We start from the raw sequence: 55,529 nt of genomic DNA on the forward strand, positions 1-55,529 counted from the left end.
GAAGCGATCGGCAAGCGCCAGATCACCGAATTCAACTACCGCTACCACACCGACCGCGAAGCGCACATTTTCGTTGGCGTGCAGACCCACCCGGAGCGCGACCCGCGCAGCGCGCTGATCGCCAGCCTGAGCGAACAAGGCTTTCCGGTGGTCGACCTGACCGACAACGAACTGGCCAAGCTGCACATCCGCCACATGGTCGGCGGGCACTCGGAGCGGGTCAGCGACGAAGTGGTGCTGCGCTTCGAATTCCCCGAGCGGCCGGGCGCGCTGTTCAACTTTTTGAATAAACTGGGCGGACGCTGGACCATTTCGATGTTCCACTACCGCAACCATGGCGCAGCCGATGGCCGGGTAGTGGCCGGGCTGGTGGTGCCTGCCGAAGAGCGGCATCTGGTTGGCCAGGCGCTGAACGAAATCGGCTATCCACATTGGGATGAGACCGATAACCCGGCTTACCGGCTATTTCTAGGCTAAAGGTATTCTCGTGGCTGCTCTTGTAGGAGCTGCTCGTAGGAGCTGCTTTAGCAGCGAACAAAACTGCACAGATAAATCCGCTCCTGCATCGCTCAAAGGAGGTCGCTTCATGGACACCCTGATCGCTCTGAAAACCCTGCACATCACCGCGCTGCTGGCCGCGTTGGCTTGCGCCGCCGGGCTGGCCGTCTGGCTGATCCGGGGGCGGCGGGCCGGCAATCTGCTGATTCATGAACGTCTGCTGCAACGCCCGTCATTATGGGCCTGGCTGGGCATGGCGGTAAGCCTGGCCATTTTGCCGTTCAGCGGCTGGTGGCTGGTCCATGGTCTGGGCCTTTCACTGGGGCAGGGCTGGATTCTGTCCAGCAGCCTGCTTTATAGCGGCGGCATCATTGCCTGGGCATGGCTGGTGCTACGCCTGACGAGAGCAGCGGCTAAACAGCGCTTCACCTTGGTGCTGGCTGCCGTTGCCGCCCTGTGTTTTATCGTCATGGCGCTGCTGTTGATCGTTCGTCCGGGCTGAGTCGCAGGTTCGCGGGCAGCGTTGAGAGCCGGTTAGCCCCTGAAAATACTGAAAAAAGCATCAATCAATACGCGCTTTTCACAAGACTTCAGATAAGGTGTCAAGGCTCGTTGCTGGTTTGAGGGGCTTTGTGGAACAATGCGGCGACATGCGTTTGCGAGGTTGTTGCCGTGATCGACCCCGATGGTTTCCGTCCTAATGTCGGGATTATTCTGACAAACGATGCTGGTCAGGTCCTATGGGCTCGGCGTATTAACCAAGATGCCTGGCAGTTTCCCCAGGGTGGTATCAACCCTCAGGAAACGCCAGAAGACGCGCTGTATCGCGAGTTGAACGAAGAAGTGGGTCTGGAGCGCGATGACGTTGAAATTCTCGCCTGTACCCGTGGCTGGTTGCGTTATCGCCTGCCGCAGCGCTTGGTGCGTACCCATAGCCAGCCGCTGTGCATCGGCCAGAAGCAAAAATGGTTTCTCCTGCGCCTGATCTCCAACGAGCAACGGGTGCGGATGGATTTGACCGGTAAACCGGAGTTCGATGGCTGGCGCTGGGTCAGTTATTGGTACCCGCTGGGCCAGGTGGTGACATTCAAGCGCGAGGTGTATCGGCGCGCACTCAAAGAGCTTGCCCCGCGCCTGCTGGCGCGTGACTGACACGGAGTTCGACCCCGAGCCATGCTCAATACGCTGCGCAAGATCGTCCAGGAAGTTAACTCCGCCAAGGATCTCAAGGCGGCGTTGGGCATTATTGTGTTGCGTGTCAAGGAGGCCATGGGCAGCCAGGTCTGTTCGGTCTACCTGCTTGATCCGGAGACCAACCGCTTTGTACTGATGGCCTCCGAAGGCCTCAACAAGCGCTCCATCGGCAAGGTCAGCATGGCCCCCAACGAAGGTCTGGTCGGCCTGGTCGGTACCCGGGAAGAGCCGCTGAACCTCGAAGACGCCGCTGCTCACCCCCGTTACCGCTACTTTGCCGAGACCGGCGAAGAGCGTTACGCCTCATTCCTCGGCGCACCGATCATCCACCACCGGCGTGTGGTCGGGGTGCTGGTGATCCAGCAAAAGGAGCGTCGCCAGTTCGACGAAGGCGAAGAAGCCTTCCTGGTCACCATGAGCGCGCAGCTGGCCGGGGTTATCGCCCATGCTGAAGCCACCGGCTCGATTCGTGGTCTGGGCCGTCAGGGCAAAGGTATTCAGGAAGCCAAGTTCGTCGGTGTCGCCGGTTCGCCCGGTGCTGCCGTCGGCGTGGCGCTGGTCAGGCTGCCGCCGGCAGACCTTGATGTCGTGCCGGACAAGACCGTCACCGACATCGATGCCGAGCTGGCACTGTTCCAGAACGCCCTCGAAGGCGTGCGCAACGACATGCGCACCCTGTCGGCCAAGCTGGCCACCCAGCTGCGCCCTGAAGAGCGGGCGCTGTTCGACGTCTACCTGATGATGCTCGACGACGCTGCGCTGGGCAGTGAAGTGACCAATATCATCAAGACCGGCCAGTGGGCACAAGGCGCCTTGCGTGCGGTGGTCACCGAGCACGTCAACCGCTTCGAGCTGATGGACGACGCCTATCTGCGCGAGCGCGCCTCGGACGTCAAGGATCTGGGCCGGCGTCTGCTGGCCTACCTGCAAGAAGCGCGGCAACAGGCGCTGGTCTACCCCGACAACACCATTCTGGTCAGTGAAGAACTGACCCCGGCCATGCTCGGTGAAGTGCCCGAGGGCAAACTGGTCGGTCTGGTCTCGGTCATGGGCTCGGGTAACTCCCATGTGGCGATTCTGGCGCGGGCCATGGGCATTCCCACGGTCATGGGCCTGGTCGACTTCCCGTATTCGAAAGTCGACGGTATCGACCTGATCGTCGACGGCCACCATGGTGAGGTTTACACCAACCCCAGCGATATCCTGCGCAAACAGTTCAGCGTGGTGGTCGAAGAAGAGCGCCAGCTGTCCCAGGACCTCGACGGCCTGCGCGAGCTGCCTTGCGTGACCCTCGACGGCCATCGCATGCCGCTGTGGGTCAACACCGGTCTGTTGGCCGATGTGGCCCGTGCCCAGCAGCGTGGCGCCGAAGGCGTCGGGCTGTACCGCACCGAAGTGCCGTTCATGATCAACCAGCGCTTCCCCAGCGAGAAAGAACAGCTGGCGATCTACCGCGAACAGCTATCAGCCTTCCACCCGTTGCCGGTAACCATGCGCAGCCTGGATATCGGCGGTGACAAGGCGCTGTCCTACTTCCCGATCAAGGAAGAGAACCCGTTCCTGGGCTGGCGCGGCATCCGCGTCACCCTCGACCACCCGGAAATCTTCCTGGTCCAGACCCGCGCCATGCTCAAGGCCAGCGAGGGCCTGAACAACCTGCGCATCCTGCTGCCGATGATTTCCAGCACCCACGAAGTGGAAGAGGCGTTGCACCTGATCCACCGCGCCTGGGGCGAGGTGCGCGACGAAGGCGCTGACGTGCCGATGCCGCCGGTCGGGGTGATGATCGAAGTGCCGGCAGCGGTTTATCAGGCCCGTGATCTGGCGCGCCAGGTGGACTTCCTTTCGGTGGGCTCCAACGACCTGACTCAATACCTGCTGGCGGTAGACCGTAACAACCCGCGGGTGGCCGACCTCTATGACTACCTGCACCCGGCGGTCCTGCAAGCCCTGCAAAGCGTCGTGCGTGACGCTCATGCCGAAGGCAAGACCGTGAGCATCTGCGGCGAGATGGCTGGCGACCCGGCGGCGGCGGTGCTGTTGATGGCGATGGGCTTTGACAGCTTGTCGATGAACGCCACCAACCTGCCCAAGGTCAAGTGGATGCTGCGTCAGGTGCAACAGAGCAAAGCCCAGGAACTGCTGGCGCAACTGATGCAGAACGACAACCCGCAGGTCATCAGCAGCTCGTTGCAGCTGGCTCTGCGCAATCAGGGACTGGGTCGCATGCTCAATCCGGGCTCGGTCAAAGGTCATTGACCCTGCGCAGCGCCTACACGTTGATATCCACATCGCCCAACCGCGCACCAAACGGTCCGAAACTGCGCTCGATTATCCGCTGTTGCCCATCCGCGCTAACGATCAGTACGGTACTCGCCCGTGTCCCATAGTTACCGCTGGCGATAAACACGCTCGACAGCAAGATTTCCGTCTGCAAGCCAACCCCGGTGTCCGGTAATTGAGCCTGCGGCGCGGGTTCGGCATCGGCCAGTAATGCCAGCAGCCGTTCTGGCTGAGGGTCGTGCAGGTTACCCTCCAGCGCCGCCCGAGCCTTGCGCAGCTTGGGCCAGGGGGTATCCAGCCGGGCATTGGATAACCCATAGACCCCTGCTTGCAGACATACAGGCTGCGCCTCTTGTGAGTTCAGGTAGTGCAGCTCATCGAGCGTGCCAGCCAGCAGATTGAAGCCACTGTATTGCCCGGCACGCGCCGCGACATCAGCCATATACTGCGCAGGCGACTGGCTGCCGGCCAGATAGTCTGCAACCAGTTCGCCCCGCGAGCGATGGCCCAATGGCTGGCCTGGGTCGCGAATATTGGTCAACGCGGCAAACCGCCCGTGTGCAGTGATACCCAGCCAGGTCCCGCCGGCCTCCAGGTCGCGGCCGGCATGAATCCCGTCGGTAGCTTCCCATACCGCCAGGGGCCGGGCAGGGCGGGCATAAAATTCGTCACGGTTGGCGGCTACAATCAATGGCTGCGCGTGGCCGGGGCGCCAGGCGAACACAATCAGACACATACGTCGCTCCTTTGGAAGATGAAACTGTAGCCATCTTCAGACGGTCGCGGCTAGAGCGTCACGCCACGCTCCGGTAACATGCCCGGCTTATTAAGTTGCCAGAACGGCATCTCACCAAGGAGTCGCAATGCTGCCTTACCCGCAGATTGACCCGGTAGCGGTATCCCTCGGACCGCTGCAAATTCACTGGTACGGTTTGATGTATCTGGTTGGTATCGGCGGCGCCTGGTGGCTGCTGTTGCGTCGGGTCAATGCGTTCGACCCGAGCTGGACCAAAGAAAAAGTCTCCGACCTGATTTTCTGGCTGGCCATGGGCGTGATTGTCGGTGGGCGGCTGGGTTACGTGCTGTTCTACGATCTGTCGACCTACCTGGCCAACCCGCTGCTGATTTTCGAAGTGTGGAAAGGCGGCATGGCCTTTCATGGCGGCTTCATCGGCGTGATGATCGCGGCCTGGTGGTTTGGCAAGCGCAACGGCAAGACCTTTTTCCAGTTGATGGACTTCGTCGCACCAGTGGTGCCGATCGGCCTGGGGGCCGGGCGTATCGGTAACTTCATCAACGCCGAACTGTGGGGCAAGGCGACCGACGTGCCGTGGGCCATGGTCTTCCCGCCGTTCAGCGATCCGGCCCAACTGGCGCGCCACCCGTCGCAGTTGTACCAGTTCGCACTGGAGGGTGTGGCGCTGTTCATCATCCTCAACCTGTATATCCGCAAGCCGCGTCCGACCATGGCGGTATCCGGGATGTTCGCCATGTTCTATGGCATCTTCCGCTTTATCGTCGAATTCGTACGTATGCCCGACGCGCAGCTGGGTTATCTGGCCTGGGGTTGGGTCACCATGGGGCAGATCCTCAGCCTGCCGATGATCATCGCGGGTGCGGTCATGATCTGGCTGGCCTACAAGCGCGACCCGGCGGCCCACAAGGCAGCCGTCTAATACTGAAACGCCGGGCCTGGTTGCCCGGCGTGTTCATTCAAGCAGGTGATTTATGAAGCAATATCTGGAACTCGTCGCCCACGTGATCAAACACGGGACCTTGCAGGCCAACCGTACCGGGGTGAATACCATCAGCTTCCCCGGCGCGATGCTGCGTTTTGACCTGCAGGAAGGTTTCCCGGCGATCACCACCCGGCGCCTGGCATTCAAGGCCGCCATCGGCGAGATGGTCGGTTTCCTGCGCGGGGTGAATAACGCCGCCGAGTTCCGCGCGCTGGGCTGCAAGGTCTGGGATCAGAATGCCAACGAAAACGCCCAGTGGCTGAACAACCCGTTCCGCCAGGGCGAAGACGACCTGGGCGAGATTTACGGCGTGCAGTGGCGTAAATGGCCGGCCTACAAGCGCATTGCCGCCAGCAACAGCGCTGCCATCGAGCAGACCCTGGCCCAGGGCTACCGGCAGATCGCCGAGTCCGAAGAGGACGGCCAACCGTTCGTGGTGCTGTACAAGGCCATCGACCAGATCCGTCAGTGTGTCGACACCATCATCAACGACCCCGGCAGCCGCCGCATTCTGTTCCACGGCTGGAACTGCGCCCAGCTGGACGAAATGGCCCTGCCGCCGTGCCATCTGCTGTACCAGTTGCACCCCAACCCGCAGACCCGGGAAATCTCCCTGACCCTGTACATCCGCTCCAATGACCTGGGTCTGGGCACGCCCTTCAACCTGGCCGAGGGCGCTGCGCTGCTGAGCCTGATTGGCCGCCTGACCGGCTACACACCGCGCTGGTTCACCTACTTCATCGGCGACGCCCATGTGTACGAGAACCACCTGGACATGCTCAACGAGCAGCTCAGCCGCGAGCCGTACGCGCTGCCGAAACTGGTGATCTCCGACCGTGTGCCGGACTTTGCCAAGACCGGCGTGTACCAGCCCGAGTGGCTGGAACTGATCGAGCCGTCCGACTTTACTCTTGAAGGCTACCAGCACCATGCGCCGTTGACGGCGCCGATGGCCGTGTAAGCAACGCTGCCAACTGACTGGCCAGTGCCGCCGCCTGTTCGGCACTGGCCACGTTGGTAAAGCCCATCATCAGTCCTTGCCGGCCTTCATCCTCCAGATACCACTGCGACAGTGGCTGGACGGCAATCCCGGCTTGCTGCGCCCGCTCTGCAATTGCTACATCATCACCGTCGCGCAGTCGCGCCAGCACGTGCATACCGCCGGCCTGGGGATCGATCTGCAGTTTTTCGCCGCACGCTACCTGCAATGCCTCGACCAGCCACTGCCGCCGACGTGCATATAGCCGGCGCATTTTGTTCAGGTGCCGGGCGAAATGGCCTTCAACAAGAAACTCACAAACCGTGGCCTGTTGCAGCAGCGGGCAGTGGTTGTGCAGGCGGTCGACCTGGCGGGCGAAGGCTGCGCTGTGGTCGGGCGGCACCACCAGGTAGGCCAGGCGCAGTCCGGGAAACAGCACTTTGCTGAAGGTGCCGGTGTACAGCACCCGGCCTTGCTGGTCGAGGCTCTTGAGGGCGGGTAGCGGTTTGCCTTGATAGCGGTATTCGCTGTCGTAGTCGTCCTCGATGATCCAGCTGCCATTGCGGTTGGCCCAGTCCAGCAGGGCCAGGCGGCGCGGCAGGCTGAGGGACACGCCCAGCGGGCTTTGGTGGGTCGGGGTGACCACCGCGAAACGGGCGTCGGGGGCACGGGCGATGCCTTGGGCGACATCCAGACCGTGCTCATCCACCGGCACTGGCACCAGTTGTGCGCCAGCTTCCAGCAGTGCATGACGGGCCATGAAGTAGCCCGGCTCTTCCAGCCAGCAACGGTCACCGGCGCGCATCAGGGTGTGGCTGATCAGGTCCAGGCAGGCGCGATACCCGGCGCAGACGAACACCTGTTCCGGCCGGCAGGCGATGCCGCGGGATATCCCCAGATAAGTGGCAATCGCCGCGCGTAGCGGCCCGTGGCCCTGCGGGTCGGGGTAGACCAGGCCGTCCAGGCCGCTGTGGCGCAATTGCCGGCCGGCCAGCCGGGTCCAGAGCTTGCGCGGGAAGGCATCCAGGGCCGGCACGCCCATCTGCAAGGGCATTGGCAGGCCGCCACTGTGGTTCGACAGGTAAGTGCTGGGGCTGGTTGGCGTGGCCAGATTTGGCATCGTCAGCGCTGGCAGTTGCGGGCTGACGATGGTCCCGGCGGCGCCTCTGGCCAGCAGGTAGCCTTCGCCAATCAGCAACTGATAAGCCGTCTCGACCGTGCCTCTGGCCAGGTTCAGCTCTGCCGCCAGGGCGCGTACCGCCGGCACCCGCTCGCCGGGGCGCAGGCGGCCATCGGCGATGGATTGGCGAAAACGCTGATACAGCTGGCGATAGATCGGCTCAGGCTGATTGCGGTCCGGTTCAAAGGCGTGTGACATGGCCCAGTCGTTTAATCATTTTTCGGCCCTGTAGCTTAAGCCATTCGCGGCCTAGAGTAAGTCATCTTCTGAACATCACGAGTGACCGCGATGAACTGCACCTTCTTGCACCTTGAAGACCCTCAGGCCCTGACGGCCAGTTTCGGGCTGATGCGTGTGCTGCGCCCGCATCTGGACAACGCTGACGCTTATGTCGCGCAACTGCAACGGCAGGCCGGCCAGGGCTATCGGTTGCTGGCCGCGATGCAGGATGCACAGATTGTCGGGCTGGCCGGTTACCGCGAGCTGGAAAACCTGCTGTATGGCCGCTTCGTGTATGTCGATGATCTGCTGATCAGCCCGGCGTTACAGCGCAGCGGGCTGGGCGGGCAACTGCTCGATCAGGTTCGCCAGCAGGCCCGGCAGCTGGGCTGCGATCATTTTGTGCTGGATACCGGCCTGCACATGGCTTTGGCCCAGCGCTTCTACTTCCGCCAGGGGCTGCTGGCGAGCGGCATGCACTTTACCCAGCGCCTGCGGGCCGGGGGCACACTATGAAGCGGGTTCTGCTCATCAACGCCAGCCCCATGGGCCAGGATTCCCACGCCCATCGTCTGGCTGAAGAACTGCTGGCCAGCCTGGGTCATCAGCAGGTGGATATCGAACGGCTTGAGCGCGATCTGGGACGCGACCCATTGCCGCCGCTGTCCGCCGACTACGCCCAGGCGCTGACCACGGTCACGCCGTTCGACGCGCCATTGTTCGAGCTGTCCGAAGCATTGATTGGTGAACTGGAAACCAGCGATGTGCTGCTGATCGCCACCCCGATGCACAACTTCACCGTGCCGGCGGCGCTCAAGCTGTGGATCGACTACGTGCTGCGCATTCACCGCACCTTCAGCGCAGGTCCCGATGGCAAGACCGGGCTGCTCAAGGACCGCCCGGTGTATGTGCTGGTCGGCTCCGGCGGCTTTCATCAGGGCGAGCGCGCCAGGCAGCCGGACTTTCTGACGTCCTACTTGCGCCATGTGCTCAACACCCTGGGGCTGTTCGATGTGCATTTCAGCTATTTGCAAGGCCTGGTGTTTGGCGCTGAAGCCGTCGAGCAGGCCCTGCATGAGGCGCGTACCCGGCTACGGCTGGAACCGCTGTTCAGGCAACTTTGATCATTTCTTGTACAGGAGCTAAACCATGAGCCAACTCAGACTGCCGTTTTCCACCCTCTCACCAGCGGCCTATCAGGGCCTGTTGGCCACTAACAAAGCGCTGGTCGAAGGGCCGCTGGGCCTGCCGCTGGTAGAGCTGGTGTTTCTGCGGGTTTCGCAGATCAACGGCTGCGCGTTTTGCCTGGGCAAGCACTCGCAGACCCTGCGCGACAGCGGTGTGGCGCAGAACAAGCTCGATTGCCTGGCCGGCTGGCGCATCAGTGAGCTGTTCGATGCGCGTGAACGTGCGGCCCTGGCGTGGGCGGAAACCCTCACCTACGTCAGTGACAAGGGCGCCCCCGATGAGCTGTACGAGCCTCTGCAAGCGCACTTTTCAAGTGCCGAGATTTCCGACCTGACCTTCGCCGTGTCGCTGATGAATGCTTTCAACCGGCTGGCGGTGGGGATGAAACTGTAGGGACTGGCTTGCCAGCAAAGACAGCGGCACATTCGCAGTCGATGCTGCGAGTGTGCCAGCCCCTTTGCTTTTGCAAGCATTACGGCCGTTGGCCGATTTCCACGCTTTGCGCCGTCCAGCCGGCAACCCGTTCACTCAACGACAGGCCCAACCCTGGGCGGGTCGGTACCAGCATGCGTCCGTCGCGGGTTTCCAGGCGTTCGTTGAACAGCGGCTCCAGCCATTCGAAGTGCTCGACCCACGGTTCGGTCGGGTAAGTGGCTGCCAGGTGCACATGCAGCTCCATGGCAAAGTGCGGGGCCAGCATCACCCCGGCCTGTTCGGCCATGGCCGCGACCTTGAGGAACGGTGTGATACCGCCGACCCGCGGCGCGTCAGGCATCAGATAGTCAGCGCCGCGCAGTTTGATGAATTCGGCGTGCTCGGCCACGCTGGTGAGCATTTCGCCGGTCGCGATCGGCGTATCGAACTGCTGGGCAAGGGCGGCGTGGCCTTCGGCGTCGTAGCAATCGAGCGGCTCCTCGATCCACACCAGGTTGTAGGCCTCGAACTGCCTACACATGCGCTGTGCGGTCGGGCGGTCCCACTGCTGGTTGGCGTCGACCATCAACGGGAAGTTATCCCCAAGCTGTTTGCGCACTGTGCTGACCCGCTGGATATCCACCGCGCAATCGGGCTGGCCGACCTTGAGCTTGATGCCGCCGATGCCCTTTTCCCGCGACAGCTCAGTGTTTTTCAGCAGTTGCTCCAGCGGCGTATGCAAAAAGCCGCCGGAGGTGTTGTAGCAGCGCACCGAATCACGCTGGGCGCCGAGCAGGCGGGCCAGCGACAGGTTGGCGCGCTTGGCTTTGAGGTCCCACAACGCGACATCGAAGGCGCCGATGGCTTGGGTCGACAGGCCGCTGCGGCCCACCGAAGCACCGGCCCAGCAGAGTTTTGTCCACAGCTTGGCGATATCGCTGGGGTTCTCGCCGATCAGCGCCGGGGCGATTTCCTGGGCGTGGGCAAACTGGCCGGGGCCGCCGGCACGCTTGGAATAGCTGAACCCCAGGCCGCTGTGGCCATCTTTGGTCTGGATCTCGACAAACAGCATGGCGATCTCAGTCATCGGCTTCTGCCGACCGGTGAGTACCTTGGCATCGCTGATCGGGTTGGCCAGCGGCAGGAAGACCGACGACACCTTGATCCAGGCAATCTGGTCGTGGTCGGCGGATGGGCGGTCTGGTTGTTGTACGGTCATGTCGCTCTCCTTGAGGGTGTGGATAACTTTTATGGCTTGAGCGCGGCGGACTCGGCCGGCTTGTGGCTGGGTTCAGCTGGCTGGGCGGATTCGTCGAGCTCCATGCGCTTGAGCGGGCCGACGATAAACAGATAGGCAAAGGCGCCAAGCAGGCCCATGGCGGCGACATAGACCAGGGCCATGTCGAACGAGCCCTTGCTGACCAGCAGGCCGATGGCGATGGGAGTCACGATGCTGGCGATGTTGCCGCAGAAGTTGAACATCGCGCCGCTGATGCCCATGGCTTGTTTGGGCGAGACATCGCCGACGATGCACCAGCCCAGATTGCCGACCCCTTTGGCGAAAAAGGCGATCGACATCACCAGAATGACCACCGTCACCGACTGGGTGTAGTTGGCGACCACGATGCTGCTCGACAGCAGCAAGCCGCAGATGATCGGGGTCTTGCGTGCGGCGGTGAGGCTAAAGCCTTTCTTGAGCATCCAGTCTGACCAGACGCCGCCGACCATGCCGCCGATAAAGCCCGCCAGCGGCGGGATGGCCGCCACCAGACCGACCTTGAGCATGGTCATGCCCTTGGCTTCGACCAGATAAGTCGGAAACCAGGTGAGGAAGAACCAGGTGATCGAGGTTAGGCAGAACTGTCCCAGATACACGCCGAGCATCATCCGATTGGCGCCGATGGCCTTGGCGCGTTGCCAACTGAACGCGGTTTTGGTGTCGCCGATATTGGGCATGCCGCCACCGGCTTCGATGTAGTCGATTTCGGCGCTGTTGACCCGTTTGTCCTTGCGCGGCTCATGAACCATCTTGAACCACAGCAGGCCGATCAGGATGCCGGCCCCGCCGGTCCAGAAAAACACGTGTTGCCAGCCAAAGCTGCTGAGCAGCAGCACCATCAGCGGGGTGAAGGCGGCCAGGGCGAAATACTGCGCCGACTGGAAAATCGCCGTGGCCAGGCCGCGCTCGTTGCGCGGGAACCACATCACCGTGAGGCGGTTGTTGGCGGGGAAGGCCGGCGACTCAGCCATGCCCATCAGAAAGCGCAGCACGAACAGCGCGACGAAAGCCGAGCTGAACAGGTCGACGTAACCCTGCAAAAAGGTCAGGGTCGACCACAGGATCAGGCTGACGCCCAGCACCAGACGCGAACCGTAACGGTCGAGGATGATCCCGCCGGGAATCTGCATGCTGGTGTAGGCCCAGCCAAACGCCGAAAACGCGATGCCCATGGTCAGCGCGTCGAAGCCCAGCTCATTGCGCATGGCGGGGGCGGCGATGGACAGCGTGGCGCGGTCTACGTAGTTGAACACGGTGACGATGAAGATCATCGCCAGGATCAGGTAGCGGACGTTGGTCCTGGCTACCGGGGAGGCTGATTGGCTCACTTTTATTGTCTTCCTTATTGTGATGAGGCGTTGAATGTGGGGTGCCGCCTGGCTCCACTGCACCGTGATTGCTGAATATGATTGCGCAATCATTTGTTAATCAAAAAAACAGGCACCCGGACATGCGGAACACCTGATGAGCGAAGCATACAATGATTGCGCAATCATTCAAGGGTGCATTCGTCGCTTTTGCAAAAAACCAAGGTTCAGGTGGTCTGGCGTTCGATCAAGTTGAAACCTGTATCAATACGCACCGGATCGCCGACGTTATCAGCGTTATTGAAGCGTTCGAGCAGGGCTTGCGCGACTTTCTGGCCGATCAATTGGCCGTCGACGCTGACCGTCGACAGCGCCGGATAGACCTGGGCGGCGGCGCTCAGGTCACCAAACCCCATCACTGCCAGGTCTTGCGGCACGCGCAGGCCACGGCTGGCGGCTTCGGCCAGCACACCTTGGGCGATGGTGTCGGAACTGCACACCACCACTTCCGGCAGTGGCCCTTGCTCCAGCAACTGTTGCAGGCCGTCGCGGCCGGTTTTCAGGGTCGCCGGCGGGGTCATGACTTGCAGCGGCACAGCGTCGATGCCGTGCCGGCCAAGCTCGTCGATCACGCTCTGGCAACGCCGCACACCCCGTGGATCGCCCAGGCTGATGACGGAAAAGCGTCGGTAGCCCTTGCCGAGCAGGTGTTGGGCAATGGCCTCGCCGACCCGCTCGTGGGAGAACCCCACCAGCATGTCCAGCGGATCGTCCGCCAGGTCCCAGGCTTCCACCACCGGAATGCCCGACTGGGCCAGGCGCAGGCGGCTGGATTCGGTGTGCAGGGTGCCGGTGAGGACGATGCCATCCGGGCGGCGGCCGAGAATCGCTTCCAGGAGTTTCTCTTCCTGCTCGGCAGAGTAGCCGGTCAAACCCAGCAAAGTCTGGTAGCCGGCCTGGGCCAGACGTTCCATCAGCGCCTGCACCGTATCGGCGAAGATCGAGTTGGCGATGGTCGGCAAGAAGATCGCCACCAGCCGGCTCTTGTTGCTGGCCAGGCTGCCAGCCAGCATGTTCGACACATAGCCGGTCTGGCGCACCGCTGCCATGACCTTCTGCCGGGTCTGCTCGCTGACCACCTCCGGACGGCTCAAGGCCCGCGACACTGTGATCGGCGATACGCCGGCCACCTTGGCGACGTCGATCAGGGTCAGGTTGGTGGAGGGGGCAGCTTTCTTCGGCATGGACGGTCCTGGCTGTGTCGCGGGGCGCTAATGTATCACCTAGTGCCCGTGGCTTCTGCCGACATGTGACGGCTCGCCCTCGGGCGCAGCTACTGCGCCGGTGACCTCCAGCCGGTCAAGAATCGCGCAGTGGTCCGGGTCGTTGTCGTTGCAGCGCTGGCGCAGGTTACGCAACTGCTGTTGCAGCGCCTGCAGGCTGGCGACCCGCGCGTCGACGTGGGCGATGTGCTCGTCGATCAGGGCGTTGACGCTCTCGCACTGATCCTGCGGGCTGTCGCGCAGGTTCAGCAGGCGCCGGATTTCATCCAGGGTCATGTCCAGGCTGCGGCAATTGCGGATGAAGCTCAGGCGCTCGACGTGGGCCTGGGTGTACAGCCGGTAATTGCCTTCGGTACGCGACGGCACAGGCAACAGGCCTTCGCGTTCGTAATAGCGGACGGTTTCGACCTGGGTGTCGGTCAGTTTGGCCAGTTCACCGATTTTCATGAGCAGGATTCCGCGCAGGGGCTTGACCCTATAGTGGCTACAGGGTGTTCACTTGGCAATATCTTGATTTGGAGGATGGACCCATGGGGCAGATCACCCGGCTTACACCTGTGCATAAACATGACGATCACCAACCTGAGCAACCCGCCCACAATCATGGCTGCTGTGGTGGCGCTGCGGCACCGGCGCAGGTGACCCTGGTCGCGGCGGCGGATGGTGAGGCGCGGTTGAGCCAGTTCAGCATCGAGCAGATGGACTGCCCCACCGAACAGACCCTGATTCAGGATCGCCTGGGCAAAATGGAGGGGATTCACAAGTTGGAGTTCAATCTGCTGCAGCGTCGTCTCGGGGTCTGGCATGTGTTGCCCGACACCGCCGCGATTCGTGACGCGATTGGCTCGCTGGGCATGCAGGCCCAGGCGCTCGAAGAGGGCGCAGAGGCTGCCCCGGTAGCGAAAAAAAGCGCCTGGAAGTTGCTGACCGTGTCGGGCCTGACTGCACTGGGCGCAGAGCTTGTGCATTTCAGCGCAGGGCCGGAGTGGCTGGTGATCGTGCTGGCGCTGGTGTCGATCCTCAGTTGTGGCCTGGGCACCTATAAAAAGGGCTGGATTGCCCTGAAAAACCTCAATCTGAACATCAATGCGCTGATGAGCATCGCGGTTACCGGCGCGGTGCTGATCGGCCAGTGGCCGGAAGCAGCCATGGTGATGTTCCTGTTTACCGTGGCCGAACTGATCGAAGCGCGCTCGCTGGACCGGGCGCGCAACGCCATCAGCAGTCTGATGCAACTGACTCCGGAAACCGCCACCGTGCAGCAGGCCGATGGCAGTTGGCTGGAGCTTGAAGCCAAGGCTATCGAGCCTGGAGCGTTACTGCGGGTGCGGCCCGGCGAGCGCATCGCCCTGGACGGCGAAGTGGTCAGCGGGCAATCGACCATCGATCAGGCGCCGATTACCGGCGAAAGCCTGCCGGTGGAAAAGACAGTGGGCGACAAACTGTTCGCTGGCACCATCAACCAGGCAGGTTCTTTGGAGTACCGGGTGACGGCTGCGGCCAGTCAGTCGACCCTGGCGCGGATCATCCATGCCGTCGAACAGGCGCAAGGCGCCCGTGCGCCGACCCAGCGTTTCGTTGACCAGTTCTCGCGTATCTACACCCCGGCCGTGTTCCTCACCGCGTTGGCAGTGGCACTGATCGCACCGTTGTTCCTGGCCGGCGCGTGGTTCGACTGGATCTACCGCGCGCTGGTCCTGCTGGTGGTGGCCTGCCCTTGCGCACTGGTGATTTCCACCCCGGTGAGTATTGTCAGCGGTCTGGCGGCGGCGGCGCGTAAAGGCATCCTGATCAAGGGCGGGGTGTATCTGGAGATGGGCCGGCAGATCGACTACCTGGCCCTGGACAAGACCGGCACCCTGACCCATGGCAAGCCGGTGCAGACCGACTGTGTGGTACTCGACAGCCGGGTCAGCAGCGCACCAACCATTGCCGCCAGCCTGGCGGCACGCTCTGACCATCCGGTGTCGCTGGCCATCGCTCAGGCCGCCGATAGCAGTCTGGCGCTGGCGCCAGTCAGCAACTTCGAAGCGCTGGGCGGTCGTGGCGTGGCCGGGGATATCGACGGTCGTCGTTATCACCTGGGCAACCACCGCCTGGTGGAGGAGTTGGGGCTGGGCTCAACAGCGCTGCAAGCACGGCTCGATGCACTGGAGTCGCAGGGCAAGACGGTCGTGTTGCTGCTCGACGAAAACGGCCCGCTGGCGTTGTTCGCGGTGGCCGACACGGTCAAGGACAGTAGCCGCGAAGCCATCGCGCAACTGCATGAGCTGGGCATCAAGACCCTGATGCTCACCGGTGATAACCCGTACACCGCCCGTGCGATTGCCGATCAGGTTGGCATCGACCAGGCCCGCGGCAATCTGCTGCCGGCCGACAAACTGCAAGCCATTGAAGCGCTGTACGCCAACCAGCACCGGGTTGGCATGGTCGGCGACGGCATTAACGACGCCCCGGCCCTGGCGCGTGCCGAAATCGGTTTCGCCATGGCCGCCGCCGGCACCGACACCGCCATCGAAACCGCCGATGTCGCGCTGATGGACGACGACCTGCGCAAAATCCCGGCCTTCATCCGCCTGTCCCGCGACACCTCAGCCATCCTGCGCCAGAACATCGCCCTGGCACTGGTGACCAAACTGATCTTCCTGGCTATCACCTTCACCGGCATGGCCACCATGTGGATGGCCGTGTTCGCCGACATGGGAGTCAGCTTGCTGGTGGTATTCAATGGATTGCGACTGCTCAAAAAATGAGCAGGTTCTAATGGCACGCTATGCAATCGCAGACTTACAGCTACAACGTAGTCCTAGCTGCATACCCCGGTGGGAGCCAGCTTGCTGGCGAAGGCGGCGGCACATTCGCAGCAGATGCTGTGAATGTGCCGGCCTCGCTGGGCAAGGCCTTCGCGGCTGAAGCGGATCAAAGCCCGGCCGCTCCTACAGGGTTTTGCCTTTCCCGGCATCCGTGTTCGGCTGTACCCAGATGTAATAAGCCAGCACCAGCAACACCACCCATACCGCACCTACCATCAATGCCGCGCGGCTGTTCGGGAACCAGCCCAATACACCAAAGATGAACACCATAAACACAATCGCCGCCGCCGGACCCCAAGGCCAGAACGGCACCGGGAACTGCAGCTTGCTGACCTCATCGGCATTCATTGAACGACGCATGGCCACCTGAGTGAGCAGAATCATCAGCCATACCCAGACCGTGGCGAACGTCGCCAGCGACGCGATAAGCAGGAACACATCCTTGGGAATCAGGTAATTGAGCACCACACCCCCCAGCAAGGTGATCCCCATCACCAACACGGTCATCCACGGCACGCCCTGTTTCGACAGCTTGGCGAAGCTCTCTGGCGCCTGACCTTCTTTGGCCATGCCGTACATCATCCGTCCGGCACCGAAAATATCGCTGTTGATCGCCGACACTGCCGCCGAAATCACCACGATATTCAACACCGTGGCTGCCGCAGGCATACCCAGATTATTGAAAATCTGCACGAACGGGCTGCCCTGGGTACCGATCTGCGGCCATGGGAACAGGCACATCACCACAAACAGCGTCAGTACATAGAACAGCAGGATCCGCAGCGGCACCGCGTTGATCGCCTGCGGCAGGCTGCGTTTCGGGTCCTTGGCTTCACCGGCGGTGATGCCGATGATCTCGATGCCGCCGAAGGCGAACATCACCACCGCCAGCGAGGCAATCAGCCCGGCCACGCCATTGGGCATGAAGCCGCCGTGTTCCCACAGGTTGCTGATCCCGGTGGACACCTCACCGCCGGTCGCACTGCCGATACCGAACAGCATGATCCCTGCACCGCCGACGATCATGCCGATGATGGCGCTGACCTTGAGCAATGACAGCCAGAACTCGGCCTCACCGAACACCTTGACGTTGCACAGGTTCAGCGCGCCGATGAAGAACACAATCGACAACACCCAGATCCAGCGCGGCACCTCCGGGAACCAGAAGCCCATGTAGATACCGAATGCGGTCACGTCGGCAAGGCAGACGATGATCATCTCGAAGGCATAAGTCCAACCCAGCACAAAGCCTGGCAACGGGCCCAGATAGCGGCTGGCGTAGTGGCTGAACGAGCCGGATACCGGGTCATGAACGGCCATTTCACCCAGTGCGCGCATGACCATGAACACCGCCGCACCACCGATCAGGTAGGCCAGCAGCACCGCCGGGCCGGCTTGCTGGATGGCGGCCGCCGAGCCATAGAACAGCCCTGTGCCGATGGCAGAGCCCAGGGCCATGAAGCGGATATGGCGGGCGGATAACCCACGTTTCAAACCATCTGTTGACGTCATTTCTGGTCCAATTCATTACTGGTGTGGCAAGTGACTGCACAGCTGTGCGCAAAAAACTGCCCCTGACAGGCAAGCCCGCCATTCTACGGCAAGAATGCCGTGAGCGTTTTGCGCGATTGCTCAGATCACTTTCACTGCCCGCCCAATGAACTGGATCGGCCCGGTCGGTTTGCCGGTCGATGAGCCGTTGGCGCTTTCCAGGGTCAGCTCGAACAACTGGTTGGGTTGCAGTGGCGGCAGTTTGTCGAGCGGTACATGCAGCGTCTGGCCAGGTTTGACCAGGCCCAGCGAGACCGGGCCTTGCCAGTCATCGCCCTTGGTCCAGAACTCCAGCGCCTTGTCGCTGGGGACTTCACTGACGCTCAGCGGAATCAACTGGATCTGGCGGCTGTCGCGGGTCTGCACCACCCAGCCCGGCGCCTTGTCTTGCGGTGCGACCAGCACCACCACATACGAGGGCTGGCTGAGCGGTGGCTGCATCAGCAGCAGGCTGCCCAGCACCAGCGAGGCCGCCAGCCCGGCACCGGCCAGGCCGCGCCACAGCCCCAGGCTGTCCCACCAGCGCCGGGCGCGCTCGGCACTGCGCAGCGGTTCGGCCAGCGACTGTTCGATGCGCGACCACAGTCCGGCAGATGGCTGTACCGGCTCGCACAGTTCGGTCAATGGCAGCAGCCGGGCTTCCCAGGCATCGACCGCGGCTTGCAAATCCGGCTCGACCGCCAGGCGCTGTTCGACCTCGGCCCGTTCGCTGGCAGACAGGGTGCCGAGCACATATTCGCCAGCCAGCTCATGAAGATCGCGATCAGCAGTTGAAGTCATCCCAGGCACTCCCGCAAGGCCGCCAGGCTGCGCTTGATCCAGGCCTTGACGGTGCCCAGCGGCGCGCCGACCTGCCGGGCGATCTGTTGGTGGGTGTAGCCGTCGACATAGGCGTGACAGATACAGTTGCGCCGCACCGGGTCGAGCTGTTCCAGACAATGCTGGAGGCGTCCCGGATTGACCTGCCAGTCGAACGCTTCAGCCTCCTGTGCCGCCAGGCCATGCACTTGATCTTCCTCCAGCGCCACTTCACGCGCGCTGTTGCGGATATGGTTGAGTGCCAGACGGCGGGTCAGGGTAAAGATCCAGCCGCGTGCCGAACCACGCTGCGGATCGAACCGGCTGGCCTGCGCCCAGATTCTGATGAACGCGTCATGCACGATATCTTCTGCCTGCGCGCGGTCACGCACGATGCGCAGGACAACGCCCAGCAAGCGGGCGCTTTCCTGATGATAAAGGCGCTGCAAGGCCCCACGCTCGCCACGCGCGCAGGCCTGCAGGGCGGCTTGATAATCAAACTGCGATTCGTACGAGGTCAAAGTCGATCCACCATCTGAGGATTACTGCGACCTCGAACGAGGCTGCCAGTGCAGCAGCATAGACCACACCGGCTGGCGGTTAGTTGGCAGCCCAGAAAACATAATCGGCCTGGTACTTGACCACTTCCTTGGCGCCCTTGTTGCTCTCGTTGCAGGCTTTGGCCGGGGCCACGCCGCCCTTGAGCGCCACGCGCTGGATATAGGTGGTGCCGGTCAGGGTGCCTTTGCCTTCAGCCGGGTTGGCCTTGACCAGCTGATAAGGCAGGTTGCCTGCGCTCGATGGCGCGACGGCGACTTGGGTGCCGGTCAGTTTCGAGCCGTCTTTGGCTTCCCAGGTGGCTGGCGGGCCGTAGTAGCTGCCGACTGCCTTGCCGCTCTTGTCATTGAGTACCGCCTTGGGACCGACGAAGGTCCATTCCAGCTCGTTGGCGGCATTGGCTTTGGCCTTGCATTCGTAGGTGATTTCACCAACGCCGGTGGTGTGCAGGCTGACCTTGTTGCCGGCCGGCACCCGAACGCTTTCGGGCAGATCGGACTGGGCGAAGGCGCCCGGTGCCAGGCAAGTCAGCGCCAGAGTGGTTCCGGCCAGGCAGAGCAAGCGTTTTGCGTTCATGCAGAAATCTCCAGAAAGTTGAACCGCGCTCAGCAACTCAAGGGCTGCTATGAAGTACTACCCGCGGGGAGACGATCTGGATGCAGTGGCGAAAAAATATTTTTCGGCTGGCTAATGCTGTTGGGTTGGCAGTGATTCAAGCGCTGGCGGGCGCTGCTCATCCGGGATTTGACGATAAACGCTGCGGGCCATGAGTGCGCAACACCACCACACCACCAGCCCGGCCCAGAAGGTGTGTGACAGGTAGTGCCAGCCCTGCAGCACCCGGGTGGTGCCGAATACCAGGCCCAGCGCCAGGGTTGTGATCAGGACCTTGCGTGCGTGTTGCCACTGATACCGCCGGGCAATGAAGTACAACGCCATCAGGCTGAACGCCCCGCTGGCATGGCCACCCGGCCAGCAGCGACCGGGGCCGGCCTTATCGAACAGGCTGAAGTTGGCAAACCACAGGTAGTGCTGCTGCTTGCCGCCATACAGGGTGGTTTCCACCGGACAGTACACGCTGGTGTGGCTTTTGAGGTAATGGACGGCCGTTGCACTCAGAGCGAAAGCGAACAGGAAATACAGACTGTCGCGAGCATGACGGTGCGACCATTCCAGCACTGCGGCCAGGCGTGTTTTACGGGTCAGACGCAGCACGCGGTTATCGGGGCGGCGGTTTAGCAGCCACCAGGCACCCGCCAGCAGCAGCGCAACGATTGCCGCACTGGTGAACAAGCCTGGAATCGCCCGCGCCCATTGATGGGTAATGCGTTCGAACAGCAGGTTGTGTTCGAACACGAAGGTCTGTGTGGCCGGGTCGTAAAACAGATTACTGATGGTCTGGTCCAGGTCGGTAAGGTCGAAGGCCAGGAACGTCAATACGGCCAGTAGCACCGAGATGCTCAGCGAAGGGTGGCGGGCGGGCATGGCTCACTCCTGGAATACGGACAGCTTTTGCCACTGGTCAGCTTTCATCGAACCCAGCAGGTGTGGTTTGCCCTGACCATTGACTGACACCAGCAGCGCTTCGGTGTAATCGCTATCGCGCTCGCCTGGCTGCACGTGGAGTTTGCGCAGCAGGTGGTCGATACAGCCGCTGTGGGTCACCAGCACCATATTGCGATGGCGGGTTTTTTGGGTCATCAGGCTGCCAGCAAACCCGGCGTCGCAGTTCCCGACCCAGCTGGCGGTGGGAATTTCCCGGCCAAAGATGAACGAGGCGGTCTGGCGGGTGCGGGTCAATGGGCTGGCCAGCACCTGGGCATCGGCCAGGCCCAGCTTCTCAAGGCCAATGCCCACACCCTGAGCCACCTGGGTGCCGGCCAGGGTGATGCCGTCGGGCGGACCCAGGCAAGCGTTGCTGGACTGGTCGCAACGCTCGGCATGGCGAATCAGCACGATTACATTGCCTTGCTGCCATTGGGCAAGGGCCCCGGAGTTGACCAGTTGATTATCTTTGCCAAGGTCGGTGACCCGATTGAGGCTCAGGTACCAGCCAGCGGCTGCAGTCATGATCAGCAGTATCGCAAAAGCAACGCAGCGGGCGAGTTTGCGCAACAGGCTGCGGGGCGCGAGCGATGGGGTCAGGGGGGGGTCGAGGGTCAGGGCCACGGGGTGCTCCGCACTGATGATTGTGAGCTGGCGCGGTTGCGCGTCAGCGAGGCTGGCCGCACTTTAAGAATCCGCAGGTACTGGGTCGGTGAAGTGCTTGTGAAAAAAACATCACGTGCCGTCGGCATACTCTTTTTGCAGTATGTACACGCTGCGCATCGACAGCAGCGGGGCGAAATCCAGGCGTTGCAGGATGTGAAAACCTGCTGCGCGAAACTCTTTTTCGATCCGGGCGCCGGGCATAGCAACGTAATCGTCGGCTTCTGGCCCGCGGTCAGGGAAAAAGCGTTGCTGCCAGGCCGACAGGTTGCCGTCGATGCAGACCGAGACAATCACTGTCTCGCGGGTGACGCGATGGAATTCCTGCAGCAGCTCCATTCGCAGCATCGAGTCGCGCACCTGCGCGAACAGATCCATGCAGAAGATGCAGTCAACACAGTTGTCCGGCAGGTCGATGTCCAGCACGGTGGTCTGCAAGGGCATAATGCGCTGTACCAACGCTGGCTCGTGGCTGCTACAGGCCGCGTGGATGGTGTCGGCACTCTGGTCGGCGGCGACGATGATGCGTGAGGTTTTTTCTGCCAGTACCTGCCAGAATCGCCCGGCATCACAGGGTAAATCGAGCACCAGTCCTGGATCGTCAGCCCAGTGCAGAGCCTTGCGCACAAGCTGCTCTTCACGCCACCGCACCAGGCGTGTGGACAGGCTGGTATGCGCAACAGTCAGATGATGGCCGACCGCATGATGGTCAAGGCCTGGTTCAATGCTTGATGGCGTGCTCATGACACTCTCCAGTGGTTCATGAGCACTACATTAGTAAGCCTGACGTTGCACGATGGTCAGGCGCAGGTGAAAAGCGTGTCAGCTTCGCTGCGGTGTGGCCCGCAACAGCAGCATGCCCAGCACGGCCGACAGCCCGGAGCCGATCAGCACGCCAACTTTTACTTCATCGACCAGATGTGGCGCACCGGGGAAGGCCAGGTTGCCGATGAACAGGCTCATGGTGAAACCGATGCCGCACAGCACCGCCACACCATACACCTGCAGCCAGTTGCTACCCTGCGGCAAGACGGCCAGCCCGGCGCGGATCGCCAGCACGGCAGCGAGGAACACGCCGACCTGCTTGCCGACGAATAACCCCAGCGCCACCCCCAGCGGCACCGGGTCGACCAGGTTGTCGGCGCTGATCCCTGCCAGCGATACACCGGCATTGGCAAAGCCGAAGATCGGCACGATGGCGAACGCCACCCAGCCGTGCAGCTTCTCTTCGAGCAGCAATAGCGGCGACTGGCTTTCGTCCTTCTCGCTGCCCAGCGGGATGCACAGTGCCAGCGCTACACCCGCCAGCGTGGCATGCACGCCGGACTTGAGCACGAACACCCACAGCAATACGCCCAGCAGCAGGTAGGGCAGCAGGCGTTTGACCTGCAGGCGGTTCATGATCACCAGCACCGCCAGCGTGGCGAATGCGGCGAGCAGCATGGGGATGTTCAGGCCCGAGCTGTAGAACAGGGCGATGATGGTCACCGCACCCAGGTCATCGAGGATCGCCAGCGCGGCCAGAAAAACTTTCAGCGAAGTCGGCACCCGTTTGCCCAGCAACGACAGCACGCCCAGCGCGAAGGCGATGTCGGTGGCTGCCGGGATCGCCCAGCCACTGAGGGTTTGCGGGTTGCTCCAGTTCACTGCCAGATAAAGCAGTGCCGGTACCAACATGCCGCCAGCCGCGGCAAAGCCGGGCAGGGCGCGTTGCTCCCAGCTCGACAGGCCGCCGGCCAGCACTTCGCGCTTGATCTCCAGGCCGACCATCAGGAAGAACACCGCCATCAAGCCGTCGTTGATCCATAGCTCCAGCGACAAGCCTAGCCAGACGGTATGCAAGGCTGCGAAGTAACGGTCGGCCAGCGGACTGTTGGCGACGATCAGCGCCGCCAGTGCAGCGAGCATCAGGACGATGCCGCCAGCGGCTTCGGAATGCAGAAAATTACGCAGCAGGGCGAGGGCGCGGGGTGATTCCTGGCGCGGAAAGTGAGTCATTGGATTTCCTGTAAATCGTTAAAGCGCGCTTATTGCGCGCCGATAGCAGACAGCTCGATCAGGCAGCAGCGGCTTGGGCCGGGCGCCTGCAGTTCGATTTCCAGCAAGCCGCCGGGGTTGTCGGCGCGCAGGCAGTCATGTTGGCCGAGAATTTCCCAGAGCCCGTCATTGATGCTGATTGCGACTTGTTGCGCGGCACTGAACAGCAACACCACGCTGGCTGAGCTGAACAGCCGTTGCGGCTGGATGACGTCCAGCCAGTGCAGGCGTGCGTTGTAGCGTTGCGGGTGGTAGATCAGGTTGAAGTCGCGAATCGGACCGTCCAGCAAGGTGCTGCTGACCTGGCTGTCACCGCTGAAGGCCAGCGGGTCGGAAACTTTCAGCGGACGGCTGGGTTGGCCGTCGATGGTCAGGCTCATGCCGGCGCCTTGCAGCACGGTGATGATGCGTTGATAGCCAGCAAAAACAGAAAAATCGCCACTGCCTTGCACATCGGCCAGCGACAGGCGCCAGCCAAAGTCATCGAGTGCCTGCCCGGCGTCACGGGCGATTTCCATCGTTGTACCGCCGCCGTTCTTCCAGGGGGCGCTGGGGTAATCCTTGGCGTGGAGCAGGGTGGTACGGGGCATGGGGCGGACGTCCTTGAGGCATGCAGGGCGATGGCCATGATAGCAGTTGTCGATACAACCGCACCGCGTCACTTGCGATCGGCAATCACCCCGATCAGCACCAGCACCACCAGCAGCACCGGCGCCAGGCTGTAGTTATTGAACTGGCTGAGTCCCTTGACCACCCAGGGGGTGGCGTAGATCAGCGCCGCACCGCTGCCGATGGTGCAGGCCAGGGCGATCAATGGCACACGAATGGCGCTGCTCATGCTGCCGACCCGTTGCTCGACCCAGCCTTTGATATCTGCACCGAACAGCACCAGCAGGCAGCCCACCAGGGCCAGGGCGATTTCCGAAAGATTGCTGCGGCTCCAGCGCGAAACAGTGGCGAGCAGATCGAGTACGAGGTCCATGCAGGTTCCTTAGATCAGAAAGTATTGCAACAGGTCGTTGAGGAACAACTGGCCCTTGGGCGTGGCCGCCAGACGCTGCGGATCGGCCTGCAACAGGCCGCGTTGTTCGGCCTGCTCACGGCCAAGGGCCAGTGAATCGGGGCTTAGACCGGTTCTTTCACGAAATAATGCAGCGTCCACGCCATTTGTCAGGCGCAAGGCGTTCATCAGAAACTCAAAGGGCAGCTCATCGAGCGGCAACAGCTTGCTGCCGGCCTGGAATGGCTTGGCCGGGTTGAGGTAATCCTTGGGCAGGCGGGTCTTCCAGGTGCGTTCAATGCGCCCGTCCGGGTGGCTGAGCTTGCCGTGGGCACCGGCGCCGATGCCGATGAAGTCACCGAAGCTCCAGTAGTTGAGGTTGTGGCGCGCCTCTTTGCCGGCCTGGGCATAGGCCGAGACTTCGTACTGTGCATAGCCATGTTCAGCCAGCAATTGCTGGCCGGCTTCCTGAATATCCCAGAGGATATCGTCTTCGGGCAGCAACGGCGGCTGGTTCCAGAACACCGTATTGGGCTCCAGAGTCAGCTGATACCACGACAGGTGGGTGGGCTGCAGGGCGATGGCCTGACGCAGATCGGCCAGCGCTTCGTCCAGGCTCTGGTCCGGCAAGCCGTGCATCAGGTCGAGATTGAAGTTGTCGAAGCCGGCCTGGCGCGCCATGTCGGCGGCGCGAATCGCCTCATCACCGTTATGAATGCGCCCCAGCGCTTCGAGCTTGTCGGGCTGAAAGCTCTGAATGCCGATCGACAGGCGGTTGATGCCCAGCTTGCGGTAGGCACTGAATTTGGCTTGCTCGAAAGTCCCGGGGTTGGCCTCCAGGGTGATTTCGATATCGCTGGCGAAGCGGATACGTTGCTCGACCCCCACCAGCAGGCGGCCCAATGCTTCAGCGCTGAACAGGCTGGGGGTGCCGCCGCCAAAGAAGATCGAGCGCAGTTCGCGGCCATGCACGTTGGGCAATTCCAGGTCCAGGTCGGCCAGCAAGGCGTCGACGTATTCCTGCTCCGGCAGCACCGGGGTTGAAGCGTGGGAGTTGAAGTCGCAGTACGGGCATTTGCGCACGCACCACGGGATATGAATGTACAGCGACAGCGGCGGCAGTTCGGGCAAGGCGTCGCGCGGGGCTACCGAAGAGAAACCGCCGGCACCGGGGTGCAGCGGTTGTACGTCTGAATCAGTCATTACAGGCCCAGACGCTCGCGCAGCAACACCATGGCACGGGCCCGGTGGCTGAGCTGGTTCTTGTCGGCCGGCGCCAGGTCAGCGCTGGAGCAGTTGCGCTCCGGCACCCAGAACAGCGGGTCATAGCCGAACCCGTGTTCGCCGCTGGCGGCATGCAGGATGCGCCCGTGCCACAAGCCTTCGCAGAGAATCGGCAGCGGGTCGTCGGCGTGCCGTACCAGCGCCAGAACGCAGACAAACTGCGCGCCGCGTTGCTCATCGGGGACGTCTTTCAGAGCGTCGAGCAACTTGGCGTTGTTTGCCGCATCTCCTTGGCCGTCGGCATAGCGCGCCGAGTAGATGCCCGGTGCGCCACCGAGAAAGTCCACCGCCAGGCCGGAATCATCAGCCAAGGCTGGCAGGCCGGAAATCCGCGCCGCGTTGCGCGCCTTGAGGATTGCGTTCTCGACGAACGACAGGCCGGTTTCATCCGGCTCGACCGTGCTGAATTCGCCGATCGAGCGCAGTTGCACGCTGCCGCCAAGCATGGCTTGCAGCTCTTTGAGTTTGCCGCCGTTGTGGCTGGCCAGTACCAGTTGGGTGAAATTCATCATGGGTCCGGAAAGAGTTCCTGGTTGAAACTGAAGCGGTGGGTCACGCCGCCGGTTTCCACCTTGAGGTCGAAGATTCGGGTTTGCTGTTGCGGCACAGGATACTGCGCCACGTAGTAGATCGCGCCGGTTTCACGGATCACCCGGAAGTTGAGCGGCAGGCTGTCGCCGGTCAGTGACTTGAGGCTGCCGCTGACCTGGGCTGCCTGCGGCTGGCCCTGTTTGAGCACCGTCAGGTTGATCACGCCTTGCTGCTTGCTGCGGATCAGTTGCAGTTGCCGGGCGAGCTGCGGTTGCAGGAAGGTCGAGCTGAACGTCGAGTAGTGCACCGTCACATCGCCAAACCGTTGCTGGCGGTCAGCGTCGATACGCTCTGCCGCCAGGGCCGGCAGGGCCATGGCGGTGAACAACAGGCAGGCCAGATGTTTCAACAACCTGTTCATGGGCATGTCCTCGGGGTGCTCAGACCGCGAGCTGATGCTCGCTCAGGCCCGGGCTGCGGACCCGGTAGATTCCAACCTCACCCAACAGATTAGGCCACAGTTTGCTCGCCCACCCGTGGCGGTGCTGGTTATCCACCGCCATGCGATCGAGCACCCGTGCGTCACGCTCACGGCACAGCGCCTCGAAGTCCTTGAAGGTGCAGAAGTGGATGTTCGGCGTGTTGTACCAGGTGTAGGGCATGAAGTCCGACACCGGCATGCGGCCGTTGCGGGCCAGGTACCAACGGCAGCGCCAGTGGCCGAAGTTGGGGAAGGTGATGATGCACTGGCGGCCCACGCGCAGCATTTCGTCGAGGATCTTGTCCGGGTAATGCACGGCCTGCAACGCCTGGGTCATGACCACCACGTCGAAACTGTTACTGGCGAAGTTGCCCAGCCCCTTGTCCAGATCCTGCTCGATGACATTGATGCCGTTGAGCATGCACTGGGCAATGTTGTCGGGGTCTTTTTCCAGGCCGTAGCCGGTGACTTGCTTGTGGTCGCGCAGCCAGGCCAGCAACTCGCCGTCGCCGCAGCCCAGGTCGAGCACGCGGCTGCCAGCGGGAATCCACTCCTGGATGATCTCCAGATCGGCTCTCATGAGGTCCTCACAGCGCAATACGATTCATGTAGTTGCCGAAAGCCTGCACATAGCGCGGGTTCGGGATCAGGAAGGCGTCGTGGCCCTGCGGCGCGTCGATTTCCAGGTAGCTGACGTCCTTGCGCGCCGCCATCAGCGCATCCACCAGTTCCCGCGAGCGGGCCGGCGAGAAGCGCCAGTCGGTGGTGAAGGACATCACGCAGAATTTCGCGGTGGCCGTGGCGAAAGTTTTTGCCAGGTCATCGTTGTGCTGCGCGGCCGGATCGAAATAGTCCAGCGCCTTGGTCATCAGCAGGTAAGTATTGGCGTCGAAGCGCCCGGAAAACTCCTCACCCTGATAACGCAGGTAGCTCTCGACCTGAAACTCCACGTTGTGGAAGTCGTAGTTGAGCTTTTCGTTTTTCAGGCCGCGGCCGAATTTCTCGCCCATCGAATCGTCGGACAGGTAGGTGATATGGCCGACCATCCGGGCCAGCATCAGGCCGCGCTTGGGAATCACGCCATGGCTCTGGAAAGCGCCTTCGTGGAATTCCGGGTCAGTGAGAATCGCCTGGCGCGCCACTTCGTTGAAGGCGATGTTCTGTGCTGACAGTTTGGGCGCCGAGGCAATTGCCAGGCAGTGGCGTACGCGCTCGGGGTAGCTGATGGTCCATTGCAGCGCCTGCATGCCACCCAGACTGCCACCGACTACCGCAGCCCATTGGCTGATGCCCAGGCGGTCTGCCAGACGTGCCTGGCTGTTGACCCAGTCCTCGACGGTGACCACCGGGAAGTTGGCGCCGAACGGGCTGCCGGTCTCCGGGTCAAGGCTGCTCGGCCCGGTGGAGCCGTTGCAGCCACCGAGGTTATTGAGGCTGACCACGAAGAAGCGGTTGGTGTCGATCGGCTTGCCGGGGCCTATGCAGCTGTCCCACCAGCCCGGTTTGCGGTCTTCGCTACTGTGGTAACCGGCGGCGTGGTGATGGCCCGACAGGGCGTGACAGATCAGTACCGCGTTGCTGCCCGCAGCGTTCAACTGACCGTAGGTTTCGTAAATCAGGTCATAGGCTGGCAGGGTACGACCGCAGGCCAGGGCCAGCGGTTCATCAAAGTGCGCCAGTTGCGGTGTGACCAGACCAACAGAATCGGGGGGAAAGACCGTGGGCATCGACCCTGCTCTCGCTGTAAAGAGGCGTAAGTCTAAAGACCCGAGGGGTTGGCAGCAACACAGAACCCTGTAGGAGCGGCCGGGCGGCGATCCGCTTTAGCCGCGAAAATCCATCAGGCGACGCAGTTGCATCGTTTGATCGGGGGCTTTCGCGGCTAAAGCCGCTCCTACGGAGGTTACGCGGTTACATCAGCATGCGCAGTACTTGCGGCATGCCGGTCATCGCCGCCAGATTGTTGATCACCAGCATGTCCAGCAGCTTGATGACCATGAACGCCAGGATCGGCGAGATATCCAGGCCGCCCAGGTTTGGCAGCAGGCGACGAAACGGCGCCAGCACCGGCTCGCAGATCTGGTTGACCAGTTCGGCGCCAGGGTTGTGGCTGCCCGGCGCGACCCAGGACAGGATCACGCTGATGATCAGCGCATAGAAGAAAATGTTCAGGAACAATCCGGTGACACCGATGATTGCCCACACCAGCAGCGACAGGAACGGGCCGGTGGTGCCTGCGGCGAGCAGCAGGGTCAGGGCCATGAGCACCATCTGCACGATGATCGCCAGCACCAGCGACGACATGTCCAGGCCGAACAGGCTCGGGATGATCCGGCGCAGCGGGCGCAGCAGCGGCTGGGTGGCCTTGACCGCAAACTGGCTCAGCGGGTTGTAGAAGTCGGCACGCACCAGTTGCAGCACGAAGCGCAACAGGATCACCAGCAGGTAAAGGCTGCCAAGGGTTTGCAGGATGAAAATTGCAGCGGTGTTCAATCCGATCATTGATCAGCTCCGGTAAGCGCCTGAAAAATTATTGGCCCAGTTGTTCGGCCAGTTCTGCCGAGCGTTTGGCTGCGGCATTGAGGGCCGTCTCGACCAGCGCTTCGAAGCCGCCAGCCTGGAAGGATTTGATTGCAGCTTCGGTGGTGCCGGCCGGCGATGTGACGCGGCGACGCAGTTCGGCGGCATCCACGTCGCTGCCGGTGCTCATCAGCGCAGCGCCCAAGGCGGTCTGCTGGGTGAGCTGGCGGGCGATGTCTTCGGGCAACCCCAGTTTGACGCCGGCGGCGGTCATGGCTTCGATCAGCAGGAAGAAATACGCAGGGCCACTGCCAGACACGGCAGTCACCGCATCGAGTTGCTGTTCTTGTTCAAGCCACAGGGCGACACCGACGGCCGACAGCAGTTGCTCGGCCTGCTGGCGCTGGACATCACTGACCTTGTCGGTGGCATACAGGCCGCTGACGCCCTGGCGCAGCAGGGCCGGGGTGTTGGGCATGCAGCGCACCACCGGTTGCTGTTCGCCCAGCCACTGGTTGAGGCTGGCGCAGGTGATGCCGGCGGCCACCGAAACGATGAGTTGCTCAGGCTTCAGGCTCGGCGCCAAATCCTGGCAGACCGCTTTCATCATTTGCGGCTTGACCGCCAGCAGCACCACATCGGCGCCCGTGACGGCGTCGGCGTTGTCGGCCACCACTGCAATGCCGTGCTCGGCAGCAATCCGGCCACGGGTCTCGGCCCCCGGATCGGCGGCGCGGATGTCGTCGGCTTCAACGCCCTGGGCACGCAGGCCGCCGATCAGGCTGGCGGCCATGTTGCCGGCGCCGATGAAGGCGATACGAGTCTTGCTCATGACAGGTTTCCTTGAGTTCAGAGGTTATGGCTGGCCGTGTGTCTGGCTGTAGTCGCGGGCGCCAAAGAGCGCGGTGCCGATACGCACCCAGGTGGCGCCTTCACTGATGGCGGCCTCCAGGTCATGGCTCATGCCCATTGAAAGGGTGTCCAGTGCTTGCGGCAGTTGTTCTTGCAGGATACGGACTCTGGCAAAGGCTGCATGCTGCGCTGCGACATCGTCGGTCGGTTCCGGAATCGCCATCAGGCCGCGCAACTTCAGTCGTGGCAGGCTGGCAATGGCCGCCGCCAGTTGCGGCAGCTCTTCAGGCGTGCAGCCAGACTTGCTGGCTTCACCGCTGACATTGACCTGGATACAGATATTCAACGGTGCCAGGTGTTCAGGCCGTTGCTCGCTCAGGCGTTGGGCTATTTTCAGGCGGTCCACAGAGTGTACCCAGTCAAAGTGCTCGGCAAGCGAGCGGGTCTTGTTCGACTGAATGGGGCCGATGAAATGCCAGTGCAAGGGCAGGTCGGCCAATTGCTGCTGTTTGCCCAGTGCTTCTTGCAGGTAATTTTCGCCAAAGTGCCGCAGGCCGGCGGCGAAGGCTTCGCGCAAGGCCTCTGCGGGCTTGGTCTTGCTCACTGCCAGCAGGCCGATGCTGTCCGGGTCGCGCCGGGCTGCCTGGGCCGCGACGCGGATTCGTTGTTCGAGCGTTGATATATTCGCTGCTATCGTGGACATTGATTCGGGCCGGCAGAACTGAGGTCTGCGGCATTCTATGTGATTGAGGAGCTGTATGGATATTACCGAACTGCTGGCCTTCAGTGCCAAACAGGGCGCCTCCGATCTGCACCTTTCCGCAGGCTTGCCACCGATGATTCGTGTCGACGGTGACGTGCGGCGGATCAACCTGCCGGCGCTGGATGCCAAGCAGGTCAAGGCGCTGATTTACGACATCATGAACGACAAGCAGCGCCAGGATTATGAAGAACGCCTGGAAACCGACTTTTCTTTCGAAGTCCCCGGCGTGGCGCGCTTTCGGGTCAACGCTTTCAACCAGAACCGTGGCAGTGGCGCGGTGTTTCGCACCATTCCGTCGAAGATCCTGACCCTTGATGACCTCGGCATGGGCGAGAACTTTCGGCGCATCACTGACGTGCCACGCGGGCTGATTCTGGTCACCGGGCCTACCGGCTCAGGCAAGTCGACCACCCTGGCGGCAATGATCGATTACCTCAACAGCAACAAGCATCACCATATCCTGACCATCGAAGACCCGATCGAATTCGTCCACGAGTCCAAGAAGTGCCTGGTCAACCAGCGTGAAGTGCACCGCGACACGCTGGGCTTTTCCGAAGCCTTGCGCTCGGCGCTGCGTGAAGACCCGGACGTGATTCTGGTCGGCGAGATGCGCGACCTTGAAACCATCCGCCTGGCGCTGACGGCGGCTGAAACCGGCCACCTGGTGTTCGGCACCCTGCACACCACCTCGGCGGCCAAGACCATCGACCGGATTGTCGATGTGTTCCCGGCTGCGGAAAAGTCGATGATCCGCTCGATGCTCTCAGAGTCGCTGCACGCGGTGATTTCGCAGGCGTTGTTGAAGAAGGTGGGCGGTGGCCGGGTGGCGGCCCATGAAATCATGATGGGCACGCCGGCAATCCGTAACCTGATTCGTGAAGACAAGGTCGCGCAGATGTATTCCGCGATCCAGACCGGTGGCGCGCTGGGCATGCAGACCCTGGATATGTGCTTGGCCGAGCTGGTCAAGCGTGGCCTGATTACCCGCGACAACGCGCGAGAGAAGGCCAAGGTGCCGGATAACTTCTAATTGTGCAGCCATACCTCAGCAGAAGATCACCCGCCGCCCTGCCGCGCCGCCATTGCAGGACCCCGCAGGAGCCGCTTTAGCGGCGAAGCCTCGGCCAAAGCGAATGCCGCGGGCGCTTCCAGTGAATCTGTCAGCCCTTGGCGATATTCAGCGGGGCTTTCTGCTTGGGCAGGACGCGCTTGGCGACCTTGTAGTTCTTGTCCCAGTAAGGCTTTTTCAGCGTGTCAACGGTTACCGCCTTGCCACGGCGTGGCGCGTGGACAAAGCGATCGTTGCCCAGATAAATGGCAACATGGTTGATGCGTCGGCTCTTGATGTTGAAGAACAGCAAGTCGCCCGGCTTGAGGTCTTTGCGGTCTACCGCCTGGCCATGACCCGAGGCCATGTCCTTGGAGCTGCGCGGCAGGTCGACATTGGTCACATCGGAGAAGGCGTATTTGACCAGCCCGCTGCAATCGAGACCCTTGCCCGGCGTGGTGCCACCCCAGCGATAAGGCGTGCCGACGGTTTCCAGCGCGCGCTTGATTACCGCATTGCCCTGTTTGTTGCTGCCTGCGACAGCGACGGTGTCTGCGGATTTTCTGGAATTTCTGGCCGGCAGCGGGTTCTGAACCGTCGCCTTGCGGTCGTGCACAGCGTTGATGGCTTGCGCACGCGCCTGGGCCTGCGAGGCATCATAAGGCTGGGAAGCATGGCTCTTGGCGGTAAAACCGCTGAAGCCGGCGGGTAAGCGTTGTTCACGATTGGTGGCGTGAACGGCCAGTGGCATAAGGAGACAAATGGTCAGCCATGTCTTGAAAAAAGGACGCATTTGGCAGGGCTCTTAAAGATCAGCGCGCAACTCTATAACAGCTTGAAGACAAAGCCGACCCCATTGGTCGAGCCAATACCCCCTGAACTCTTGCGGATTTATTCAAGGTCTCTTTTGTAGCCAGCAGCAATCCCTTGAGTTACAAGGGGTTGAAGGCATTCTGATGACGCAGGACCATACGTCGGAAGGCACATGAAAAGTCACAAACTTTACACCTATTTTTTTGTATCGATGCGAAGAGGTCGTTCATGAACAACTATCGGGCTAACACGCACAGCAAGGTGCTGGGCTATCTGCTGTGGATTTTCGGCTTTCTGGGTGCGCACCGTTTTTACTACGGCAAGCCGGTGACCGGGACCATCTGGTTCTTCACCCTGGGGTTGTTGGGAGTCGGCTGGCTGATCGACCTGTTCCTGATTCCGTCCATGGACCGCGAAGCCGACCTGCGCTTCACACCGGGGCCGACCGACTACAGCCTGGCGTGGATCCTGCTGACCTTCCTGGGCATCTTCGGCGTACACCGCCTGTATCAGGGCAAATGGATCACCGGGATCATCTACCTGTTTACTGGCGGGCTGTTTCTGGTGGGCGTGCTGTATGACTTCTGGACCATGAACAACCAGATTTCCATCAGGAATGCACAGTTGCAGCGTTGAAAATGCCTCGGTGCTACGTTATCGCGCAGCAAACACCGAATCCCGACCGGCCGGGCGGCGATCCGCTTTAGCCGCAATACCGTTCAGATAGCGCCGCATACCCGGAGGCTTGCCGGAGTGCCGGACCACAACGAAGACGGCGGCACGTTCGCAGCAGATGCTGTGAATGTGCCGGCCTCTTCGCGAGCAAGCTCGCTCCCACAGGGGGCATCTACGGGGTTACATCAAGCGCTGTAGGTGATCCGGCCGTCCACCAGGGTGTAACGCACTGCGCCCGGCAGGCAATGGTCGAAGAACGGGCAGTTTTCGCCTTTGGACAGCCAGGCCTGGCCGGCCAGGGTGCTGGCGGTCGGGTCGAACAGCACCAGGTCTGCGGCGCTACCGGCCTGCAACTGACCGGCCGGCAGGCGCAGTGCCGAGGCCGGGCCGCTGCTGAGGCGAGCGATCAGGGTGGGCAGGTCAAGCAGGCCGTCCTCTACCAGGGTCATGGCCAGCGGCAAGAGCAGTTCGACGCTGCTGATACCAGGTTCGGTCGCGCCGAACGGTGCCAGCTTGGCATCGCGCTCGTGGGGCTGGTGATGGCTGGAAATCGCCTGGATCACTCCCGACTTCACGGCTGCACGCAGACCGTCACGGTCAGCGCGGGTGCGCAGTGGCGGCTGCACGTGATACAGGCTGGAAAAGTCGATCAGCGCCTCGTCAGTCAGGATCAACTGATACAGCGCCACATCAGCCGTCACCGGCAGGCCGCGAGCCTGGGCGTCAGCGATCATTGCGGCGCCACGGGCGCTGGTCAACTGGCTGAAGTGCGCGCGTACGCCGCTTTGCTCGACCAGCAGCAGGTCGCGGGCCAGGGCCACGGTTTCAGCGGTTTCCGGAATGCCCACCAGACCAAGGAAGCTGGCAGTCGGGCCTTCGTGGGCCAGGCCGCCGGCGGCCAGGTCGTGATCCTGAGAATTGAAAATCACCGTCAGGTCGAAGGTTGCCGCGTACTCCAGCGCCCGGCACAGGGTGCGGGTGTTGCCGAAGGTCTTCAGACCATTGGTAAAGGCCACGCAACCGGCGTCGCGCAGGGCGACCAGTTCGGCCAGTTGCTCGCCTTCCAGACCCTTGCTCAGGGCGCCGATCGGGTACACCTTGCTGAAGCCGGCCTCGCGGGCACGGTCGAGAATCAGCTCGGCGACTGCCGAGGTGTCCAGGACCGGTTTGGTCCGTGGCGGGCAGCACAGGCTGGTCACGCCGCCCGCGGTGGCCGCACGGGTTTCGCTGGCGATGGTGCCTTTGCGGCTGTAGCCGGGCTCGCGCAACGAGACGTTGAGGTCGACCAGTCCGGGCGCGGCGACCAGGCCTTGGGCGTCGATGCGCTGGGCCGGCTCGAAACCTGCCGGTGCGGCGCCAATGGCTAACAGTTTGCCTGCTTCGATGTGCAGGTCGGTGACCTGATCCAGCCCGCTGACCGGGTCGATGACGCGAGCGCCGAGAATGCTGAGCTTCACAGGGCGTGCTCCTGCTCGAATTGACGTTGGGCGTTTTGCCCGCTCATGGCCATGGACAGGACCGCCATGCGCACCGCAATGCCATAGGTGACCTGGTTGAGAATCACCGAGTGCGCGCCGTCGGCGACGGCTGATTCGATCTCTACGCCGCGGTTGATCGGGCCGGGGTGCATGACGATGGCGTCAGGCTTGGCACCGGCCAGACGTGCGGTGGTCAGGCCGAACAGGCGGTAGAACTCACCCTCGCTGGGCAGCAGGCCGCCCTGCATGCGTTCACGTTGCAGGCGCAGCATGATCACCACGTCGACATCCTTCAGGCCGGCCGCCAGGTCGGTGTAAACCTTGACCCCGTACTGTTCGATGCCGACCGGCAGCAGGGTCTTGGGCGCGATCACGCGGATATCCGGGCAACCCAGCGCCTTGAGCGCCAGCATGTTCGAGCGTGCCACCCGCGAGTGCAGGATGTCGCCGACGATGGCCACCGAAAGGTTTTCGAAGCCGCCTTTGTGGCGGCGGATGGTCAGCATGTCGAGCATGCCCTGGGTCGGGTGCGCGTGGCGCCCGTCGCCGCCGTTGATGATCGCCACTTCAGGGCAGACGTGTTCGGCGATGAAGTGCGCCGCGCCGGAGTCGGCATGGCGTACCACGAACATGTCGGCAGCCATCGCTTCAAGGTTGCGCAGGGTGTCGAACAGCGTCTCGCCCTTGCTGGTCGATGAGGTCGAGACGTTGAGGCTGATCACGTCGGCCGACAGGCGCTGGGCCGCCAGTTCGAAGGTGGTGCGGGTGCGGGTCGAGTTCTCGAAGAACACGTTGCAGACGGTCTTGCCGCGCAGCAGCGGCACCTTCTTGACCGCTCGGGCGCCCACTTCCAGAAAGGAGTCGGCAGTGTCGAGAATTTCCGTGAGCAGTTCGCGGGGCAGGCCATCCAGGGACAGGAAGTGGCGCAGCTGGCCCTGGTGATTGAGCTGCAGCGGGCGCTTGGCGTCGAGAGGCGTCATCGCAATGGACTCTTAAAGGGCTGAGGCAGGGGAGAGGTCTTGGAGTTCGAGCGCCAGCGGCTCAGGGCCGCTCAGCTTGACCCGTTCGTCAGGCGCCAGCGACAGCGTGGCACCGACCACGTCGGGGCTGATCGGCAGCTCGCCGGCATCCAGGTCCAGCAGGCAGACCAGCGTAACGCTGGCCGGGCGGCCGTAATCGAACAGTTCATTGAGGGCGGCGCGCACCGTCCGGCCACTCATGAGCACATCGTCGATCAGTACCAGATGCTGGCCTTCGATTTCGAACGGCAGCTCTGAAGGCTGGACTTGAGGGTGCAGGCCGTTCTGGCTGAAATCGTCGCGGTAGAAAGACACATCCAGGGTGCCGAGCGGCGCCGGGTTATCGAGCGCCTTGAGCAGCGCCTGGGCCACCCAGATACCGCCGGTGCGGATGCCGATAAAGCGTGGTTCGCTGATTGCGCGCTTGTTCAGGTGGGTCGTCAGGTCGGTGGCCATCTGACGGATCAGTTCGGCGGGGTTGGGCAAACTCATGCTGGCTCCTTCAGAAGCTCGGCAGTGCCATCGGTGGCACCGCTCAAGCGCAAATTTGAAATCCTCGGGGCATCTGACTGAGGGTTATCGAAGTGTTGCAACGGCCTGGGGTCACCCATTGAGCAACTCGGGATTGTCGTCCAGCCAGCCTTGCAGCAGCAGGGCGGCAGCAATGGCATCCACCGGGTTGTCGCGATAACTGCCGCGCTGACCGCCGCGGGCCATGCGTTCGCCCTTGGCCTCGAAGGTGGTCAGGCGTTCGTCATGGGTAAAGGCCGGTACATTGAAGCGACCGTTGAGCTGGCGGGAGAACTTTTCGGCGCGGGCGCTCATGTCGCTGGGCGTGCCGTCCATGTTCAAGGGCAGGCCGACCACCACGGCATCGGGCTTCCATTCATTGAACAGGGCCTGGACCTTGTTCCAGTCCGGCACGCCATTCTGGGCCTTGAGGGTGCAGAGTTCACGCGCCTGGCCGGTCACTGCCTGGCCAACCGCCACGCCAATCTGCCGGGTGCCGTAGTCAAAGCCCAGGATCAGGCGTATCGCAGCCATCAGGCGTGACCTGCCTGAGTGGAAAGCAGACTCAGATTGACCCCCAGGCGCGCGGCAGCGGCATGCAGGCGCTGATCACTGTCGACCTCGAACAGGATGGCCGGGTCGAACGGGCAGGTCAGCCAGGCGTTGGTGGCCAGTTCTGCGTCCAGTTGGCCGGCGTCCCAGCCGGCGTAACCGAGGGCGATCAGGCTGTGCTCGGGACCGCTGCCGTCCGCAATGGCAAACAGTACGTCCTGAGAGGTCGACAGCGACAGACCTTCAAGTTCGACCGTGGCCTGGAAAACCGGACCGGTGGGGTGCAGGACAAAGCCGCGATCAGTCTGCACCGGGCCGCCGGAGTGAATCTGGATATGCTGGCAGCGTGCCGGGGCGAGCTGCTCCGGGCGCAATTGCTCAAGCACATCGGCCAGGGTCAGTGCCTGCGGTCGATTGATCACCAGGCCCATGGCGCCATTGGCGTTGTGCTCGACAATATAGGTCAAGGTCTGGGCGAAATTCGGATCGTCCATATGCGGCATGGCGATCAGGAATTGGTGCTTGAGGTAGCTCGGAGCGAGGTTTTTCATAAGGTGTAGTTTGGCTCTGCCGGGGGAGCCTGACAACCGTGCGTGGGGCTTTGCCCAGCAAAATGTTGTCAGGCTATGGCTTTTGTGGTGCGGGTCTCAGAGCGCAGCTTAGTTGCTGGACAGACGGTCGCCCTTGGCAAATTTCCAGGTGCGGATGATCTCAAGCCGGTCGATGTCGGCAAGATCGCCGGTGAACGGCGCAAAAGGCGCCGCCAGGCGCACGATACGCTGCGCGGCCTGATCCAGCAGTGGTTGCCCGGACGACTCCAGCACCAGCACTTCATACAGCGAACCATCGCGGTTGATCGACACCAGCAGGCGCAGGCTGCCGTAGATCTGCTGACGGCGCGCCTCGTCGGGGTAGTTCAGATTACCGACCCGCTCGACCTTCTTGCGCCAGTCGTCCTTGTACCAGGCACCCTTGTCGCGCATGGTCGAGGCCGCGTTGAGGCGGTGAATCTTCGGCCGCTTGGCGTAACGCTGTTGTTCGGCAGACAGTTCGGCTTCCAGGCTGGCGATTTCATTGCTCAGTTGCGCGCTGTCGAAGGTCGGGGCGGCTTTGAGCTGTGGGTCCGGCTTGACCTCTTCGCGCTTGGCGACGGTTTTTTCCTGAACCTGGGCACGGGTGGCCACGGCCGCCTTGGGCGCGTCCTGTTTTTCCACCGGCTTGCTAGCCGGAGGCGGCGTCACCCGGTTGATCTCGGTGTCCTGAAATGGCGCCAGCTCGGTAGTCTTGAGCGTTTCGGCATGATCCAGCGTGCCGCTGCCTTCCTGGTTGTCCTGGGCCAGAAAGTCCGCGTTGGCGGGCTTTTTCTCACTTTTGAAGGTCGCCAGGGTGATCTCCAGGGTCTGGGAGATCTGCTCGGGCTTCACATAGGTAAAACCCACCCCGAGAATCAGCGCCAGGTGCACCAGTGCGGCGATCAGCAGGGTAAAGCCCAGGCGGTCACGGGCACGCACACCGGTGGTGGCGTGGTCGAGTACCAGCGGGTTGTAGGCCATTGCTGTCATTGAAGATTGGGCTGCCATGGGGTCCGGACGGGGTTCGCAAGACGCGCATCATAACAAGTCAGCAGCGCCAGGCGACAGGCTACAGACGGCAAGACAATGGTTTGCCGCCTGTGCCTGGCAGGCTCAGCGCGCCTTGAGCTTGCTCTCGATGGCATCCATCAGCAGGCTGCCGATATTGGTGCCGAAAGCATTGTCGATTTCGCGGATGCAGGTCGGGCTGGTGACGTTGATTTCGGTCAGGTGCTCGCCGATCACGTCCAGGCCGACGAACAGCAGGCCTTTTTCACGCAGGGTCGGGCCGACCTGGGCGGCGATCCAGCGGTCGCGTTCGGTCAGCGGCCGGGCTTCGCCGCGTCCGCCGGCAGCCAGGTTGCCACGGGTTTCACCGGCGGCCGGGATGCGCGCCAGGCAGTACGGCACCGGCTCGCCGTCGACCATCAGGATGCGCTTGTCGCCATCCTTGATTGCCGGCAGGTAACCCTGGGCCATGATCTGCTGGGTGCCGTTGGCGGTCAGGGTTTCGAGAATCACCGACAGGTTGGGGTCGCCGGCCCGGTGACGGAAGATCGAGGTGCCACCCATGCCGTCCAGCGGCTTGAGGATGGTGTCGCCCTGTTGCTCGGTGAAGGCGCGCAGGATGTCCGGGCGGCGGCTGACCAGGGTCGGCGGCGTGCACTGCGGGAACAGCGTGGCGAACAGTTTCTCGTTGCAGTCACGCAGGCTTTGCGGCTTGTTGACCACCAGCACGCCAGCACGCTCGGCTTGTTCGAGCAGGTAGGTGGAGTAGACAAACTCCATGTCGAACGGCGGATCCTTGCGCATCAGGATCACGTCCAGGTCGTCCAGGCCGTTGTCTTGTTCGGCGCCGAATTCGAACCATTTTTCCGGGTTGGCGAATACCGTCAGCGGTTTCATCCGCGCGCGGGCCTGGCCCGAGTTCTGGTAGAGGTCCTGCTGCTCCATGTAGAACAGCGACCAGCCGCGTTCCTGGGCGGCAAGCAGCATGGCCAGCGAGCTGTCCTTCTTGTAGGAGATGCCCTCAATAGGGTCCATGACAATCCCCAAGCGAACGCTCATGGGCAAAATCCTCTGATCGGTGATGGCGCTGGGCCGGAACAGGCGTCAGGTTGGCGCTCGCCGTGCTCCGGGTCAAGGGGCAACTGGCTGGCGTTTATGGATTGCAGCGGGAGAGTGTGCTAAAAAGTCACGGCATCCGGCCAGGCGGTTATACGCCAGACTCCGGTGCCGTGCAGACCACGCAAACATTCGCCGCGGCGACGGAACAGCACACATGGAACAGCACGCCCCAGCCTTGAAGGTCATGGTCATCGATGACTCGCGGACCATTCGCCGCACCGCTGAAACCATCCTGAAGAACGCCGGTTGTGAGGTCATCACGGCCGTCGACGGGTTCGATGCCTTGGCCCGGATCGTCGATCATCACCCGCGAATCATCTTCGTCGATATCATGATGCCGCGTCTGGATGGCTATCAGACCTGCGCGCTGGTCAAGAACAACCGGGCGTTCAAGTCCACGCCGGTGATCATGCTGTCGTCGCGTGACGGGCTGTTCGACAAGGCCAAGGGCCGCATCGTCGGCTCAGATCAGTTTCTGACCAAGCCTTTCAGCCCGGAAGAACTGCTCAGCGCAATCAAGGCCCATGTGCCTGGCTTCGTTGCCGTTGAACAACATGTACCGTGAGGCCGGCAGGCACCATGCCGGCTACCACCATTTGGGGAATACCATGGCTCGAATATTGATCGTCGATGATTCGCCGACTGAAATGTACAAATTCACCAGCATCCTGGAAAAACACGGCCATCAAGTGTTCAAGGCCGAGAACGGCGCCGATGGCGTGGCCCTGGCGCGCCAGGAAAAACCCGACGCGGTGTTGATGGACATCGTCATGCCCGGCCTCAATGGCTTTCAGGCCACGCGCCAGTTGAGCAAGGACGACAGCACCCGGCATATTCCGGTGATCATGATCACCACCAAGGATCAGGAAACCGACAAGGTCTGGGGCACCCGCCAGGGGGCGCGCGATTACCTGACCAAGCCGGTGACCGAAGAAACCCTGATCAACACCCTCAACGCGGTACTGGCCGGCTAAGCCGCCGGAGCGCCGATGCCCGGGTCGCGTACCGCTTTCGAACTGTTGTTCGACATCGACCAGCGTTGTCGCTCTCTGGCGGCGGGCCTGCCGTCGCAGGAGACCCGTGGCCAGGACTGGAGCGGTATCGGTTTTCGCCTGGGCGAGCAGTTGTTTGTCGCGCCGATGGGCGAGATCAGCGAAATTCTCAACGAGCCCCGCGTGGCAGCGATGCCGGGGGTCAAGCCTTGGGTGCTGGGGCTGGCCAACCTGCGCGGGCGACTGTTGCCGGTGATGGACCTGAGCCGCTATTTCGGCCAGGGCCATGCGCCGTTGCGGCGTCAGCGCCGGGTGCTGGTGGTCGAGCATCAGGAGGTGTTTGCCGGGTTGCTGGTCGATGAAGTGCTGGGTATGCAGCATTTTGAGCCCGAAGACTTGCGCGCTGACGCGGCGCAGCCATTCGGGCCACGCATGGCGCCGTTCGTTCGTGGCCAGTTCCAGAGCACAGCGGTATGGCGAGTGTTCAGCACCCTGGCGCTGGCGCAGTCGGCGGATTTCATGGATGTTGCGATATAGACGTTCTCAACAGCCGGGCGGGAGCCTGATTAATGACTGATACAGGCAAGTCCGAAGAAGGGTTGCGCAGCCGTCGGCAGATCGTGGTGTTGTTCATCGTGCTGATCGTGCTGATCGTGGTGCTGTTCGCCAACTTCGCCTATCTCAACACCCAGTCGAACTATGACAAGCAGTACATCGGCCATGCCGGTGAGCTGCGTGTGCTGTCCCAGCGGATTGCCAAGAACGCCACCGAGTCGGCGGCCGGCAAGGCGCAGGCGTTCAAGCTGCTCACCGATGCGCGTAACGATTTCGACCAGCGCTGGAGCTTCCTGAAAAACGGCGACCCGGCCACCGGCCTGCCTGCGGCGCCATCCGGGGTGCATAAAGAGTTGCGTGCTGTGCAGAGCGACTGGGAAGCGCTGCGCAAAAGCACAGACGTGATCCTGGCCAACGAGCAGACCGTGCTGTCGCTGCATCAAGTGGCGGCGACCCTGGCCGAGACCATTCCGCAATTGCAGACCGAGTACGAAAAGGTCGTCGAGATTCTGCTGCAGAGCAAGGCGCCGTCCAGCCAAGTGGTGTTGGCCCAGCGCCAGGCGTTGCTTGCCGAGCGGATCCTCGGCTCGGTCAATACGGTGCTGGCCGGCGACGAAACCACGGTGCAGGCCGCCGATGCCTTTGGCCGTGATGCCAGCCAGTTTGGCCGGGTGCTCAATGGCATGCTCGAAGGCAATACCGGGATGAGCATCAGCCGCGTCCAGGATCCGGATGCGCGGGCGCGGCTGGCCGAAATTGCCGAGTTGTTCGAGTTCGTTTCCGGTTCGGTGGATGAAATCCTCGAAACCTCGCCGGAGCTGTTTCAGGTGCGCGAAGCTGCCGGCAAAATCTTCATCACCTCTCAGACCCTGCTCGATCAGGCTTCGGCGCTGACCACCAGCCTGGAGCGGCTGACCGGCCAGCGCACGATGAATTCGGTGGGCGGTTATCTACTTGGCCTGCTGGCGGTGATGTCGGTGTTGCTGATCGGCCTGGTCATGGTCCGCGAGACCAACCGCCAGTTGCACGAAACGGCGCAGAAGAGCGAGCGCAACCAGGCGGCGATCATGCGCCTGCTCGATGAGATCGAAGACCTTGCCGATGGTGACCTGACCGTCGCGGCATCGGTGACTGAAGACTTCACCGGAGCCATCGCTGACTCGATCAATTTCTCCATCGACCAGTTGCGTGAACTGGTGGCGACCATCAACTTCACCGCCCAGCAGGTCGCTGCCGCCGTGCAGGAAACCCAGACCACCGCCATGCAACTGGCCGGCGCCTCGCAGCATCAGGCCTTGCAGATCAGCGCGGCCTCGGCGGCGATCAACGACATGGCGCAATCGATCGACCAGGTGTCGACCAACGCCTCCGAGTCTTCGACGGTCGCCGCCCGCTCGGTGGCTATCGCCAACAAGGGCAATGAGGTGGTACACAACACCATCCATGGCATGGACAACATTCGCGAGCAGATTCAGGACACCTCCAAGCGCATCAAGCGTCTGGGCGAGTCATCTCAGGAAATTGGCGATATTGTCAGTCTGATCGACGACATTTCCGACCAGACCAACGTACTGGCCCTCAACGCGGCGATCCAGGCGTCGATGGCCGGTGATGCCGGGCGCGGCTTTGCCGTGGTGGCCGACGAAGTACAGCGGCTGGCCGAGCGCTCGTCATCCGCGACCAAACAGATCGAAAGTCTGGTGCGGGCGATCCAGAACGACACCAACGAAGCGGTCATCTCGATGGAGCAGACCACCAGTGAGGTGGTGCGCGGTGCGCGTCTGGCGCAGGACGCCGGGGTCGCCCTGGAAGAAATCGAAGGCGTATCGCGGGTGCTGGCCGAGCTGATCGAAAGTATCACCGACGCCGCCCAGCAACAGGCGGTTTCCGCCGGGCAGATCTCCCAGACCATGACCGTGATCCAGCAAATCACCTCGCAGACCACCTCCGGGACGGCAGCCACTGCCGAAAGCATCGGCAACCTGGCGAAGCTGGCCAGTGCCATGCGGCGTTCGGTGTCCGGGTTTACCTTGCCTGCCTCCAGAGATCACGGATGACGCGGTTCACCTTCATGCCCGACAGCCAGAGCCACGCGCGCCATGCCTGACCGCCACGACTATGTCGCCCTTGAGTGGGTCAAAGGCAGCATCGCCGAAACCCTCGCGCAGGCCCGTCAGGCGCTGGACGGCTATATCGCCAGCCCTGATAAGGGCGCGGCCCTGGATGAGTGCCTGAACGGCCTGCATCAGGTCTATGGCTGCCTGCAGATGATCGAGTTCTATGGCGCGGCGCTGCTCGCCGAAGAAATCGAAAAGCTGGCGCTGGCCCTGCGTGGGCAACGGCTGGCCAATCAGCCTGAAGCCTTGCAACTGCTCAGTCAGGCCATGAACCAGTTGCCGATCTATCTGGAGCGTATTCACACCGCGCGGCGCGATCTGCCGCTGGTGATCCTGCCGTTGCTCAACGACCTGCGCAGTGTCCGTGGCGAAAGCCTGCTGTCGGAAACCAGCCTGTTTGCGCCCTTGCTCGATGACACCGGCCCGCTCGACGCCCAGACCCTGGCCCAGCGCGATTTTCCTGGCCTGGCGCAACTGCTGCGCACCTGGCGGCAAAGCCTGCAGGATGCCCTGAGCGGGTTGATCCGCGAGCAGGATGTGCCGTCGCAGTTGCAACACCTGACTGAAGTGTTCGCCCATCTCGAACGGCTGTGCGAAGGCGCCCCGCTCGAAGCGTTATGGCGCATCACCTCGGCGCTGGTCGACAGCATGGCGGCTGGCAGTTTTACCAACAGCCCTGCGCTGCGCAGCCTGTTCCGGGATGCCGACCACGAGCTTGAACGGCTGATCGAGCAGGGCGTGTCAGCGATCAACCAGCCCGCGCCGGACGAGTTGCTCAAGAGCCTGCTGTTCTATATCGCCAAATCCGACAGCCAGTCAGCGAAAGTGCTGGCGCTCAGAGAACAGTACGCGCTGGACGATGCATTGCCTGCCAGCCACATCGTGTTCGAAGAGCGGGCGCGGATGACGGCGCCGGATCGCGACGCCATGCGCAGCGTAATCCTGGCGGTGTGCGAAGGCCTGGTGCGGGCCAAGGAACGGCTGGACGTGTTCGTGCGCGGTGACCGCCAGCGGGTCAGCGAACTCAACGCACTGTTGCCGTCGTTGCGGCAGATTGCCGATACCCTGGCGGTATTGGGCTTCGGCCAGCCGCGCAAGGTCATCATCGACCAGGCCAGCGTGGTGCAGGGCATGGCCCAGGGGCAGCGTGAGCCCAGCGACGCGACCCTGATGGATGTGGCCGGCGCGCTGCTTTACGTCGAGTCGACCCTGGCCGGCATGGTCGGCGGCAGCGCTGAAACCCGCCGTGAAGAGAGCCATCTGCCGACCACTGATCTGACCCGCATTCATCAACTGGTGATTCGCGAAGCTCTGGTGGTCTTGCAACAGGCCAGAGACGTCTTGCTCGACGCGCTGGATGGCGAGTGGTCGCCAGCGCGCCTGCTGCCTCTGCATGAGCATCTCTGGCAGGTGCGCGGGGCCTTGGCGATGATCCCGCTGGCCACCGCCGCCGGCCTGCTGACAGCCTGCAGCGACTATGTTCGCGAGCAGTTGTCGGCTGCCGACAGCGCGCCGCCCGCCGCGCAGCTTGACGACCTGGCCGATGCGCTCAGTGCCATCGAGTATTACCTTGAGCGCATGGTCGAAGACCACGATGCCCCCGGTGACCGCTTGCTGGCGATGGCCGAGGCCAGCCTGGCACGGTTGGGTTACGTGGCTGCGCCGCTGGTGGAGGCGCTCGAAGAGCCGGTCCTGGCTGCGGGCGCAGCAAGCCCGGAGCTTGCCCGGGTGCTGGCGCGACCATTGGCGGCGGTCAACCCGCCCGGTCGCGACATGCCGGCCAGCCTGTTGCCACCGCCGCTCAACGAACAGGCGGTAGACGATGAGCTGCGCGAGGTCTTCATCGAGGAAGCCGAAGAAGTCCTGGCCGCTCTGCAAGAGCAGTTGCCGCGCTGGCTGGTTGCCCTGGCCACGCCGGGGGTGGCCAGCAACCAGACGTTGGCCGACATTCGCCGCGCGTTCCACACCCTCAAGGGCAGTGGTCGCATGGTCCGTGCGCTGGTGATCAGTGAGCTGGCCTGGTCGGTGGAAAACCTGCTCAACCGCATCCTTGAAGACAGCGTGGTCGCTGACCAACAGGTGCGTCAGTTGCTGGCTGGGGTGCAGGCGTTACTGCCTGAGCTGCTCCGCGATTTCGCCAGTAATGCCCAGCGTCAGCGCGAAGACGCCGACCGCCTGGCCGCTCAGGCCAAGGTGCTGGCTGATGGCAAGCCGGATGATGAACCCGACACCCAATTGCTGGAGATCTTCCGCCAGGAAGCCCAGGGGCATTTGCAGACCATCGACCGTTTTCTCGATAGCGCCTCACGCAATGACTCCTCCGCGATTGGTGATGACCTGCACCGTGCGCTGCACACCCTCAAAGGCAGTGCCTACATGGCCGGTGTGCTGCCGATTGCCGAACTGGCCAAGGCACTGGACGAGTTGATACGCGAGTTCAAGGCCAACCTGATCGCCATTGAAACACCGGAATTGAAGCTGCTACGCGCCGCCGAGCCGCTGTTCTACAAAGGCCTTGAGCAATTGGGCAGCCAGCCGCTGGCGCCCATTGAAGGGGCCGCTGAGGTGATCGAGGCGGCGCACTCGCTGCTGCAGCAACGCCTTGCGGCGGCCCTGCAAGACACCGATGACGGCAGTGCCGAGCGCCTCAACCCCAAGGCGATCACCACCTTTCTGCATCAGGGCATGGATATTGTGCTCGACGCCGAGGGCCTGTTGCAGCGCTGGCGCGAGCATCCGGGCCAGCGTCAGGAACTGACCACCCTGCTTGATGAGTTGACCAGCCTGGGGCACAGCGCGCACCTGGCCGAATTGCCGCAGGTCGATGAACTGTGCGAGGCCTTGCTGGACCTGTACGGCGCGGTTGAAGAAAGCAGCCTGGCAGTCAGTGAGCGGTTTTTCCATGAGGCTGAACAGGCCCATGAAGCACTGATCGACATGCTCGACCAATTGGCCGCCGGCCAGGACGTGCAGCCGCGCGCCGATCGCATCGAGGCCTTGCATGCGCTGCTCGACGAAGCACTGGAGCCTGGCGCCGCCGGACTGGTTTCCAGCGCTGGCCAGCGGGTCATCGAGCTGGGCGCCGCCACCGACCAGCTTGCCGAAGAGGGCGGCCAGGACGACGAAATTGTCGCGATATTTCTGGAGGAAGCCGCCGATATCCTCGACAGCGCTGGCGAGGCATTGCAGCGCTGGCTGACGGCTCCGGACAATTCGGCGCCACTGCCGTCGCTGCAACGTGATCTGCATACCCTCAAGGGCGGCGCGCGAATGGCCGCTATCAGCCCGGTGAGCAATCTGGGGCATGAGCTGGAGGCGTTGTACGCCGGGCTGATCGAGCGGCGTTACGGCTATTCACCGGAACTGGCCGAGTTGCTGCTGGCCAGCCACGACCATCTGGCCCTGATGCTGGAGCAACTGCGCCACCGCGAAACCCTGGACGACCCGGCAGCGCTGATCGCGGCCATCGAGGCGCTGCGCCGCGCCAGTGGCCGCGACCCTGATGCCGGGCTGGCGCTTGCCACTGAACCGGCCGCCGACGGCCCCGAGCGTGATCCTGAACTGCGCGCCGTGTTTCTCCAGGAGGGCCTGGATATTCTCGACAGCGCCGGTGCCGCCCTGGCGCGCTGGCAGGCTGACCCGCATAACCTGCTGGAAGTCGAGACGCTGCTGCGCGACCTGCACACCCTCAAGGGCGGTGCACGGATGGTCGAGATCAAGCCGATCAGCGATCTGGCCCATGAGATCGAATCGCTCTACGAAGCGGTGTCTGCCGGGCTCCGCCAGCCCGGCCCGGTGTTGCTGGAGCTGTTGCAGCGCGGCCATGACCTGTTGGCCGACATGCTCGATGCGGTGCGCGCCGAACAACCGCTGCCCGATGCCGTTCGACTGATCGATAACATTCGCCAGCTCGATGTGCTGGAGCCGGTCGTCGTGGCGCCGCCGGTGCCAGCCGCTGGCGCCGAGAGCGAAGTCGAGCGAGCCGGGCCGGAAATGGTCAAGGTGGCCGCAGAAGACCTGGAACAACTGGTCAACCTGGCCGGCGAGACGTCGATTTTTCGTGGCCGTATCGAACAACAGATTCTCGACACCAGGGCCACCCTGGTAGAAGTTGAAACCACTCTGGAGCGTATGCGCGACCAGCTGCGTCGCCTCGAAACCGAAACCCAGGGGAGTATTCTCAGCCGTGAGCAGAGCCACGCCGAATGGCGTGGCTACGAAGATTTCGACCCGCTTGAAATGGACCGCCATTCGCAGCTCCAGCAGTTGTCCCGGGCACTGACCGAGTCGGCCTCGGACTTGCTGGACCTCAAAGAGACCCTCGACCAGCGCAACCGCTATGCCGAGACGCTGCTGGCCAAGCAGGCACGGGTCAACACCGAGTTGCAGGAGGGCCTGATGCGCACCCGCATGGTGCCGTTCGAGCGCCTGGTGCCGCGCTTGCGCCGGGTGGTGCGCCAAGTGGCGGGCGAACTGAACAAGCAGGTGCAATTCGACGTCGGCAATGCTGAAGGTGATATGGACCGCAGCGTGCTGGAGCGCATGGTCGCGCCGCTGGAGCACATGCTGCGCAATGCGGTGGACCATGGCCTGGAAAGCACCGAGCGACGCATCGCGGCGGGCAAACCGGAGCAGGGCCATATTCGTCTCGACCTGCGGCATGAGGGCGGCGATATCGTTATCGAGCTGAGCGACGATGGTCTGGGTGTCGACCTGGCTGCGGTACGGCGCAAGGCGATCAAGCGTGGGCTGATCCAGCCCGATGCGGTGCTGGCTGACCATGAAGTGCTGTCGTTCATTCTTGAGGCCGGGTTCTCGACTGCCGAAGTCATCACCCAGATTTCCGGGCGCGGCGTGGGCATGGACGTGGTGCATGCCGAGGTCAAGCAACTGGGCGGCTCGATGAGCATCGACTCGGTGCCGGGCCAGGGCACACACTTTCGGATTCGCCTGCCATTCTCGGTGTCGGTCAACCGGGCCTTGATGGTGCAGTGCGGTGATGAGCTGTACGCCTTGCCGCTCAATACCGTTGAGGGCCTGGTCAGGGTAATGCCCGGCGAGTTGCTTGAGCATTACCAGAGCCAGCCGCCGCGTTACCGGTATGGCGGGCATACCTACGACCTGCGCTATCTGGGCGAACTGCTGGGCATTGGCCGGCCGCGCCTGCACGAGCAAATGCAGCCGGTGCCGGTGCTGCTGGTGCATCAGCAGGATCAATGGGTGGCGGTGCAGGTCGATGCGCTGGCGGGGTCCCGGGAAATCGTGGTCAAGAGCCTCGGCCCGCAGTTTTCCAGGGTCCAGGGCGTTACCGGGGCGACCATTCTGGGCGATGGCCGGGTGGTGTTGATCCTTGACCTGCTCGCCTGGTTGCGTGGCCAGCAGGGCCGCGCATCGATGCAGCAACCGGCCTGGCGCCTGTTGCCGGTTGGCGCCACCGGGCAACGGACCCTGCGCGTCATGGTGGTGGATGACTCGGTGACGGTGCGCAAAGTCACCAGCCGCCTGCTGGAGCGCCACGGCATGCAGGTGCTGACCGCCAAGGATGGGGTCGATGCCATGAGCCTGCTGGAACAACACACACCGGACATCCTGCTGCTGGACATCGAAATGCCGCGCATGGATGGTTTCGAAGTGGCCAGCCTGATCCGTCGGCATGAACGGCTGCGCGACTTGCCGATCATCATGATTACCTCGCGTTCTGGGCAAAAACACCGTGATCGGGCGATGGCCTTGGGCGTCAACGATTATCTGAGCAAGCCCTACCAGGAGTCGGTCCTGCTCGAAAGCATCGCCCGCTGGAGTTCGCCGCATGCCTGATGTCGCCTACGAGTCCAGCCGCCGCTCGACCCTGACCTGCCTGCTGTTGCCGCTCAGTGACCGCTACCTGCTGCTGCCCAACGTTGCGGTCGCGGAACTGATCGATTACCAGGATTGCCATGCCGACCCGAATGCCCCGGCCTGGTATTTGGGCAATATCCGCTGGCGCGAGCTTGATCTGCCGTTGCTGAGCTTCGAAGCCGCCTGCGGCGGACGCACCAAGGTCGGCGGCCGGGCCCGCATCGTGGTGCTCAATGCGCTGGGCGGTAACGCCGAACGCCGGTATCTGGCGCTGCTGATCCAGAACATCCCGCGCTCGTGCAAGGTCGACAATCAGTTGAGCTACGTCGATGTACCGCTGGCATCGCTGGAGCTGGCTGCGGTGCAGGTCGGCGACACGCTGGCCCGGGTGCCGGACCTGGTGGGGCTGGAGCAGTGGCTGGTGGACGCGGGCGTGGTCGATAACGATACACGGCCGTAGGAGCGGCTTTAGCCGCGAAGGGCTTGCGGCCAAAGCAAAAGCTTCCCGGCTAAAGCCGGTCCTACAGGCTAATGCCGATCAGTTAAGGATAACGCGGTCATTGTGGGAGGAGCCGGCCGGCCCCTCCCACGGAGACCGAGCAAGGTTCGATAATCGCTTAACTGATCGGCATTAGTCCTACCATTAACCTGAGCGTAACGATTCCACGCTGAGCTTGATTGATGCCGCGCCCGGCGGCTTCTAAGGTGACCCACGACAGCGATCATCGTGGAGTGACCATGACAACGATAATAAACCCCGACGCGCGCTGGTCGCGACGTCGCAGTGAAAAGCAGCGGCGTCTTGACCAGGTCAGGCCGTTGGCCGACGGTGTGGTCATTCCCACCGAGAATATTGTCGCCGCGTTGCAGGCGCTGCTGGTGCCTGGCGACCGGGTGGTGCTGGAGGGCAACAACCAGAAGCAGGCGGATTTTCTGTCTCGCTCGCTGGTCAAGGTTGACCCCGGCAAGATTCACGATCTGCACATGATCATGCCCAGTGTCGGCCGCGCCGAGCATCTGGACCTCTTCGAACGCGGCATCGCCCGCAAGCTGGACTTCTCCTTTGCTGGCACCCAGAGCCTGCGCATCAGCCAGTTGCTTGAAGACGGGCTGCTGGAAATCGGCGCCATCCATACGTACATCGAACTCTACGCCCGGCTGGTGGTGGACCTGATCCCCAACGTTGTGCTCTCGGCCGGCTTCAAGGCTGACCGTGCCGGTAACATCTACACCGGCCCCAGCACCGAAGACAGCCCGGCGCTGATCGAGCCGGCGGCGTTCAGTGACGGCATCGTCATCGTCCAGGTCAACGAGCTGGTGGATGATGTCAGCGACTTGCCACGGGTGGACATTCCGGCGTCCTGGGTCGATTTCGTGGTGGTGGCCGACCAGCCGTTTTACATCGAGCCGCTGTTCACCCGCGACCCGCGCCATATCAAGCCGGTCCATGTGCTGATGGCGATGATGGCCATCCGCGGCATCTACGAGAAACACAATGTTCAGTCGCTCAACCACGGCATCGGTTTCAACACCGCCGCCATCGAGCTGATTCTGCCCACCTACGGCGAGTCGTTGGGTCTGAAGGGCAAGATCTGCCGCAACTGGACCCTCAATCCGCACCCGACCCTGATTCCAGCCATCGAGAGCGGCTGGGTCGAGAGCGTGCATTGCTTCGGCACCGAGCTGGGTATGGAAAACTACATTGCGGCGCGCCCGGACGTGTTCTTCACCGGTCGTGACGGCTCGTTGCGTTCCAACCGGCAGATCTGCCAACTGGCCGGGCAGTACGCGGTAGACCTGTTCATCGGCGCGACCCTGCAGGTCGATGGCGACGGCCATTCGTCGACCGTGACCCGTGGCCGGCTGGCCGGTTTCGGTGGCGCGCCAAACATGGGCCACGACCCGCGTGGCCGTCGCCACGGCACCCCGGCCTGGCTGGATATGCGCACCGAACCCGGCGATGGCCCGGCGGCCTATCTGGAGCGCGGCAAGAAGCTGGTGGTGCAGATGGTCGAGACCTTCCAGGAAGGCGGCAAACCGACCTTCGTCGACACCCTCGATGCTGTGGAAGTGGCGAAAAAGAGCGGCATGCCGTTGGCGCCGATCATGATCTATGGCGATGACGTCACCCACCTGCTCACAGAAGAAGGCATCGCTTACCTGTACAAGGCCCGCAGCCTCGAAGAGCGCCGGGCGATGATCGCTGCGGTGGCCGGGGTAACCGCCATCGGTCTGCGTCATGACCCCAGGGAAACTGCACGCCTGCGCCGTGAAGGGTTGATCGCATTGCCGGAAGACCTGGGCATTCGCCGCACCGATGCCAGCCGCGAACTGCTCGCCGCCAAGAGCATCGCTGAGCTGGTCGAGTGGTCCGGTGGCCTGTACAACCCGCCTGCCAAATTCAGGAGCTGGTGATGAGCGCACTGCACTTACAACAGCCCTCGATTGGTCTGACCGAGCAGCTTGCCGACCTGGCCGTCGCAGCGCTGATCGACGAAGCCGAACTGTCACCCAAACCCGCGCTGGTCGACCGGCGCAGCAGTGGCGCGCACCACGACATGCACCTGGGGCTGATGCAGGCCTCGGCGCTGGCGCTGTGGCCGACCTTCGAGCAAATGGCCCAGGCGGCCATCGAACTGGGCGAAGTCGGCCAGCCATTGCGTGAAACCCTTGGCCAGCTGGGCCGTGAAGGCGAAACCGCGATGTTGCGCACCACCGGCGGGGTCAACACCCATCGCGGGGCAATCTGGGCGCTGGGCTTGCTGGTGGCAGCGGTGGCGCTGGCACCTGATGAGCTGTCACCGGCCGGGATCTGCCTGCGTGCGGCGCGGCTGGCGCTGATCGACGATCGGTGGGCCACCCCCCAGGCCAGCAATGGCCGCGAAGTGGCCCGGCGTTATGGCGTGCTCGGTGCCCGAGAACAGGCCCAGCAAGGTTTCCCGGCAGTCACTCAATATGGCCTGCCACAACTGCAGCGCAGCCGCGCCCAAGGCAGTGGCGAGCAGAACGCCCGGCTCGACGCGCTGCTGGCGATCATGACCACGCTGGGTGACACCTGTGTGCTGCACCGCGCCGGCCTTGAAGGTCTGCAAACCATGCAGCACGGCGCACAGCGGGTACTGGACGCCGGCGGTGGCGCCAGCCTGGCCGGGCGTCGAGCGCTGCAGGTGCTGGATCGCGAACTGGTTGGCTTGAACGCCTCGCCAGGCGGCGCCGCCGACCTGCTGGCCGCCTGTCTGTTTATCGATGGCCTGGAGCCTGCGCTCGGCCACGCATCGAGGAGTCTCTGAACATGGAAACCCTGTCTTTTGAATTCACCGCCGGGCAACCGCCGCGCGGGCGAGCACTGGTTGGTTGTGTCGGCTCTGGCGATCTTGAAGTGCTGATCGAGCCTGGCCAGCCGGGCAAGCTGACCATTCAGGTGGTGACTTCGGTCAATGGTGCCCAGCAGCGCTGGCAGCACCTGTTCCAGCGTATGTTCGAGGGCCAGACCCCGGCGGCGCTGAACATTGATATCCATGACTTTGGTGCCACCCCCGGTGTGGTGCGCCTGCGTCTGGAGCAAGGCTTCGAGGAGATGGGTGTTGAGGAGGTCGGCCATGACTGATACCGCGCGCTTGCTCAACCAGCACAGTTTCATCGAACTCGGTGCCCGGCAACGCGCCAGGGCACTGCTCGACGAGGGCAGCTTTCGTGAATTGATCGATCCTTTCCAGCGGGTGATCTCGCCGTGGCTCGCCCAGCAGGGCGTAGTGCCGCAGGCCGATGACGGGGTGGTGGTTGGCAAAGGCACCCTTGATGGTCGCCCGGTGGTGATTGCCGCCATCGAAGGTGCGTTTCAGGGCGGCAGCATGGGCGAGGTCGGCGGCGCGAAGATGGCCGGCGTGCTGGAGCTGGCGGCTGAAGACAACCGCAAGGGCATTCCGACCGCTGCTATCGTGCTGCTGGAAACCGGTGGCGTGCGCTTGCAGGAAGCCAACCTCGGGCTGGCGGCGATTGCCGAGATTCATGCGGCGATTGTCGACCTGCGCCAGTACCAGCCGGTCATCGGCGTGATCGCTGGCAGCGTTGGCTGCTTCGGCGGCATGTCGATCGCTGCCGGGCTGTGCAGTTACCTGCTGGTGACCCGCGAAGCACGGCTGGGCCTCAATGGCCCGCAGGTCATCGAACAGGAAGCCGGCATTGAGGAATACGATTCGCGCGACCGGCCCTTCATCTGGAGCCTGACCGGCGGCGAGCAACGCTTTGCCAGCAATCAGGTGGATGGCTTTGCCGCTGACGATACCGGCGCGATTCGCCAGCAGGTCGCCGGCTGGCTGGCGCAAGGTGTGCCTGCGCAGCATCGCAGCGGCCAGTACGCCGATTACCTGCAACGCCTGGCCGCGCTCGACAGCGAGCCGCAGATCGACCCGCAGACCGTGCGTAACCTCTATAAAGGAGCCCGCTCATGAGCGCTTCGCAACGTGGTGTTAACTGGTTCGCGGCCCTGAGTGGCGGTGCCCGACCGGTCGAGGGTCTACCTGCTTCGGTGCTGGCGGCCGACGGTCATTTGGGTGAGCAACCGGCCCGCTTTGTGGCAGTGGTGGCGGATGCCGACAACCGCTTTGTGCGCGCCCGTCAGGGCGAGGTCGGATTGCTGGAAGGCTGGGGGTTAGCCAAGGCAATCGATCAGGTCATCGAACTGGACCGAGAGCATGACACCAAGCGTGCGCTGATCGCGATCATCGACGTGCCCAGCCAGGCCTATGGCCGCCGTGAAGAAGCGCTGGGCATCCATCAGGCACTGGCCGGCGCCGTAGCCAGCTACGCCCGTGCCCGGCTGGCCGGCCATCCGGTGATCGGCTTGCTGGTCGGCAAGGCAATGTCCGGCGCATTTCTGGCCCACGGCTACCAGGCCAATCGGTTGATTGCCCTGCGCGACCCCGGCGTGATGGTACATGCGATGGGCAAGGCCTCGGCGGCGCGGGTCACCCTGCGCAGTGTCGAAGAGCTGGAAAAACTCGCCGCCAGCATCCCGCCGATGGCCTACGACATCGACAACTACGCCAGCCTCGGCCTGCTCTGGGAAACCCTCAGCGTGGAGCAAATCGAGCAGCCGCAAGAACAGGATCTGGCGGCGGTGCGGCAGGTGCTTAACGCTGCGGTTGAGGACGTGCGGCGCAGCGGACATGACCTGAGCGGCCGTTTGGGTGCCCGGCATCGTGCCGCGTCGGCCAAGGTCCGTCAGTTGCTGCGCGAGCAATGGTAATGAAGCTGTTGGCGCACGACCTGCTGTGGGGCATGCCGCTGCCTGCCGAGGCACCCGACTGGGTGTTTGAGGCGCTGGGCGATAACCCCCCGGTGGTGGTGCGCCGTGGGATTGTGGCCGCCGGTCAGGTGGCGGTGGGCATTCGTGGCCGGCGTCGTGAACAGCGCTATGCGGCAAGCATGCCGCAGGCCGCGATTACCCGGCGGCTCAGCCCGGAGCAATTGATCGATGTACAAGGCACGCATGACTGGCCGGCGTTGCAGGCGCTGGCGCAGCTGCGGCCGCTGTTGCAGGCCAGCGGGCTGGTCTGGGGCGTGGCGGGCAGTGCCGGTCATGAACTGGCCAGCGGCATTGCCGCGCTGCATGCAGGCAGCGATCTGGACCTGATCATCCGCACACCGGTGCCGGTCAGTCGGCAATGGGCGGCAGACCTTGTCGCGGCACTGGACAACGCCGTGTGCCGGGTCGACGTGCAGTTGCAATTGCCGGCCGGCGGCCTGGCGTTGCGCGAATGGGCCGGCAGTGCAAGGCAGGTGTTGCTCAAGACCGATCAGGGCGCGCAGTTGCTCAGCGATCCCTGGCAACCCTCGCAGGCGTGTGCATGAGCAGCCTGTGGGTGTTTCCCGGTCAGGGTGCGCAGCAGCCCGGCATGCTCCATCGCCTGCCCGATGAGGGCGTGGTGCGCGAGACCTTGCAGCAGGCCAGTGGCGTACTCGGCGAGGACATCCTGGCCCTGGACAGCGAAGCGATGTTGCGCGGCACTCGTGCCGTGCAGTTGTGCCTGTTGATTGCCGGGGTGGCCGCAGCGCGTTTGCTGCAACAGCGGGGCGCCATGCCAACGTTCGTCGCCGGGCTGTCGATCGGTGCTTACCCGGCGGCGGTGATCGCCGGTGCGCTGGATTTTGATGACGCGCTGCGGCTGGTCGCGCTGCGTGGCGAGCTGATGAACAACGCTTATCCGCAGGGCTACGGCATGACCGTGATTCTGGGCCTTGCCCAGCATCAGGTCGAAGCATTGCTGAGCCA

56 protein-coding genes and 1 pseudogene (1 of these 57 running past the window's edge) are annotated in these 55,529 nt (G+C 62.9%); 25 read left to right on the forward strand and 32 right to left on the reverse strand.

What is annotated here, in order from left to right; genetic code table 11:
• The 4 genes and pseudogenes from NJC38_RS05120 to ptsP form a co-directional block, all read left to right on the forward strand.
• A pseudogene (locus NJC38_RS05120) lies at positions 1-477 on the forward strand (threonine ammonia-lyase, biosynthetic); the annotation flags it as partial.
• Between the two features lie 109 nt (positions 478-586).
• Positions 587-1,000 carry a DUF2269 family protein gene (locus NJC38_RS05125; protein WP_045485844.1) on the forward strand — a complete coding sequence of 138 codons (414 nt, stop codon included), beginning with the start codon at positions 587-589 and terminating at the stop codon, positions 998-1,000.
• 170 nt (positions 1,001-1,170) lie between these two features.
• A complete protein-coding gene (locus NJC38_RS05130) occupies positions 1,171-1,650 on the forward strand; it encodes an RNA pyrophosphohydrolase (protein WP_045485847.1) in 480 nt (159 codons plus the stop codon).
• 21 nt (positions 1,651-1,671) lie between these two features.
• Complete coding sequence (gene ptsP / locus NJC38_RS05135; protein WP_045485850.1) at positions 1,672-3,951, forward strand: phosphoenolpyruvate--protein phosphotransferase; 2,280 nt, start codon at positions 1,672-1,674, stop codon at positions 3,949-3,951.
• A gap of 13 nt (positions 3,952-3,964) precedes the next feature.
• Here ptsP and NJC38_RS05140 read toward each other — a convergent pair whose 3' ends face one another.
• Positions 3,965-4,711, reverse strand: coding sequence for an NRDE family protein (locus NJC38_RS05140; RefSeq protein WP_253111881.1), 747 nt, complete (start codon positions 4,709-4,711; stop codon positions 3,965-3,967).
• A gap of 127 nt (positions 4,712-4,838) precedes the next feature.
• On the opposite strand from NJC38_RS05140, the gene lgt reads away from it, so the two are divergent.
• Together lgt and NJC38_RS05150 are read left to right on the forward strand one after the other, a co-directional pair.
• Positions 4,839-5,651, forward strand: a complete 813-nt coding sequence (lgt, locus tag NJC38_RS05145; protein ID WP_045485856.1) for a prolipoprotein diacylglyceryl transferase — start codon at positions 4,839-4,841, stop codon at positions 5,649-5,651.
• A gap of 52 nt (positions 5,652-5,703) precedes the next feature.
• A complete protein-coding gene (locus tag NJC38_RS05150; protein ID WP_045485859.1) occupies positions 5,704-6,675 on the forward strand; it encodes a thymidylate synthase in 972 nt (323 codons plus the stop codon).
• Here the strand turns inward: NJC38_RS05150 and NJC38_RS05155 are convergent.
• Entirely contained in the window at positions 6,620-8,071 is a 1,452-nt protein-coding gene (locus NJC38_RS05155) for a PLP-dependent aminotransferase family protein (protein ID WP_253111883.1), read from the reverse strand. The genes NJC38_RS05150 and NJC38_RS05155 overlap by 56 nt on opposite strands.
• A 90-nt stretch (positions 8,072-8,161) precedes the next feature.
• On the opposite strand from NJC38_RS05155, the gene NJC38_RS05160 reads away from it, so the two are divergent.
• The 3 genes from NJC38_RS05160 to NJC38_RS05170 are packed head-to-tail and all read left to right on the forward strand — an operon-like array spanning position 8,162 to position 9,673.
• Complete coding sequence (locus NJC38_RS05160; RefSeq protein ID WP_253111884.1) at positions 8,162-8,608, forward strand: GNAT family N-acetyltransferase; 447 nt, start codon at positions 8,162-8,164, stop codon at positions 8,606-8,608.
• Complete coding sequence (locus tag NJC38_RS05165; RefSeq protein ID WP_253111886.1) at positions 8,605-9,216, forward strand: NAD(P)H-dependent oxidoreductase; 612 nt, start codon at positions 8,605-8,607, stop codon at positions 9,214-9,216. Before NJC38_RS05160 ends, NJC38_RS05165 begins: the two co-directional genes overlap by 4 nt.
• 25 nt (positions 9,217-9,241) lie before the next feature.
• Positions 9,242-9,673, forward strand: coding sequence for a carboxymuconolactone decarboxylase family protein (locus NJC38_RS05170; RefSeq protein WP_045485871.1), 432 nt, complete (start codon positions 9,242-9,244; stop codon positions 9,671-9,673).
• A gap of 79 nt (positions 9,674-9,752) precedes the next feature.
• Here the strand turns inward: NJC38_RS05170 and NJC38_RS05175 are convergent, their stop codons facing one another.
• The 4 genes from NJC38_RS05175 to cadR form a co-directional block, all read right to left on the reverse strand.
• Positions 9,753-10,913, reverse strand: coding sequence for a mandelate racemase/muconate lactonizing enzyme family protein (locus NJC38_RS05175; RefSeq protein WP_253111888.1), 1,161 nt, complete (start codon positions 10,911-10,913; stop codon positions 9,753-9,755).
• A 29-nt stretch (positions 10,914-10,942) separates the two neighbouring features.
• Positions 10,943-12,244, reverse strand: a complete 1,302-nt coding sequence (locus tag NJC38_RS05180) for an MFS transporter (protein WP_045494102.1) — start codon at positions 12,242-12,244, stop codon at positions 10,943-10,945.
• A 263-nt stretch (positions 12,245-12,507) separates the two neighbouring features.
• On the reverse strand, positions 12,508-13,524 hold the full coding sequence (locus tag NJC38_RS05185; RefSeq protein ID WP_253111891.1) for a LacI family DNA-binding transcriptional regulator: 1,017 nt from the start codon (positions 13,522-13,524) through the stop codon (positions 12,508-12,510).
• A gap of 39 nt (positions 13,525-13,563) precedes the next feature.
• Positions 13,564-14,010, reverse strand: coding sequence for a Cd(II)/Pb(II)-responsive transcriptional regulator (cadR, locus tag NJC38_RS05190; RefSeq protein WP_045485879.1), 447 nt, complete (start codon positions 14,008-14,010; stop codon positions 13,564-13,566).
• A gap of 83 nt (positions 14,011-14,093) precedes the next feature.
• On the opposite strand from cadR, the gene NJC38_RS05195 reads away from it, so the two are divergent.
• Positions 14,094-16,316, forward strand: coding sequence for a heavy metal translocating P-type ATPase (locus tag NJC38_RS05195; RefSeq protein WP_253111892.1), 2,223 nt, complete (start codon positions 14,094-14,096; stop codon positions 16,314-16,316).
• 183 nt (positions 16,317-16,499) lie between these two features.
• On the opposite strand, the gene NJC38_RS05200 is transcribed toward NJC38_RS05195, so the two are convergent.
• The 18 genes from NJC38_RS05200 to NJC38_RS05285 all read right to left on the reverse strand — a co-directional run bounded on the left by NJC38_RS05200 (position 16,500) and on the right by NJC38_RS05285 (position 30,899).
• Positions 16,500-17,888 carry an amino acid permease gene (locus NJC38_RS05200; RefSeq protein WP_045485885.1) on the reverse strand — a complete coding sequence of 463 codons (1,389 nt, stop codon included), beginning with the start codon at positions 17,886-17,888 and terminating at the stop codon, positions 16,500-16,502.
• Positions 17,889-18,008: 120 nt separating this feature from the next.
• Complete coding sequence (locus NJC38_RS05205) at positions 18,009-18,707, reverse strand: anti-sigma factor (protein WP_253111894.1); 699 nt, start codon at positions 18,705-18,707, stop codon at positions 18,009-18,011.
• The gene (locus NJC38_RS05210) at positions 18,704-19,246 is read right to left on the reverse strand and encodes a sigma-70 family RNA polymerase sigma factor (protein ID WP_045485891.1); all 543 of its coding nucleotides are present in this window, start codon (positions 19,244-19,246) and stop codon (positions 18,704-18,706) included. The genes NJC38_RS05205 and NJC38_RS05210 overlap by 4 nt, the downstream gene beginning before the upstream one ends.
• A gap of 79 nt (positions 19,247-19,325) precedes the next feature.
• On the reverse strand, positions 19,326-19,859 hold the full coding sequence (locus tag NJC38_RS05215) for a DUF3455 domain-containing protein (RefSeq protein WP_045485894.1): 534 nt from the start codon (positions 19,857-19,859) through the stop codon (positions 19,326-19,328).
• A 111-nt stretch (positions 19,860-19,970) separates the two neighbouring features.
• A complete protein-coding gene (locus tag NJC38_RS05220) occupies positions 19,971-20,768 on the reverse strand; it encodes a phosphatase PAP2 family protein (protein ID WP_253111897.1) in 798 nt (265 codons plus the stop codon).
• A 3-nt stretch (positions 20,769-20,771) separates the two neighbouring features.
• Positions 20,772-21,452 carry a histidine phosphatase family protein gene (locus NJC38_RS05225; RefSeq protein WP_253111899.1) on the reverse strand — a complete coding sequence of 227 codons (681 nt, stop codon included), beginning with the start codon at positions 21,450-21,452 and terminating at the stop codon, positions 20,772-20,774.
• 111 nt (positions 21,453-21,563) lie between these two features.
• Entirely contained in the window at positions 21,564-22,235 is a 672-nt protein-coding gene (locus NJC38_RS05230; protein WP_253111901.1) for a class I SAM-dependent methyltransferase, read from the reverse strand.
• Between the two features lie 78 nt (positions 22,236-22,313).
• The gene (gene nhaA, locus NJC38_RS05235) at positions 22,314-23,489 is read right to left on the reverse strand and encodes a Na+/H+ antiporter NhaA (protein ID WP_253111903.1); all 1,176 of its coding nucleotides are present in this window, start codon (positions 23,487-23,489) and stop codon (positions 22,314-22,316) included.
• A 29-nt stretch (positions 23,490-23,518) separates the two neighbouring features.
• Positions 23,519-24,118, reverse strand: a complete 600-nt coding sequence (locus tag NJC38_RS05240) for a HutD family protein (protein WP_253111905.1) — start codon at positions 24,116-24,118, stop codon at positions 23,519-23,521.
• A 68-nt stretch (positions 24,119-24,186) separates the two neighbouring features.
• A complete protein-coding gene (locus tag NJC38_RS05245) occupies positions 24,187-24,510 on the reverse strand; it encodes a DUF3392 domain-containing protein (RefSeq protein ID WP_045485905.1) in 324 nt (107 codons plus the stop codon).
• A gap of 9 nt (positions 24,511-24,519) precedes the next feature.
• Positions 24,520-25,731, reverse strand: coding sequence for a radical SAM family heme chaperone HemW (gene hemW, locus NJC38_RS05250; RefSeq protein WP_253111907.1), 1,212 nt, complete (start codon positions 25,729-25,731; stop codon positions 24,520-24,522).
• Positions 25,731-26,324, reverse strand: a complete 594-nt coding sequence (gene rdgB / locus NJC38_RS05255; RefSeq protein ID WP_045485911.1) for an RdgB/HAM1 family non-canonical purine NTP pyrophosphatase — start codon at positions 26,322-26,324, stop codon at positions 25,731-25,733. The genes hemW and rdgB overlap by 1 nt, the downstream gene beginning before the upstream one ends.
• Positions 26,321-26,752 carry a DUF4426 domain-containing protein gene (locus tag NJC38_RS05260; RefSeq protein ID WP_253112250.1) on the reverse strand — a complete coding sequence of 144 codons (432 nt, stop codon included), beginning with the start codon at positions 26,750-26,752 and terminating at the stop codon, positions 26,321-26,323. Before NJC38_RS05260 ends, rdgB begins: the two co-directional genes overlap by 4 nt.
• 31 nt (positions 26,753-26,783) lie before the next feature.
• Positions 26,784-27,404: a methionine biosynthesis protein MetW gene (metW, locus tag NJC38_RS05265; RefSeq protein ID WP_045485917.1), complete on the reverse strand. Its 621-nt coding sequence runs from the start codon at positions 27,402-27,404 to the stop codon at positions 26,784-26,786.
• A 7-nt stretch (positions 27,405-27,411) separates the two neighbouring features.
• A complete protein-coding gene (locus NJC38_RS05270) occupies positions 27,412-28,551 on the reverse strand; it encodes a homoserine O-acetyltransferase (RefSeq protein ID WP_045485920.1) in 1,140 nt (379 codons plus the stop codon).
• Positions 28,552-28,735: 184 nt separating this feature from the next.
• Positions 28,736-29,326 carry a YggT family protein gene (locus NJC38_RS05275; protein ID WP_253111910.1) on the reverse strand — a complete coding sequence of 197 codons (591 nt, stop codon included), beginning with the start codon at positions 29,324-29,326 and terminating at the stop codon, positions 28,736-28,738.
• 28 nt (positions 29,327-29,354) lie between these two features.
• Complete coding sequence (gene proC / locus NJC38_RS05280) at positions 29,355-30,176, reverse strand: pyrroline-5-carboxylate reductase (RefSeq protein ID WP_045485926.1); 822 nt, start codon at positions 30,174-30,176, stop codon at positions 29,355-29,357.
• 24 nt (positions 30,177-30,200) lie between these two features.
• Positions 30,201-30,899 carry a YggS family pyridoxal phosphate-dependent enzyme gene (locus NJC38_RS05285; protein WP_045485929.1) on the reverse strand — a complete coding sequence of 233 codons (699 nt, stop codon included), beginning with the start codon at positions 30,897-30,899 and terminating at the stop codon, positions 30,201-30,203.
• A 55-nt stretch (positions 30,900-30,954) separates the two neighbouring features.
• Between NJC38_RS05285 and NJC38_RS05290 the strand changes: the two genes are divergently transcribed.
• Entirely contained in the window at positions 30,955-31,989 is a 1,035-nt protein-coding gene (locus tag NJC38_RS05290) for a type IV pilus twitching motility protein PilT (RefSeq protein WP_045485932.1), read from the forward strand.
• 130 nt (positions 31,990-32,119) lie between these two features.
• Here the strand turns inward: NJC38_RS05290 and NJC38_RS05295 are convergent, their stop codons facing one another.
• Entirely contained in the window at positions 32,120-32,800 is a 681-nt protein-coding gene (locus tag NJC38_RS05295; protein WP_253111912.1) for a C40 family peptidase, read from the reverse strand.
• A gap of 248 nt (positions 32,801-33,048) precedes the next feature.
• On the opposite strand from NJC38_RS05295, the gene NJC38_RS05300 reads away from it, so the two are divergent.
• On the forward strand, positions 33,049-33,456 hold the full coding sequence (locus tag NJC38_RS05300) for a TM2 domain-containing protein (protein WP_253111914.1): 408 nt from the start codon (positions 33,049-33,051) through the stop codon (positions 33,454-33,456).
• 224 nt (positions 33,457-33,680) lie between these two features.
• Here NJC38_RS05300 and NJC38_RS05305 read toward each other — a convergent pair whose 3' ends face one another.
• From NJC38_RS05305 to gshB, 7 genes are all read right to left on the reverse strand, one after another.
• A complete protein-coding gene (locus NJC38_RS05305; RefSeq protein WP_253111916.1) occupies positions 33,681-34,952 on the reverse strand; it encodes a dihydroorotase in 1,272 nt (423 codons plus the stop codon).
• Complete coding sequence (locus NJC38_RS05310) at positions 34,949-35,953, reverse strand: aspartate carbamoyltransferase catalytic subunit (protein ID WP_045485942.1); 1,005 nt, start codon at positions 35,951-35,953, stop codon at positions 34,949-34,951. Before NJC38_RS05310 ends, NJC38_RS05305 begins: the two co-directional genes overlap by 4 nt.
• Positions 35,954-35,965: 12 nt before the next feature.
• Positions 35,966-36,484, reverse strand: a complete 519-nt coding sequence (pyrR, locus tag NJC38_RS05315) for a bifunctional pyr operon transcriptional regulator/uracil phosphoribosyltransferase PyrR (protein ID WP_253111918.1) — start codon at positions 36,482-36,484, stop codon at positions 35,966-35,968.
• Positions 36,485-36,595: 111 nt separating this feature from the next.
• Positions 36,596-37,036 carry a Holliday junction resolvase RuvX gene (ruvX, locus tag NJC38_RS05320; RefSeq protein WP_045485948.1) on the reverse strand — a complete coding sequence of 147 codons (441 nt, stop codon included), beginning with the start codon at positions 37,034-37,036 and terminating at the stop codon, positions 36,596-36,598.
• Positions 37,036-37,605 (reverse strand): YqgE/AlgH family protein, encoded by a 570-nt coding sequence (locus NJC38_RS05325; RefSeq protein WP_253111921.1) that lies wholly within the window; start codon positions 37,603-37,605, stop codon positions 37,036-37,038. The genes ruvX and NJC38_RS05325 overlap by 1 nt, the downstream gene beginning before the upstream one ends.
• A 108-nt stretch (positions 37,606-37,713) precedes the next feature.
• Positions 37,714-38,616: an energy transducer TonB gene (locus tag NJC38_RS05330; RefSeq protein ID WP_045485952.1), complete on the reverse strand. Its 903-nt coding sequence runs from the start codon at positions 38,614-38,616 to the stop codon at positions 37,714-37,716.
• 123 nt (positions 38,617-38,739) lie between these two features.
• Positions 38,740-39,693, reverse strand: a complete 954-nt coding sequence (gene gshB, locus NJC38_RS05335) for a glutathione synthase (RefSeq protein WP_253111923.1) — start codon at positions 39,691-39,693, stop codon at positions 38,740-38,742.
• Positions 39,694-39,907: 214 nt separating this feature from the next.
• On the opposite strand from gshB, the gene pilG reads away from it, so the two are divergent.
• The 13 genes from pilG to mdcH all read left to right on the forward strand — a co-directional run.
• The gene (gene pilG, locus NJC38_RS05340; RefSeq protein ID WP_045485956.1) at positions 39,908-40,318 is read left to right on the forward strand and encodes a twitching motility response regulator PilG; all 411 of its coding nucleotides are present in this window, start codon (positions 39,908-39,910) and stop codon (positions 40,316-40,318) included.
• A gap of 43 nt (positions 40,319-40,361) precedes the next feature.
• Positions 40,362-40,727, forward strand: coding sequence for a twitching motility response regulator PilH (gene pilH, locus NJC38_RS05345; protein WP_045494110.1), 366 nt, complete (start codon positions 40,362-40,364; stop codon positions 40,725-40,727).
• Between the two features lie 15 nt (positions 40,728-40,742).
• A complete protein-coding gene (locus NJC38_RS05350) occupies positions 40,743-41,282 on the forward strand; it encodes a chemotaxis protein CheW (protein ID WP_045485959.1) in 540 nt (179 codons plus the stop codon).
• A gap of 32 nt (positions 41,283-41,314) precedes the next feature.
• Positions 41,315-43,357, forward strand: coding sequence for a methyl-accepting chemotaxis protein (locus tag NJC38_RS05355; protein WP_045485963.1), 2,043 nt, complete (start codon positions 41,315-41,317; stop codon positions 43,355-43,357).
• 42 nt (positions 43,358-43,399) lie between these two features.
• On the forward strand, positions 43,400-49,234 hold the full coding sequence (locus tag NJC38_RS05360) for an Hpt domain-containing protein (protein WP_253111925.1): 5,835 nt from the start codon (positions 43,400-43,402) through the stop codon (positions 49,232-49,234).
• On the forward strand, positions 49,227-49,715 hold the full coding sequence (locus NJC38_RS05365; RefSeq protein ID WP_045485969.1) for a chemotaxis protein CheW: 489 nt from the start codon (positions 49,227-49,229) through the stop codon (positions 49,713-49,715). Before NJC38_RS05360 ends, NJC38_RS05365 begins: the two co-directional genes overlap by 8 nt.
• 278 nt (positions 49,716-49,993) lie before the next feature.
• Positions 49,994-51,670 (forward strand): malonate decarboxylase subunit alpha, encoded by a 1,677-nt coding sequence (gene mdcA / locus NJC38_RS05370; RefSeq protein ID WP_253111928.1) that lies wholly within the window; start codon positions 49,994-49,996, stop codon positions 51,668-51,670.
• Positions 51,670-52,545: a triphosphoribosyl-dephospho-CoA synthase gene (locus NJC38_RS05375; RefSeq protein ID WP_253111930.1), complete on the forward strand. Its 876-nt coding sequence runs from the start codon at positions 51,670-51,672 to the stop codon at positions 52,543-52,545. Before mdcA ends, NJC38_RS05375 begins: the two co-directional genes overlap by 1 nt.
• Positions 52,546-52,547: 2 nt before the next feature.
• A complete protein-coding gene (locus NJC38_RS05380; RefSeq protein WP_253111932.1) occupies positions 52,548-52,862 on the forward strand; it encodes a malonate decarboxylase subunit delta in 315 nt (104 codons plus the stop codon).
• Complete coding sequence (locus NJC38_RS05385; protein ID WP_253111935.1) at positions 52,855-53,706, forward strand: biotin-independent malonate decarboxylase subunit beta; 852 nt, start codon at positions 52,855-52,857, stop codon at positions 53,704-53,706. Before NJC38_RS05380 ends, NJC38_RS05385 begins: the two co-directional genes overlap by 8 nt.
• Positions 53,703-54,503 carry a biotin-independent malonate decarboxylase subunit gamma gene (gene mdcE / locus NJC38_RS05390; protein WP_253111937.1) on the forward strand — a complete coding sequence of 267 codons (801 nt, stop codon included), beginning with the start codon at positions 53,703-53,705 and terminating at the stop codon, positions 54,501-54,503. Before NJC38_RS05385 ends, mdcE begins: the two co-directional genes overlap by 4 nt.
• Complete coding sequence (locus tag NJC38_RS05395) at positions 54,497-55,108, forward strand: malonate decarboxylase holo-ACP synthase (RefSeq protein WP_253111939.1); 612 nt, start codon at positions 54,497-54,499, stop codon at positions 55,106-55,108. The genes mdcE and NJC38_RS05395 overlap by 7 nt, the downstream gene beginning before the upstream one ends.
• Positions 55,105-55,529 carry the beginning of a malonate decarboxylase subunit epsilon gene (gene mdcH / locus NJC38_RS05400; protein WP_253111941.1) on the forward strand. It continues 496 nt past the right edge of the window, so only the first 425 of its 921 coding nucleotides appear in the window; its start codon is at positions 55,105-55,107; its stop codon lies off the right edge, out of view. Before NJC38_RS05395 ends, mdcH begins: the two co-directional genes overlap by 4 nt.

Origin of the sequence: Pseudomonas sp. 21LCFQ010 (assembly GCF_024129905.1) — a bacterium.
Lineage (GTDB): Bacteria > Pseudomonadota > Gammaproteobacteria > Pseudomonadales > Pseudomonadaceae > Aquipseudomonas.

What these genes read in the sequence shown, in the direction of transcription:
- NJC38_RS05125 (WP_045485844.1), top strand. Translation starts at nt 587, where the DNA reads ATGGACACCCTGATCGCTCTGAAAACCCTGCACATCACCGCGCTGCTG.
- ptsP (WP_045485850.1), top strand. Translation starts at nt 1,672, where the DNA reads ATGCTCAATACGCTGCGCAAGATCGTCCAGGAAGTTAACTCCGCCAAG.
- NJC38_RS05140 (WP_253111881.1), bottom strand. Translation starts at nt 4,711, where the DNA reads ATGTGTCTGATTGTGTTCGCCTGGCGCCCCGGCCACGCGCAGCCATTG.
- lgt (WP_045485856.1), top strand. Translation starts at nt 4,839, where the DNA reads ATGCTGCCTTACCCGCAGATTGACCCGGTAGCGGTATCCCTCGGACCG.
- NJC38_RS05150 (WP_045485859.1), top strand. Translation starts at nt 5,704, where the DNA reads ATGAAGCAATATCTGGAACTCGTCGCCCACGTGATCAAACACGGGACC.
- NJC38_RS05155 (WP_253111883.1), bottom strand. Translation starts at nt 8,071, where the DNA reads ATGTCACACGCCTTTGAACCGGACCGCAATCAGCCTGAGCCGATCTAT.
- NJC38_RS05160 (WP_253111884.1), top strand. Translation starts at nt 8,162, where the DNA reads ATGAACTGCACCTTCTTGCACCTTGAAGACCCTCAGGCCCTGACGGCC.
- NJC38_RS05165 (WP_253111886.1), top strand. Translation starts at nt 8,605, where the DNA reads ATGAAGCGGGTTCTGCTCATCAACGCCAGCCCCATGGGCCAGGATTCC.
- NJC38_RS05170 (WP_045485871.1), top strand. Translation starts at nt 9,242, where the DNA reads ATGAGCCAACTCAGACTGCCGTTTTCCACCCTCTCACCAGCGGCCTAT.
- NJC38_RS05175 (WP_253111888.1), bottom strand. Translation starts at nt 10,913, where the DNA reads ATGACCGTACAACAACCAGACCGCCCATCCGCCGACCACGACCAGATT.
- NJC38_RS05180 (WP_045494102.1), bottom strand. Translation starts at nt 12,244, where the DNA reads ATGATCTTCATCGTCACCGTGTTCAACTACGTAGACCGCGCCACGCTG.
- NJC38_RS05185 (WP_253111891.1), bottom strand. Translation starts at nt 13,524, where the DNA reads ATGCCGAAGAAAGCTGCCCCCTCCACCAACCTGACCCTGATCGACGTC.
- cadR (WP_045485879.1), bottom strand. Translation starts at nt 14,010, where the DNA reads ATGAAAATCGGTGAACTGGCCAAACTGACCGACACCCAGGTCGAAACC.
- NJC38_RS05195 (WP_253111892.1), top strand. Translation starts at nt 14,094, where the DNA reads ATGGGGCAGATCACCCGGCTTACACCTGTGCATAAACATGACGATCAC.
- NJC38_RS05200 (WP_045485885.1), bottom strand. Translation starts at nt 17,888, where the DNA reads ATGACGTCAACAGATGGTTTGAAACGTGGGTTATCCGCCCGCCATATC.
- NJC38_RS05205 (WP_253111894.1), bottom strand. Translation starts at nt 18,707, where the DNA reads ATGACTTCAACTGCTGATCGCGATCTTCATGAGCTGGCTGGCGAATAT.
- NJC38_RS05215 (WP_045485894.1), bottom strand. Translation starts at nt 19,859, where the DNA reads ATGAACGCAAAACGCTTGCTCTGCCTGGCCGGAACCACTCTGGCGCTG.
- NJC38_RS05220 (WP_253111897.1), bottom strand. Translation starts at nt 20,768, where the DNA reads ATGCCCGCCCGCCACCCTTCGCTGAGCATCTCGGTGCTACTGGCCGTA.
- NJC38_RS05230 (WP_253111901.1), bottom strand. Translation starts at nt 22,235, where the DNA reads ATGAGCACGCCATCAAGCATTGAACCAGGCCTTGACCATCATGCGGTC.
- nhaA (WP_253111903.1), bottom strand. Translation starts at nt 23,489, where the DNA reads ATGACTCACTTTCCGCGCCAGGAATCACCCCGCGCCCTCGCCCTGCTG.
- NJC38_RS05240 (WP_253111905.1), bottom strand. Translation starts at nt 24,118, where the DNA reads ATGCCCCGTACCACCCTGCTCCACGCCAAGGATTACCCCAGCGCCCCC.
- NJC38_RS05245 (WP_045485905.1), bottom strand. Translation starts at nt 24,510, where the DNA reads ATGGACCTCGTACTCGATCTGCTCGCCACTGTTTCGCGCTGGAGCCGC.
- hemW (WP_253111907.1), bottom strand. Translation starts at nt 25,731, where the DNA reads ATGACTGATTCAGACGTACAACCGCTGCACCCCGGTGCCGGCGGTTTC.
- rdgB (WP_045485911.1), bottom strand. Translation starts at nt 26,324, where the DNA reads ATGATGAATTTCACCCAACTGGTACTGGCCAGCCACAACGGCGGCAAA.
- metW (WP_045485917.1), bottom strand. Translation starts at nt 27,404, where the DNA reads ATGAGAGCCGATCTGGAGATCATCCAGGAGTGGATTCCCGCTGGCAGC.
- NJC38_RS05270 (WP_045485920.1), bottom strand. Translation starts at nt 28,551, where the DNA reads ATGCCCACGGTCTTTCCCCCCGATTCTGTTGGTCTGGTCACACCGCAA.
- NJC38_RS05275 (WP_253111910.1), bottom strand. Translation starts at nt 29,326, where the DNA reads ATGATCGGATTGAACACCGCTGCAATTTTCATCCTGCAAACCCTTGGC.
- proC (WP_045485926.1), bottom strand. Translation starts at nt 30,176, where the DNA reads ATGAGCAAGACTCGTATCGCCTTCATCGGCGCCGGCAACATGGCCGCC.
- NJC38_RS05285 (WP_045485929.1), bottom strand. Translation starts at nt 30,899, where the DNA reads ATGTCCACGATAGCAGCGAATATATCAACGCTCGAACAACGAATCCGC.
- NJC38_RS05290 (WP_045485932.1), top strand. Translation starts at nt 30,955, where the DNA reads ATGGATATTACCGAACTGCTGGCCTTCAGTGCCAAACAGGGCGCCTCC.
- NJC38_RS05295 (WP_253111912.1), bottom strand. Translation starts at nt 32,800, where the DNA reads ATGCGTCCTTTTTTCAAGACATGGCTGACCATTTGTCTCCTTATGCCA.
- NJC38_RS05300 (WP_253111914.1), top strand. Translation starts at nt 33,049, where the DNA reads ATGAACAACTATCGGGCTAACACGCACAGCAAGGTGCTGGGCTATCTG.
- NJC38_RS05310 (WP_045485942.1), bottom strand. Translation starts at nt 35,953, where the DNA reads ATGACGCCTCTCGACGCCAAGCGCCCGCTGCAGCTCAATCACCAGGGC.
- pyrR (WP_253111918.1), bottom strand. Translation starts at nt 36,484, where the DNA reads ATGAGTTTGCCCAACCCCGCCGAACTGATCCGTCAGATGGCCACCGAC.
- ruvX (WP_045485948.1), bottom strand. Translation starts at nt 37,036, where the DNA reads ATGGCTGCGATACGCCTGATCCTGGGCTTTGACTACGGCACCCGGCAG.
- NJC38_RS05325 (WP_253111921.1), bottom strand. Translation starts at nt 37,605, where the DNA reads ATGAAAAACCTCGCTCCGAGCTACCTCAAGCACCAATTCCTGATCGCC.
- NJC38_RS05330 (WP_045485952.1), bottom strand. Translation starts at nt 38,616, where the DNA reads ATGACAGCAATGGCCTACAACCCGCTGGTACTCGACCACGCCACCACC.
- gshB (WP_253111923.1), bottom strand. Translation starts at nt 39,693, where the DNA reads ATGAGCGTTCGCTTGGGGATTGTCATGGACCCTATTGAGGGCATCTCC.
- pilG (WP_045485956.1), top strand. Translation starts at nt 39,908, where the DNA reads ATGGAACAGCACGCCCCAGCCTTGAAGGTCATGGTCATCGATGACTCG.
- pilH (WP_045494110.1), top strand. Translation starts at nt 40,362, where the DNA reads ATGGCTCGAATATTGATCGTCGATGATTCGCCGACTGAAATGTACAAA.
- NJC38_RS05350 (WP_045485959.1), top strand. Translation starts at nt 40,743, where the DNA reads ATGCCCGGGTCGCGTACCGCTTTCGAACTGTTGTTCGACATCGACCAG.
- NJC38_RS05355 (WP_045485963.1), top strand. Translation starts at nt 41,315, where the DNA reads ATGACTGATACAGGCAAGTCCGAAGAAGGGTTGCGCAGCCGTCGGCAG.
- NJC38_RS05360 (WP_253111925.1), top strand. Translation starts at nt 43,400, where the DNA reads ATGCCTGACCGCCACGACTATGTCGCCCTTGAGTGGGTCAAAGGCAGC.
- NJC38_RS05365 (WP_045485969.1), top strand. Translation starts at nt 49,227, where the DNA reads ATGCCTGATGTCGCCTACGAGTCCAGCCGCCGCTCGACCCTGACCTGC.
- mdcA (WP_253111928.1), top strand. Translation starts at nt 49,994, where the DNA reads ATGACAACGATAATAAACCCCGACGCGCGCTGGTCGCGACGTCGCAGT.
- NJC38_RS05375 (WP_253111930.1), top strand. Translation starts at nt 51,670, where the DNA reads ATGAGCGCACTGCACTTACAACAGCCCTCGATTGGTCTGACCGAGCAG.
- NJC38_RS05380 (WP_253111932.1), top strand. Translation starts at nt 52,548, where the DNA reads ATGGAAACCCTGTCTTTTGAATTCACCGCCGGGCAACCGCCGCGCGGG.
- NJC38_RS05385 (WP_253111935.1), top strand. Translation starts at nt 52,855, where the DNA reads ATGACTGATACCGCGCGCTTGCTCAACCAGCACAGTTTCATCGAACTC.
- mdcE (WP_253111937.1), top strand. Translation starts at nt 53,703, where the DNA reads ATGAGCGCTTCGCAACGTGGTGTTAACTGGTTCGCGGCCCTGAGTGGC.
- NJC38_RS05395 (WP_253111939.1), top strand. Translation starts at nt 54,497, where the DNA reads ATGGTAATGAAGCTGTTGGCGCACGACCTGCTGTGGGGCATGCCGCTG.